This is a genomic window from Amycolatopsis sp. NPDC004625 (assembly GCF_040609695.1).
GTDB lineage: Bacteria > Actinomycetota > Actinomycetes > Mycobacteriales > Pseudonocardiaceae > Amycolatopsis.
Map to the genome: position 1 here is coordinate 1 of NZ_JBEXKX010000023.1, position 55,433 is coordinate 55,433.

Genomic DNA, 55,433 nt, shown 5'->3' on the forward strand with positions numbered 1-55,433 from the left:
GGGCCCGCCCCTTAATTCGGTTGCCCCCCCCCCCCCCCCCCCCCGGGTTGGTTGGGTGAAAATTTTTAAACCCCCCTTACCCCCCCCCACCCCCGGGCCGCGGCAGCCCACTCGTCGCGGGTGATGGCGTACTCGACTTCGCCGTGCTCGCTGCCCGGGGCCCGCTCGTGCTCGGGGAACTCCTCGAAGTACGTGCGGACGAACGTCATCCCCAGTTTCTCCATCACGCGCCGCGACCGCTGGTTCACCGTCATGGTGAACGCCGTCACGCGGGTGACCCCCAGTTCGGTGAACCCCTTCGCGAGCAGTGCCGCCGAGCCTTCGGTGCCGTAGCCCCGGCCCCAGGCCCGCTGGTGCAGCCGGTAGCCCAGTTCGGGCTCGTCGGCGCGATCCTGCGGCCGCGGCCGGAAATGGAACCACCCCAGGAAATCTCCGGTGCGCTTCTCGATCGCCGCCCAGAACCCGTAACCGGGGAAACGCTCGTAGTAACCGAGGAACGCGGGAAGATCCAGGTCGACGATCTCGGCGCGGTCGGCCGGCTGTCCCCCATTGAGGTACTTCATGACGGCCGGGTCGTCGTAGAGCTCGAAGAGCGCGTCGGCGTCGTTCTCGGTGAACCGGCGGAGGATCAGCCGCTCGGTTTCGAGGAATACGTGCATCGGGTGATGCTGGCAGTAACCCCAGAGTGGTGCAACGTGTTTACGCCGCGGCGGCGAAAACCTCACCCAGCGCAAGCGAACCGGCCTCGGTGAGCAGCGCGGGCACGCGCTCGCCGCACTTGCCGGGGTGCGCGGGTGCGATCAGGCCGAGCCGCGCGAGCCGGTGCACGGTGGACTGGTCGCAGCAGCTCAGGCCGTCGATGAACAGGTCGGGCTCGCAGCTGCAGCTGATCTCGGCGTGGCCCCCGGCCACGGCTCTCAACGTGGCCCGCTCACGATGGTTCAATGCGGTGATCATGGCGGTGCCTCCTTCCCTTCGTGCTCATTAGACGCCCCGCCACTGACAGTTTCCGCCTTTCAGCGTGCGAACCCGGGTATTTCAGGGGTTCACGTAGGGGTGGCGTGTCGCGCCGATCCGGGGTACACCCCGAGTACCCCTACCGGAGGGGTTCAAGCGTGGTCTTCCGCAGGTGGCGGAAAACGATCGACGTCCGGAACCCGACGATCTCCCGGCGCAACGCCAGCCGGTCGGTGAGGAATGCGTGCAGCCCGTCGATGTCCGGCGTGGTCACCTCGATCAGGAAATCGTCGTTTCCCGCCGTGACGTACACCGAGAGCACTTCCGGCAGTTCGGCGATCGAGCGCTGGAAGGAATCGATCACCGCCCGGCTCAACGGCCGCACCTGCGCCGTGACGAGGGCCCGGACGCCGCGGTTGAGGCTCGCCAGGTCGACGTCGGCGTGGTAGCCGCGGATGACGCCGCGCTCGCGCAGCAGCCGGATGCGTTCGAGGCACGTCGAGGGCGCGATGCCGGCCTTGCGGGCGATGTCCCGGTTGGTCTGCCGGGCGTCCTCCTGCAACAGCCGCACGATCACCGAATCAAGTTCGTCCAGCACCGGGCCCTCCCTTTTCACGCCGAATTTCGTTCGGCAACCGTCCTGCACTGTCGACCATCACCTTAACTTTTCGCCTCATGACCGCACATGAGCAGCTCTTAGCCCGCCGGGGCCGTCGATCCGGCATCACCACGATGGTCGCGATCCACTCCACCGCGCTCGGCCCTGCCGTCGGCGGCTGCCGGTTCAAGCCCTACGCCACGCTCGAAGACGCCGTCGGTGACGTCCTCCGGCTGGCGGCCGCCATGACGGCGAAGTGCGCCGTCGCCGGGCTGGCGTTCGGCGGTGGCAAGAGCGTCATCGCGCCCGAGCCGGGCCGGGTGCTCTCGCCCGAGGAGCGCCGGGCCGTCCTGCTCGACCACGCCGACCTGATCGCCGAGTTCGGCGGCCGCTACCGGGCGGGCCCGGACGTGGGCACCGGCCCGGCCGACATGCTGGTGCTCCGGGAGGCCTCGCCGTGGGCGTTCTGCACGCCCGAGTCCGCGGGCGGAACCGGTTCCTCCAGCGGCCCGACCGCCGTCGGGGTGCTCGCCGCGCTCCGCGCCGCGGCCGGCCCGGACCTGGCCGGCCGCCGGGTGGTGATCAGCGGCTACGGCTCGGTCGGCGCCCACCTCGCGGCGAGCCTGCAGGCGTCGGGCGCGGACGTCGTCGTCTCCGACCTCGACCCGGCCAAGCGGGCCGGCGCCGAACAGCAGGGCCTGACCTGGGCCGACCCGGCGAAGGCGCTCACCCTGACCGCCGACGTCGTCGTCCCGGCGGCGGTCGGCGGGGTGCTCGACCCCGAGACGGTGGCCCGGCTCGACACGCCCCTCGTCGTCGGCCCGGCCAACAACCAGCTCACCGACGACAGCGTCGCCGACGCCCTCGCCGCCCGCGGCATCCGGTGGATCCCCGACTACGTGGCGAGCGCGGGCGGGATCCTCTACACGCTCGCGCGCGAAGCCGAAGGGCTCGGCCACGAGGCCGCGCTCGCCCGCGTCGAGACGATCGAGGACACCGTGCGCACCCTCCTCGCCGCCGCGGAGGCCCACGCGACCACCCCGCTGGCGGAGGCGGCCGCGCTGGCCGGGCGACGGCTCACTTCTGGTGCGGCGCCACGTATTCCTTAGCCTCGGGCGCTTCGAACAGCGGCTTGACGTACTTGACGCCGCCCTCGGCGGTGGCGTCCGGGGTGGCCGCGTAGACCTGGCGCGTCGCCGGCGTCCCCGGCTTGGAGAAGTCGAGCGCCGCGACCAGGTTGTCCGTGCTCGCCGACGTCGTCTGCTTCAGCGCCGCCGCGATGCCGTCGCGGGTCAGGTCCTTGTTGTCGCACGCCTTCTTCAGCACCGCGCCCCACACTTCGCCCACCGCGTAGCCGTAGGGGACACCGCCGTTGGGGGTTTCCTTGTAGGTGGCCTTGAACTTCGCCGCGACATCCTTCGCCGGGGTGATCCGATACCCCCCCCACGTGGAGAGGTAAGCGGCTACGAAACGGACACGGCGGCCTCCCGCAGCGCCGCGAACACCTCGGGAGGAGTCGTGCACTCGCCGAGGCGGACCGGCTTGCGGGCGCCGTGGAAGTCGCTCGACCCGGTCGCGAGCAAGCCCAGGCCCGCGGCCACTTCCCGCAGCCGGGCACGGACCTCCGGTGGCTGCTCCGGGTGGTCCACCTCGACCCCGGCGAGTCCCGCGGCCGCGAGCGCGGCCAGCTGCGCGTCCGAAACCTCCGCCCGCCGCTTGACCGAACGCGGGTGGGCCAGCACCGCCACGCCGCCGGCCGCGCGGACCAGCGCGATGGCGTCCACAGTGGACAACACGTGCTTGGGGACGTCGGCCCGGCCGCCGTCGGCGATCCAGTCGGCCGTGAACGCGTCGGCGATGCCCACCGCGGCCAGCGCGGCGGCGATGTGCGGCCGGCCCAGCGGTGCCCCGGCAGCGATCGTCTCGACCTGCGCCAGGGTGATCGGCGCGCCGAGTTCCCGGCAGCGTTCGACCATCCGGATCCCGCGGCGGCCGCGGTCGGTGCGGATCAGCTCCAGCTCGTCCGCCAGCGGCGCGTACGCCGGGTCGGCGAAGAGGCCGAGCAGGTGCACTTCGTCGGCGTCGTCGAGGCGGCACGAGATCTCCACGCCGGGGACGAGCTCCACCTCGCAAGCGGCCGCGGTGGCCTCGGCCAGGCCCGCGAAGGTGTCGTGGTCGGTGAGGGCGAGCACGGTCAGCCCGGCTTCGGCGGCCAGCCGCGGCAGGTCCGCCGGCGGTGTCGTCCCGTCGGAGGCCGTGCTGTGCGCGTGCAGGTCGATCGTCACCCGGCCGAGGATCTCACAGCAGCCCGGCTTCGCTGGCCTTGCCGATCGCTTCGACGCGGTTGCGCGCGCCCAGCTTGTGCAGCGCCGACTGCAGGTACGTCTTGACCGTGTTGCGCGCCAGGCCCGTCGACTCGGCGATCTCGGGGTTCGTCTGGCCCTGCGCGGCCAGCCGCAGCACCTCGTACTCGCGGCGCGTCAGGCCGCTGCGGGCCAGCGCGTCCGACCGCTGCCCGGCGTCCGGGAGGATCCGCGGGTCGACGACGCGCTCGCCGCGCAGCACCCGCCGCAGCTCGGTCACCAGCTGCGCGCCGGCCGCGTCCTTGAGCAGGCAGCCGTGCGCGGTGAAGACCACGATCCGGCCCTCGGGGTGCACCCGGCGCAGCTCGGTGACGACCTCCGGGGCGAGCATGTCCGGCAGCCGCAGGTCGAGCAGGATCAGGTCCGGGGCCGGCGCCGCCACCCGCTCGATCGCCAGCCGCCCGGACTCCGCCGAGCCGACGACGGTCAGGCACGGGTCCGAGCGCAGCAGCAGCGTCACGCCGTCGCGGACCACCGGGTGGTCGTCGACGACGAAGACGGTCGCGGGTGTCACGGCCGCACCAGCGGCACCCACGCGCGGAGGGTGCAGCCGTCGTCGTCGCGGACCAGGCTGACCCGGCCGCCGAGCCGCAGGGCCCGCCCGGTCAGCGTGCGCAGGCCCATGCCGGTGCCCGGGACCGCGTCGGTGCCGGTGCCGTCGTCCGCGACGGCCACCTGGACGCCGTCGTCGCTGGGCAGCAGGCTGACGATCACCGAGGACGCCCGCGCGTGCTTCTCGACGTTGAGCAGGCCCTCGCGGACCGCGGCGACCAGCAGCGCGGTGCGTTCGGCGTCCAGCGGCGGCACCGCGGCGAGCTGCACGAACCGCGCCGGGACGCCGCAGCGCGCCTGGAACGAGCGGCAGTGTTCGGCCAGCTCCACCGGTAGCGCCCGCTCCGGGCTGCTCTCCGACAGCGCCAGCAGCGACTCCCGCAACGCTCCGGCGGCCGCCGAGACGTCGCCTTCCAGCCGGCGCAGCCGCGCCTCCAGCCCGGGGTTGCCGTGGAAGTCCTCGTGCAGGTCGCGCACCTGGACGCCGATGGAAAACAGCAGCGCGCCGACGGAGTCGTGCAGCGCGCTCTGCATGCGCAGGCGCTCGCCGGCCACCGCGGCCGTGCGGTCGGTCTCGGCCACCTTCGCCAGGTGCAGCGCGGCACCGGCCTGGCGGGCGACGTCCTCCATCCGCCGGACGGCGTCGTCACCGAAGCCGGCGGGCTCGCGCATGGCGGCGTAGGCGATGGCGACGGTCTCGCCGCGCGCGACGATCGGGACGGCGAGCAGTGCGGCCAGGCCCTCCCCGGCGGACCTGGGCGTCGAAGTGGTGGGTGATCGTCGGCGCGCTGACGTAGTCGGTGACGCGGACCGGCCGGCCCAGCGCCAGCACCCGCCCGCCGACGCCCTGGCCGGTCGGCACCTCGAGGTCCTGCAGCGCGGCGGTGCGGTTGCCGGACATCCAGCGGATCACGGCCAGCCCGGGCCCGGTGAGCTCGCCGACGAACCCGGCCTTCGCCCCGACCGCCTCGCGGATCAGGCGCGCGGTGCCGTGCAGCGCGGCGACCCGGTCGAGCGTTCCGAGCAGCTGCTCGCGTTCGCGCAGCAGCTCGCCGAGCACCGCGCTGTACCCGGCGACGTGCTCCTTTGCCGTCACGCGATCACGATGGCACACCGGGTGTGGTTCCGGACATACCCGGCTGGAGAGGTACGACGGCGTCGGGTCGACTTGAATGGACGCCGTGGACATCCTCACCGACGCCGCCACGCTCGCGCTGTACACGACCGACGCGTCCAACTACCGGCACGTGCCCCGCGGGGTGGTGCTGCCGCGGACCGTCGACGACGTCGTCGCGGCCGTCGCCGCCGCCCGCGATCGCGATCTGCCGGTGATCGCCCGCGGCGGCGGGACGAGCGTCGCCGGGAACGCGTGCGGGCCGGGCCTGGTGATCGACACCTCCCGCCACCTCGGCGGGGTGCTCTCGCTGGACCCGTCGACCCGGCTCGCGCGGGTCCTGCCCGGCACGGTGCTCGACGACCTGCAGGCGGTCGCGGCCCCGCACGGCCTGCGGTTCGGCCCGGACCCGTCGACGCACAGCCGCTGCACGCTCGGCGGGATGATCGGCAACAACGCGTGCGGCTCGCACTCGGTGGCCTGGGGGCGCACGGTCGACGTCGTCCGCTCGCTGGAAGTGCTGCTCTACGACGGCACGCGGCTGCGCGTCGGCCCGGACGAACCCGCCGAGGGCCGGATCTTCGACGAGCTGCGCGCGCTGGTGCGCGACAACCTGGCGTTGCTGCGCAAGGAACTTTCGACGTGGCCGCGTCGCGTCTCCGGCTACGGGCTCGAACACCTGTTGCCGGAGAACGGTTTCGACGTCGCCAAGGCGCTGGTCGGCAGCGAGGGTACCTGCGTGACCATTCTCGAAGCGACCGTTTCGCTCGCCGAGCTGCCACGCGAGCGGGTCCTGGCGGTCCTGGGCTTTCCCTCGGACATCGCGGCCGCGGACGCGGTGCCGTCGATCCTGCCGTGGTCGCCGCTGACCGTCGAAGGCGTGGACGCCGAGCTCGTCGCGATGCTCCCCGGGCGGGCCGGGGACCTGCCACCGGGCGGGGCGTGGCTGTTCGTCGAGCTGGCCGGCGACGACCCGGCGTCGCGGGCGCGCTCCTTGGCTGCGTCGCTCGACCTGACGGGGTTCGCGGTCCTCGACGACCCGGCCGCGCAACGCCGGCTGTGGCGCATCCGCGAGGAGGGCGCCGGGCTCGCGACGCGGCTCGCCGACGGCTCGGAGGCGTGGCCCGGCTGGGAGGACGCCGCCGTCCCGCCCGAACGGCTCGGCGCGTACCTGCGCGAGTTCAAGGCCCTGATGCGCGCGCACGGCCGTCGCAGCGTCGTCTACGGCCACTACGGCGAAGGCTGCCTGCACCTGCGGCTGGACTTCGACCTGCTGTCCTCCGGCGGGGTCGCGGACTTCCGGCGGTTCCTGGAGGAGGCCGCGGACCTCGTCGCGGCGCACGGCGGCTCGCTGTCCGGTGAGCACGGCGACGGCCAGGCGCGCTCGGAGCTGCTGTCCCGCATGTACAGCCCGGAGATGCTGGCCGTCTTCGCCCGGTTCAAGGCGATCTTCGACCCGGCCGGGCGGATGAACCCCGGCATCCTGGTGGCCCCGCGCCCGATCGACGCCGACCTGCGGGTGCGCTCGACGTCGAAGTCCCTTGAGGACAGTGTGTTCCTCGGGTATCCGGAGGACCGCGGGAACTTCGGGCAGGCGATGCGGCGCTGCGTCGGCGTGGGGAAGTGCCGCAACACCAGCGGCGGCGGCGTGATGTGCCCGAGCTACCGGGCCACCCGCGAAGAACAGCACTCGACGCGCGGGCGGGCGCACCTGCTCGCGGAGATGATCAACGGCGAGGTCGTCAAGGACGGCTGGCGCTCGGAAGGGGTCCGCGAAGCGCTGGATTTGTGCCTGTCCTGCAAGGGATGTCTCAGTGACTGCCCGGTCGACGTCGACATGGCGACGTACAAGGCCGAATTCCTGCACCAGCACTACCGGCGGCGGCTGCGCCCGGCGTCGCACTACTCGATGGGCTGGCTGCCGCTGTGGCTGCGGCTCAGCGCTCGTGCGCCGCGGCTGGCCAACGCCGTCGGGCGGTCTCGCCTGGCGGAACTGGTGAAACGGCTCGGCGGGATCGCGCCGGAACGTTCGCTGCCCTCCTTCGCGCCCGCCCCTTTCACGTCGTCACGCGCGGATCTCCGGCGGAAGACATCGGGGGAACGACGGGTGGTGCTGTGGCCGGATTCGTTCAACAACTACCTGACGCCGTCGGTGCTCGACGCGGCCCACGAGGTGCTCACCGCGGCGGGGTACGACGTCGTGCTGCCGGACCGTGGAGTCTGTTGTGGACTGACGTGGGTGTCGACCGGCCAGCTCGGCGTCGCCCGTCGCGTCCTGGACCGGACGCTTTCCGTGCTGGCGCCGTACCTGGAAGACGGCTACGAGGTCGCGGGCCTGGAACCGAGCTGCACGGCCCTGTTCCGCGGCGACCTGCCCGCGCTGATGCCCGGCGACGCCCGCGCCGAACTCCTCGCGTCCCGGACGTTCACCTTCGCGGAACTACTGGAGCGGGCGCCGATCCCGTTCGCGGCGCTCGACGTCGACGCGATCACGCAGGTGCACTGCCACCAGCACGCGGTCCTGGGGTTCGGCGCCGACGAATCCGCGCTGGCGGCCGCGGGCGTGCGCAATGTGACGCTCGATTCGGGCTGCTGCGGCCTGGCGGGCAATTTCGGCTTCGAGCGCGGCCACTACGACGTCTCGAAGGCGGTGGCGGAGGACCGGATGCTGCCCGCGATCCGCGCGGCGGCCCCGGAGACGATCGTGGTGTCGGACGGTTTCAGCTGCCGGACGCAGATCGCCCAGGAGTCCGGGCGCACGCCGGTGCACCTGGCGGAACTGCTGCGGCGGGCGCTGCCGTGACTATTCGCTGCGTTCGAGCAGCGTCTTGATGCCGGTGAGGACGAGCCGGCAGATGTCCTCGGGATCGGCGCCGGCCAGCGGTTCCTTCCCGGTGACCTCGCGGACCAGCGCGATGCCCATCAGCCAGGCGAGCGCGAGGTCGGCGCGCAGTTCGGCGTCCGGGGCGTCGGTCAGCGTGGCGAGCACCTCGGCGTACTCGCGGCCGACCTCCTGCCGGATGGCGGCAGCGACGCCGTCGCTGCCCGACGAGCGCAGGTACGTCTCCAGCGCCCGGTTCTGCCGGCCGGGCTCCAGCATGCTGCGCAGGGACGTGCTGAAGAGCCGCTCGGGCGGGGTGGCGGCGAGCTGCTCCCGCCCCGACCGGGCGATGACCGCCTCGAACAGCGCCTCCTTGCTGCCGAAGTAGCGGAACAGCAGCGACTGGTTGGCCCCGGCCAGCTTGGCGATGTCCCGCACGGTCGTCCGGTCGAACCCGCGCTCGGCGAACAGCTTCTCGGCCGCGTCGAGCAGCGCCAGCCGCGTCGCGGCCGCGTCCCGCCTGCGAGCGGCCGGTTCCGGCTGTTCGGTCACCGAAGCAGGTTAACCGGCAAACCGGACGCGGGCGCGACGGACCCTCAGGCCCCGGAGAGGCGGATCGCGGCGGCCGGGCAGGTCAGCTCCGCCTGCCGGACCGCGTCCTCCGCACCCGGCGGCGGTTCCTCGGCGAGGAGCACGACCGTGCCGTCGTCCTCGTTCTGGTCGAACGTCTCCGGCGCGAGCAGCACGCACTGGCCGGACGAAACGCAGCTCCCGGTGTCGACGGTGATCTTCACGCTCACCACTCCACCGGAACGCGCTCGACGCCACCGGCGACGCGGTTCCTGCGCACCGGGATCTCGTCGAGGCCGACGGCGAGCCGCAGACCCGGGAAACGGCGGAACAGCTTGGGGAACACCGTTCGCAGCTCGGTGCGGGCGAGGTTGGCGCCGATGCAGACGTGGGCGCCGGTGCCGAAGGCGAGGTGCACGTTCGGCGTCCGGTCCGGGTCGAACCCGTCCGGGTCGGCGAACACCGACGCGTCGCGGTTGGCCGCGTCGCTGGAGATCAGCACGGCGTCGCCGCGCATGATCCGCGTCCCGGCGATCTCGACGTCCTCGTGCGCGTACCGCAGCAGGCCGGTGCCGCTGGTGGCGGTGAGCCGCAGGATCTCCTCGACGGTCTGGTTCACCTGGCCGTCGGGGTCGGCGGCGAACCGGTCGCGGCGGGCGGTGTCGGCGAGCAGGAACAGGGTGCCCATCGCGATGCGCGTCGACGTCGTCTCGTGGCCGGCGAACAGCAGCCCGGCGCCCATCCGGGCGAGGTCCTCGTCGGTGAACGTCGGGTCCTCGGCCTGCACGGCGACCATGTCGGTGATGACGTCGGGCTGCGGGTTCGCGCGCTTGGCGTCGGCCAGCTCCGTCATGTAGGCCATGAACTCGGCCATCGCCGCCTGGGCGTCTTCGCCGCCGTCCATCACCGCGATCCGCTCGGACAGCCCGCGGAAGCGCTCGCGGTCGGCGTACGGCACGCCGAGCAGCTCGCAGATCACCAGTACCGGCAACGGGAACGCGAGGAAGTCGGTCAGGTCGACGGGCCCGTCGGCGCGCGCGGCTTCCAGGTCGTCGAGGCAGCGGTCGGTGAGTTCCGCGATGCGGTCGCCGAGGGCGCGCATCCGGGGCGCGGAGAACGCGGGCGCGAGCATCCGGCGCATGCGTTTGTGCACCTGTTCTTCGGTTTCGAAGTCGCCGCTCGGGCCGTCCTGCACCGCGGCGTAGGAGATCCGCGACGCCTGTTCCGGCGCCGGGTGCGAGCGGCCGAAGCGGCGGTCGCGGAAGACCTCCTTGGCCTCCTCGTAGGAGGTCACCAGCCAGGCCGGGTCGCCGGCCGGGGTGAGCACCCTGGTCACCGGCGCCTGCTGCCGGAGGACCTCGTAGTCCGGGGCGATCGCGAGCGCGTTCGCCCGGGCGAAGGGGAGGCGAGGCGGCTGTTCGGTGGTGGTCATGCGTCTTCCCTCTCAGTCGGTGGTGAGGTCGGCGAGCCAGCGCAGTTCGGCGTCGAACTTCCCGAGCACGTGCCGCAGCGCGGCCCGGCTCCACGGATCGGCCTGCCCGGCGGCGAGCCCGGTGAGCCGGTGGTGCTCGGCGGTGAGCGCTTTCCGGCGGGTTTCGAGCACCCGCGTTCGTTCGTCCGGGCGCAACCAGGCGAAGTTGCCCACGCGGGCGAGGAACTCCGGCTCGTTGAGCGCCAGGTCGGCCGGGAAGTCGGCGAGCAGGTCGTGCAGCAGTTCCCGCCCGACATCGGTGATGGTGTAGACGTGCCGCGGCGGTTTGGCCGCCTGCTCCTCCGCGCTGCGGCTGACGGCCCCCGCGTCGACGAACCGCCGCAGGGTCGGGTAGAGCGAGTTGTTGGACAGGGTGTGGCCGGTCGACGCCTCCACGGACTTGCGGAGTTCGTAGCCGTGCATCGGCTCGGCGGCCAGCTTGGACAGCAGGAGGATCTCGATCCACACCTAGGTCACCGTAACCTAGGGTTCGGTGATCGGGCAATGGCGGATCGTGACAGGTGGGGAGAAACTGTGTAGCGTTGTAAGCAGCTGCTTACAAACTGGAGCACGGGGGTTCCGCATGACCGCCACGCACACCGAACCGCTCTCGTACCCCTTCAACGAGGAGGCCGGCCTCGAGCTGAACGAGGCGTACACGGCCGCCCGGGAGGCCGAGGGTCTGGTCCGGGTGAAGATGACCTACGGGGAGCCGGCGTGGCTGGCCACCCGGTACGCCGACGCCCGGCTGGTGCTGGGCGATCGCCGGTTTTCGCGGGCGATGGAGAAGGAGAAGGACGCGCCGCGGCGCTCGCCCGTGGTCCGCGACGGCGGCATCCTGCAGATGGACCCGCCCGACCACACGCGGCTGCGGACGCTGGTCGCGAAGGCGTTCACCGTGCGCCGCGTCGAGTTGCTGCGGCCGCGTGTCGCTTCGCTGGCGGCCGGCCTGATCGCGGACATGAAGGCGGCCGGCGCGCCCGCCGACCTCGTCGACGCCTACGCGTTGCCGATCCCGGTCGCGGTGATCTGCGAGCTGCTCGGCGTCCCGGTCGACGACCGGCCGCGGTTCCGCGTGTGGAGCGACGCGGCCCTGTCGACCAGCGGGTTGACGCCCGAGGAGTTCGAGCGCAACCGCGAAGAGCTGCGCGACTACATGCGCGGGCTGATCGCCGAGCACCGCTCGTCGCCGCAGGACGATCTGATGACGGCGTTGATCGAGGCCCGCGACGTCCGCGACCGGCTGACCGAGCTGGAGCTGGTCGACCTGTGCGTCGGCATCCTCGTCGCCGGCCACGAGACCACGGCGAGCCAGATCCCGAACTTCGTCTACGCGCTGCTGGACCAGCCCGGCCAGTGGGAGCGGCTGTGCGCCGACCCGGACCTGATCCCGGCCGCGGTGGAGGAGCTGCTGCGGTTCGTGCCGCTGGGCGCGGGCGCGGGCTTCCCGCGTTACGCCACCGAAGACGTCGAGGTCGGCGGCGTGGTCGTGCGCGCGGGCGAGCCGGTGCTGGTCGCGGTCGGCGCAGCCAACCGCGACCGGCTGCAGTTCGACGACGCCGACCGGCTGCGGTTCGACCGCGGGGACACCCACCACCTGGGCTTCGGCCACGGCGTCCACCACTGCCTGGGTGCGCCGCTGGCCCGGCTGGAGCTACAGGAGGCGCTGCGGGCGTTGGTCACCGAGCTGCCGGGGCTGCACCTGGCGGGCGATATCGTGTGGAAGACGCAGATGCTCGTCCGCGGACCGCGGTCGATGCCGATCGGATGGTGATGATGAGCTGGCAGGTGGAGATCGACGAGCACGTCTGCATCGGCTCGGGGATGTGCGCGGCGCTGATGCCGGAGGTGTTCGTCCTCGACGGCGCGAAGGCGCACACGGTGACGTCCGCGGTCGACGCGGACGAAACGGTCCTCGACGCGGCGGACTCGTGCCCGGCGATGGCGATCACGGTGACCGACGGCGGTCGCGAGATCGGTCCGCGCCCCTGAAGACACCGCGCTCGGTGACCACGGCGGTGATGAGGTCGTGCGGGGTGACGTCGAAGGCGGGGTTGAAGACACCCGCGTCCGGTGGCGTGATCGGCACCCCGGCGTAGTGGGTGAGCTCGCCGGCGTCGCGTTCCTCGATGGCGATGCCGGTTCCATCGGGGATTTCGTTGTCCACAGTGGACGAAGGAGCGACCACGACGAACGGCACCCGGTGGTGCCGCGCGGCGATGGCCAGGCCGTAGGTGCCGATCTTGTTGGCGACATCCCCGTTCGCGGCGATCCGGTCGGCCCCGACGAGCACGCAGTCGACGAGCCCCCGGGCCATCGCCGCGGCGGCGGCGCCGTCGGGCTGGACGCGGTAGGGGACGTTCGCCTGCGCGAGTTCCCACGCCGTCAGCCGGGCGCCTTGGAGCAGCGGACGCGTCTCGTCGACGAGGACCTCTTCGACGAGCCCGCGTTCGTGCAGGTGCCAGACGACACCGAGGGCGCTGCCCCACCCGACGGTGGCGAGCCGCCCGGCGTTGCAGTGACTGAGCAGCCGAAGCGGGCGTCGCGGGCAGGCGTCGAGCACCACTTCGGCGGCGTGCTTCGACGCTGTCTCGTTGAGCCGCTCGTCTTCGGCGAGCAGGTCCAGGGCTTCGGCCAGGACGGCTTCGGGGCCTTCGTTTCGTTTGGCGAGGGCGCGTTCGACGCCCCAGGCGAGGTTGACGGCGGTGGGCCGGGCTTTCGCGACCAGCTCGGCTGCTTCTCGGACGTCGCCACCTTCGCGCATCGCGAGCGCGACGCCCAGCGCCCCGGCGGCCCCGAGCGCGGGCGCCCCACGGACGGCCAGCCGCCGGACGGCGTCGACGAGCTCACCGACGGTCCGCAGCTCGAGCAGCCGGTACTCGCCGGGAAGAGCGGTCTGGTCGATGATGACGACGGCCCCGTCCACCCAGTCGATGGTCCTGCGCACACGCCCTCCCGAACTCGCCCCCTTCACCACCATTCAACGTCAGAACCGACCCGGCCACCCGTGATGCCCCGCCAAACACGCGAGATGCCCGCCTGACCACGCGAGTGACGGGTCCAGTCACGGGGTGCGGGCGTACCGGAACGGCGAACTCGCGTACCCGGAGGGCCGACTCGCGTACCCAGACGGACGACTCGCGTACCCAGAGGGTCGGCTCGCGTACCCAGAGGGTCGGCTCGCGTACCCAGAGGGTCGGCTCGTGTGATTAGGGAGCGATCTCGCGTGATTGGCGGGGCATCACGGGCCGGGAGGGGGCGGAGGGTGGGTTAGAGGCCGGACATGAGGTTGGTTTCGGTTATTCCGGGGCCTTGGCCGGTGCGGATGAACCACTCCGTGCCGAAGGCGAACGTGAACGCGTCGTCCGGCATGGCCAGCATGAACATGTCCTCGCTGATCTGGCTCGGGTGGGCTCGCATCGCCGCGCGCTTCACCGCCGCGTACTTCGACACGTCCACCGCCGCCGTGATCTCGGCCTCCGGCTTGCCGAACTCCACGTTCTCCGGCGGCTTCGGTGCCGCCTCCGGGGGGATCACGCCGTCCGCCACCGCCGCCTCGAAGCCGCGCTGCATGAACTCGCGGTTGAACGTCGCCTGGAAGACACGGGCCGTTCCCGCCAGCTCGGCCGCGCGGATCCCGACGCGGTGGACCTGGATGTGGTCCGGGTGGCCGTAGTCGCCGTTGTCGTCGTACACCGTCAGGACGTCCGCCGACTCCTCGCGCAGGATCGCCGCCAGCTGCTCGGCCGCCTTCTCGACGTCCGCGCGCCAGAAGCACGCCGGGTCGTCGTTCGTCGGCTCGCCCATCATCCCCGAGTCGCGGTAGCCGAGGAACTCGACGCGCTCGACGCCCAGGATCTCCGCGGCCGCGTGCGACTCCTGCACGCGCCGGTCCTCCAGTTTCTCGCCCTCGGCCAGGAAGCCTTCGGGTACCTCGCCGACCTCGCCCTTGGTGGCGACGACGAGCACCACCCGGTGCCCCTCTTCGACGGCCTTGCGCATGACGCCCGCGGTGCGGAGGCACTCGTCGTCCGGGTGGGCGTGGAAGGTGACCAGTGTTCCCATGTCCGCGACGGTACCGGCTACCCCCGACAAAAACCGCCCGCGAGCGTGCGGACCCCCGGAGCTAGACCTGTTCCTTCGGACACCACCAGGTCGACCGGCCGCCGACCGTCCCGTGGATCAGCTCCGCGCCGCAGCGCGGGCAGTGGTCGCCCGCGCGGCGGTGGCCGATGATCTCGCCGGTGTGCACGCCGCCGTGGCGGATCGCCGCGCGCAACGCCTTCCGCAGCGCTTTGTGCAGGTTCGCGAGGTCGTCGGCGGTCAGCTCGTTCACCGGCCGGGCCGGGGCCAGCGCCGCCTGCCACAGGGTTTCGTCGGCCAGCAGGTTGCCGATCCCGGCCACCACGGACTGGTCCAGCAGCCGCGCCTTCAGCGGCGCCCGCCCGCGCCCGACGCGGTCGGCGAAGTCCCGGCGCGAGATCTCCCCGGCGTCGGGGCCGAGCGCGTCGAGGTCCGGGTCGAGCCGCACGCGGCTGAGGCGCCGCGTGTCGAACAGGCGCAGCTGTTCGCCGTCGGCGAAAGTGATCCCGAACCGGAACCACTCGGGTTTCTCGACGCGGTCGCGCGGCCGCCCCGGCGGCCCGCTCTTCCCGCCGAACCGCAGCTGCCCGGCCATCCCGAGGTGCAGGCCGAGGTTCGGCCCCGGCCGCCCGTCCCGGCCTTCCGTTTCGCACCACAGCGTCTTGCCCCGCCGGTGCGCTTCGGTGAGCCGGCCGCCCCGCAACGCCGCGGCGATGTCCCCGGGCGCGTGCGGGCGGCAGACCCAGTCGTCGTGGTCGTCGACCGACCGGATCTCCCGGCCGAGGGCACCGGCGAGGACCTGGCGGGCGAGTTCGACTTCGGGCAGTTCGGGCACCCGGCCAGTCTGCCCGGCCGCCGGGCGGCCCGCGCGCCGGCGGCCCGGTATCGTGGCATTCCGGCGACGGCAGTTGTCCTTGATTTGTCGCATTTCTCCCGCCACCCGCTTCGCACCACAGCGTCTTGCCCCGCCGGTGCGCTTCGGTGAGCCGGCCGCCCCGCAACGCCGCGGCGATGTCCCCGGGCGCGTGCGGGCGGCAGACCCAGTCGTCGTGGTCGTCGACCGACCGGATCTCCCGGCCGAGGGCACCGGCGAGGACCTGGCGGGCGAGTTCGACTTCGGGCAGTTCGGGCACCCGGCCAGTCTGCCCGGCCGCCGGGCGGCCCGCGCGCCGGCGGCCCGGTATCGTGGCATTCCGGCGACGGCAGTTGTCCTTGATTTGTCGCATTTCTCCCGCCACCCGCTCCGATTCCCCGGATACCCTGCAGGAGGGGCCTGGTGAGGCGAGGGGACGGGCGGTGAGCGAGCGATCCGGCACGGAGCCGCGACCGCGGCGGGTGTTCATTTCCTACGCCCCGGAATCCGGTCCGGCCGCCGACGACCGGGCGGTCCGGGAGCTGTGGGTGTTCCTGCGTTCCTGCGGTGTCGACGCCCGGCTCGACATTTCCGCGGAACACCGGCGGCAGGACTGGTCCCTGTGGCTGGCCGAGCAGATCCGGGAAGCCGATCACATCCTGGTCGTCGCCTCGCCGCGGTACCGGGAAGGCGCCGAGGGTCGGGCCGCGCCGGACGAGGGCCGGAACGTGCAGTGGGAGGCCCGGCTGATCCGGGACGCGTTCTACCGCGACCCGCACGCGCTGGACCGGTTCGTGCCCGTCGTCCTGCCCGGGCAGAGCCTCGACGGCGTCCCGGACTTCCTCGCCGCGGCCAGCACGACGGTCTACCGCGTCGAGCGGTTTTCCCTGTCCGGGGCCGAATCCCTGCTCCGGCTGCTGACCGACCAGCCCGCCTACCCGGAACCGCCGGTGGGGAGCGCCCCGGTGCTGCCGCCGGTCGACCTGGGGTACGGAACGGCGAGCCGGCCGCCGCCGTTCCCCCTGGCGGTGCACCGGACCGTGCTCGTGGTCGACGTCGAAGGGTTCGGCGGCCACCACCGCGCGAACCACCACCAGGTCGCCGTCCGGGACACGATGTACGAGACGCTGCGCCGGGCGTTCCGGCAGGCCGGCATCTCCTGGGACACCTGCCACCACGAGGACCGCGGGGACGGCGTGTTCGTGCTGGCCCCGCCCGACACGCCGAAGTCGGTCTTCGCCGACGTGCTGCCCGGGGCTCTCGTCGAAGGCCTGAACGCGCACAACCGGCGGGCCGCTCCCGAGGAACACGTCCGGCTGCGGATGGCGCTGCACGCCGGGGAGGTCCGGTACGACAGCCACGGCGTGACGGCCGCGTCGGTGCTCCTGACGTTCCGGCTGGCCGATTCGGAACCGTTGAAAGCGGCACTGGCGAATTCGCCGGGCGTGCTCGCGGTGATGGTTTCGCCGTGGTTCTTCGACGAGGTGGTCCGGCACAGCCGGGACGGTTTGCCGGGCACCTATCGCCCGTTCCTCGTCCAATCCGGGGAAACGCCGACGATCGGCTGGGTGCGCCTGCCCGATCACCCCTACCCGGACAACCCGGTGTACCTGCAGCAGCACCTGATGGACGCGGCCGGTCGGTTCGCGCTGCCCGATTCCGCCCCGGGCACCCGGCCGGAAACCCCGCACCGCGGCCTGCGCTCGCTCCCGCGCGATGTGCCCGCCTACACCGGCCGGGCCGCGGAACTCGCCTGGCTGGCCGACGCGGTCGCCGCGGCCGCCGAAAGCGGTGACGCGGTCGCGATCCACGCCGTCGACGGGATGGCCGGGGTCGGGAAGACCGCGTTCGCCGTCCACGCCGGGCACCTGCTGGCCGACCGGTTCCCGGACGCGCAGCTGTTCGTCCGCCTGCACGGGCACACCTCCGGGCAGCAGCCCGCCGACCCGGCCGACGTCCTGGCGGCCCTGCTGACCACGATGGGGGTGCCGGCCCAGCAGGTGCCCGCCGATCCGGACGCGCGGGCGGCCCTGTGGCGCGACCGGCTGGCGGGGCGCCGGGTCCTGCTGATCCTCGACGACGCCGTCAGCTACGCCCAGGTCGAACCCCTGTTGCCGGCGAGTCCCGGTTCGCTCGTGATGATCACCAGCCGGCGCCGGCTCACCGCCTTGACCGGCGTGGTGTCCCTGCCGCTCGACATCCTGCCGCCGGACGAGGCGGCGTCGCTGTTCACCCGCCTGTCCGGCCGGCCCGGCAAGCCCGCCGAGGCCGAGCACGTGGACCGCGTGGTCCGGCTGTGCGGGATGCTGCCGCTGGCCGTCTCCCTGCTGGCCGGGCGGTTGCGCAGCCGTCCGCAGTGGAGCGTGGCCAAACTGGCCGGCGACCTGGGCTCGACGCACGACCGGCTCGGCGAACTGCGTGCGGAGGACATCGAGGTGGCCGCCGCCTTCGACCTGTCCTACCGCGAGCTCACCGCCGACCGGCAGCGGTTCTTCCGGCGGCTCGGCCTGCACCCCGGGCCGGAGCTGGACGCCCACGGCGCCGCCGCGCTGGCGGACGTCCCGGTGGCCGAGGCCGGCGCGCACCTCGAGGTCCTCTACAACGACCACCTCGTCGAGGAGCCGGCGTTCGACCGCTACCGGATGCACGACCTGATCCGCGAATTCGGCCGCAGGCTCAGCCAGGCCGACGCCGCGGCCGACCGCGAGCAGGCCATCGGCCGGCTCTTCGGCTACTACCGCGCCACCGCCGCGGTCGCCGCGCACCACATCGCCCAGGACGTCACCACGGACGGGCTGCGCGACTCCGGGGCCGACCTCCGCGTCCGCGCGCCGGCCGAACACCGGGTGCGGCTCAGCAGCCGGATGGAGGCCTGGGCCTGGATGCGCACCGAGGCGGTCAACCTGATCGCCTGCGCCGGGTACGCCATCGGCCACGCCTGGCACGACCAGGTGATCGGGCTGGCGGAGAGCCTGGCCAAGTTCCTGTACCTCGCCGGGCCGTGGGACCAGGCGGTGCGGCTGCACCGGGCCGCGGCCGAGTCCGCGGCCGGCCTCGGGGACGAGCTCGCCCGGGCCCACGCGCTCAACCGGCTGGGGAACATGGAGCACCGGATGGGCGCCTACCAGGCGGCCGTCGAGTCGCACTCGGCGGCGTTGGCGGGCTACACCGCGCTCGGCGACCGGGCCGGGCAGGGGTCGGCGTGGGGGCAGCTCAGCGTCGTGCGGCGCCTGGTCGACGACTACCCGGGCGCCGCCGCGGCCGCCACGAAAGCCCTGGAGATCGCCCGCGAACTGGGCGATCGCAGCAGCGAGGCGTTCGCCTTGAACGAGCTGGGTATCGTCCGCCTGGTCGACGGCAACTACCACGCGGCGGTGGCCGCGCACCGAGAAGCCCTGCACATCTACCAGGAACTCGGCAACGAGCTCGGCCAGGCCGACGCCTGGAACGAACTCGGCATCGCCCGGCGCACCATGGGCGACTTCGACGGCGCGATCGAGGCGAACACGCGGGCCGTGCAGGGCTACCGCCAGGCCGGCGACGGGTTCCACGAGTCCTTCGCGCTCAACAGCCTCGCGGTCGGGTGGCGGCTGGTCGGCAAGTACCGGAAGGCGATCGACGCCCACGAACAGGCCCTGGCCATTTCCCGCACCCTGGGCGACCGGCTCGGTGAAGCGGTCGGCCTCAACGAGCTGGGCGCCGCCCAGCACCGGATCGGTGACCTGGCCGCCGCCGAACAGAGCCAGGTCCAGGCCCTGGAAATCTACCGCGACCTGGGCAACCGCTTGGGCGAAGCCGAGGCCCTGAACCACATCGGCGGGCTGCTGGTGGCAACGGACCGAGTCGACGAAGCGGTGGCGCACTACGAAGGCGCGTTGGCGCTCGCCCGGGCCGTCAACAGCCCGCTGGAAGAAGCCCGGGCGCTGTACGGGCTGGGCCGCTGCGCGGCTCGGTCGGCCCAGCCGGACGTCGCGGCCCGCGACCTGCGGACCGCGTCGGAGATCTTCGAGCGCATCGGGGCGTCCGAAGCCGGTGACACCCGGGAGTACCTGGAACGGCTGCGGACCCCCGGGAACGGGGGATGACCGGCGCCGGGCGCGCCCGCGCCCGGCGGCCCCGGTCGATCAGGACAGGCTCGCGGCCGCGGTGGTTTCCCAGGCGAACCCGTCCGGGTCGGTGAACGGCTCGGCCGCGCCGCCGACCGCGATCCGGTGCGAACCGGTGCCCTCGGGCGCGACGCCGGCGTCCTTGGCCAGGGCCTTGCGCCGGTACAGCGCCAGCTTGACCGGGCTCGCCCCGGCTTCGAACTCGACGTACATCTTGCCGAAGCTCTTCCCGACGGTCAGGCCGCGCTCGACGTAGAACTTCTTGCTCGCGGTGATGTCGGCGACGCCCAGCAGCAGCACGACGGCGTCGATCTTCCGGGTCGCCGGGCCGGTGTTCTTCTTGGCCGAGGTGGCGAGCTTCCAGATCGCCCCGTCCGGCGCCCGGACGGTGCCGCCGTAGCCCCACATGGACTTCGTGGCGGGCTTGATCGTCGTGGCGCCCGCCTCGAGGGCGGTGGCGATGAGGGAGTCGACGTCGGCGGGCTGCGGCACGGTGAGGGAGAGGGTGAACCCGCGGAAGCCGGTGCTGGGGGCGTCCGAGGCGCGGAAGCGCAGCTGCGTGGTGAGGCCGAAGGCGTCGGCGTAGAAGCGCTCGGCGGCGGCGGGGTCGGTGACTTCGAGGGTGATGATTTCGCTGTTCGTCATGCCGGTAACGCTAGGTGCGGCGCGCTGACCGGCGCTTCTCGATTCCTGACCGGTCTCGGCGGCGGGAAAAGCAGTGGGCGGGACAGCTCGGTGGCTGATAGCTTGCCCCTGACCGTGACCCGGCCCGAGGAGGTGAGACCCGTGAACGTTGTACGCAGTGGGTGCTCCCCCTCGTCGTCACGGACGGGCGGCTGACGAAGTGTCGCCGGGAGCGCTGAGACAGGCTTCCGAAAGGCGACACATGAATCACCTGTACGAAAGACCCGGCGTGGCCGGCCGCGGCGAGACCTCCCGGCGCCCGGACGGCCGCCTCTTCCTCAGCATCGACACGTGGGACGACGCGGGTTTCGCGCTGCTCGCGGCGGACATGCTGCCGGCCCTGCCGCGGCCGCTGTACACAGTGGTCGACGAAACCGACGTGGACCTCCGGTCCCGCTGGGCCTCGGCCGGGTTCACCACGAGACGCCGTGAGTGGGAGTACGTGGTCCCCACGGACGTGGCTCCCGTTCCCGCGGACGTGACGCTCGGGCCGCCGTCCGATGCCCGGTCGCTGCGCGCGTTCGAAGACGTCATCCGCGCCGAAGTCTCGGCGACGGTGGGCTGGCACGAGATGCCGGCGGAGATCCTGCCCCGCCCGGACACCCCGGACGTCACGAAGTACGCGGTGGCGGAGTCGGGCGGCGAACTCCTGGGCCTGCTCCGGCTGGCCGCGGTGACGCGGCAGCCGCGCATCGGGCTGATCGCGGTCCGCGCGGACCGGCAGCGCCGCGGGATCGGCCGCGCGTTGCTGGTGCACGTGCTGAATGCGTTGCACCACAAGGGAATCCCGGCGGCTTCGGCCGAGGTGACCGAGACGAACCGGGCGGCGGTGGCGCTGTTCGAAGGCGTCGGCGCCCGCCGGGTGGGCAGCAACCTCGAGCTGGTGTTGCGCTGATGGCCGGGATCGAAATCGAGGGCACGGTGGTCGAGTGCCTGCGCGGGGCGACGTTCCGGGTCGAACTCGAGAACGGGCACAAGGTGCTCGCGCACATCAGCGGCAAGATCCGGAAGAACTTCATCAAGATCCTGCCGTTCGACCGGGTTCTGGTGGAGCTCAGCCCGTACGACCTGAACCGCGGGCGGATCCTGTTCCGCTACCGGACGTAGTGCGGTGGTCGCCGTCGCCGGGGCCCCCGGCGACGGCTTTCCGCGGCCGTCAGTACTCGCCCTTGACCACGAAGTACGAGCCGCGGATGGTGCCGGCCAGCTTGGACTTCTGGCGCGCGAACTTGAACGACGAGAGCTCCTCGGGCACCGCCATCCCGTCGGAGAGCTTGAACCCGACCGCCCGCTTGCCACCGTCGTCGACCGTGTACATCACGTTGATCGACAGGCCGCTTTCGTAGAACACGTAAGCCATCCGGATGTTCTCGACCTGGAACGCGGTCGCCTCCAGCGGGGGCGAGGCGATGACGATGCCGCGCTCCTCCTCGAGGATCCGGTGCACCCAGTCCACCGTGGACCGGGCGTCGGCCGCCGGCTCCACCGTGAACACGTGGTCGTACTTGTTCTTGAAGTAGCGGGCCTCGTTCGCCCGCAGGCCGGCCAGCGCGCCGGCGACCGGCGACGTCTCCAGGCCGGTCGTCGAGACGGTCCCGAAGTCGACGGCATAGGGCATGGCGCAGTCCTCCGCGTGGGTCAGGTCGATCGGGACCCAGCGTAGGCGCAGGTGGCGGCGGTGGACCACTCGGAGGCGGGGCGGGCGGGTGTAACAGCGCCTCCCGGTCGCTCGACTACGTACCGGAATTTGCTGTCCCCGGAAGGCGGTTCGAGTGGCGAAGAGTCTGGTCAGCATGGCCGGCGGGCACCTGGTGTTCGGTGAGGCCGTGTCGCGGATAGCCGAGTCGCTGAGCCCGCTCGGCGCGGCCGGCCGGCTCATCGCCGAGTCGTACGCCCTGGTCAGCGAGATGCGCCGGATCAACCTGGAGAAGACGCAGGCCGCCGACGCCAAGGAGGTCACGCTGGCGTTGCTCGAGGCGCGCCGCCAGGAGTCCTCGGCGTCGCTGCGGCAGCTGCGGGACGGCCTCGGCCAGGCCGACCTCAGCGCGCAGGACATCCGCCGCTGCATGGTCAACATGCAGGCGGAGACGGTCAAGCCGGGGCTGGCCCTGGCCGAACGCCGGGCCTACATCGAGCTGACCCAGCACTTCACCACGATGCTCGTCCAGCACCACACCGACCTCACAGGCGGGGTCGCGGTCATCGTCGACAAGGTGCTCAACGGGGCCGGTGCCACCGCGCTCGCGCCGGCCGCGCGCCCCGCGGGCCCGTCCAAGCCGGCGAAGCGGAAGACGTCGGGTGGGCGTGGCCGGTAACCGCACCGGCTGCGGCGGGTGCGCCGCCGTCGTCCTGGCCGTGTTCGGCGGCCTGCCGCTGACGATGGTGCTGGCGGCCCCGGCGATCGCGGCCCGCATCGCCACCAGCGGCGCCCCCGCGCTGGCGCCGTACCTGGCGGAATGGCGCTGGGCCATGATCGGCTCGCCGCTGCTCGCGCTGGTGCTGGTCCGGCTCGTCCTGGCCCGCACCGGCCGGCTTCGCGGCGGCGCGGTGCCGCCGGTGAAACGGTGGCTCGGGCTGCTGGGCCGGGCCGCGATCCTGCTCGCCGCGGTCAACGTCGTCGCCTTCACCCAGCTGACCCGGGCCGCGCGGACCGACCACGTCATCGCGGACGGGATGCCGATCTTCGGCCTCGGCGCGCTGGCCGGGCTCGTGGTGCTCGGCGCGATCGCGTGGTGGGACCGCCGTCCGGAACGCGTCACCGTCGAGCAGGTCCGTGACGCGGCGAAGGAGGCCGATCGCGCCCTGCGCCGCGTCCGTGCCGAGAACGAGCGGGTGCGCCGGCAGGCCGAGCAGGTGCAGGCGCGGCTGGCGAAACTGCGCGCCCGCGCGCCCGGCCCGCCCGCGAGCCGGGCCGACGTCGCGTTCCCGGCCCTGCGGACGTTCCACCGCGAGTCCTACCAGTGCGCCGACACCGCGCACCTCGCGTACCAGTCCGCCCAGACCTCGCTCCGCACGATGGCGTCCGTGGTGCGCCGCGCGCGGTTCACCTCCCCGAACCTCCTGCCGGGCGGCCGCCGGGCGCGGGCCGAGCTGCGCGCGGCCGCGGCGCAGCTGGCCCGGTCCCACGGGGAACTGCGGGTCCAGGTCGGCCAGGGGCTGACCGTGGTGCGGACGCTGAACGCGAACACCGCCGAGCTCAAGCACGAAATCCGCGACAGCTGCGGCGAGCCGGGCCGCCGGTGGTTCGCGGACCTGGAAGAACGGGTTGCCGAGCGTCGGCGGGCGGAGCGGGTCAGCCGCGGGTAGCGCCCGCCAGCACCCGGTGCAGGCGGGCGAACCGCAGCGGATCGACCGCGGCCGGGTCGTCCGACAGCTCGATCACCGCCCCGCCGGGCGTCCGCCGGACGCGCGCGTCCAGCTCCGCCGGGAGCGGCGGCAGCGCCTCGTAGCGCCCGGCGTCGAGGTAGGTCGACCAGCTCAGCCACTCCGGCCAGGCCCCCGGGGGCGGCGGGGTGGCGAACGCGAGCGGGTCGCGCAGCTCGGCCCAGATCTGCTCCAGCGACCACTCGTCCTCGACCCGGCCGAACACCGCGCCGAGCTCGTCCGCCAGGGCCACCCACAGGTCGGTGAGCAGCCGGTGCAGCGCGCGGAAGGGATCGGCCCGGGCGTCCGGGGTGCGCCGGCAGTAGCACGCGTCCAAATGCAGCGTCACGGTGTCCCAGGCGCCGAGCTTGGTGACCATCAGGACGCTCACGTCGGATCCCCGCCACAGGGTGGTGCTTCGCGCTCCAGTGGCCAGGCCCCGCACCAGCCCAGGCCGGTCCAGCACCACGTGTTCGCCCTCGTGCCCCGGCGACGTGTCGAAGCCGTTGCAGCCGCCGTCCGGCCGCTCCGGGGCCAGCCCGAGCGTGCCGGCCACGGCCAGCAGCCGTTCGACGGCCTCCGGGCGCACCGTGCCGCCGGGGAGTGTCACCGTCCATGACCAGTCCGAGCCCATGGGGTACAGCCTGGCACCACGACGCGGGAAGATCCTCCGAAATAATCTGGGCGGCGGTGTCGGATCCGGCCGGTGGCGTTCGTAGCACCGGTGAAGCCGTCCTCGAACCCTAGGGAGCGCCCGATGCAGTACCTGGTTTCCGTGATCGACGACAAGGAAGATCCCGGCCGCACGGACCGGCAGCCGGCCATCAGCGAGTTCAACGAACGCCTGATCGCCGAGGGCTACTGGGTGTTCGCCGGCGGCCTCGCGGACACCGACGCGGCCACGGTCGTCGACAACCGCGGCGAGCGGGCGGTGTTCAGCGACGGGCCGTTCGTGGAGTCGAAGGAGTACCTGGCCGGCGTCTGGGTGTGGGAGGCCCCCGATCTGGACGTGGTGCTCAAGCTCGCCGCGGAGGCGTCGCGGGTCTGTGACCGCAAGATCGAGGTCCGGCCGTTCCGGTGAGCGACGCCGCCGTCAGCCGGGCCCACCGCGACGAGTGGGCCCGGGTGGTGGCCGCGCTGACCAGGCGGTTCGGTGATCTCGACGTCGCCGAGGAGGCGGCGGCCGAGGCGTTCGCGGTCGCCGTCGAGCGCTGGCCGTCCGACGGCGTGCCGCCGAATCCCGGCGCCTGGCTGACCACCACCGCCACCCGCAAGGCCATCGACCGGATCCGGCGCGAGAGCAAGCGCGACGACAAGCACCAGGAGGCTCGGGTGGCGTACGACGACGACCCGCCGCAGCCGTCCGGCGCGATCGACGACGACCGGCTCCGGCTGATCTTCACCTGCTGCCACCCGGCGCTGGCGGTGGAGGCCCGCGTGGCGCTGACGCTGCGGATGCTCGGCGGCCTGACCATGCCCGAGATCGCCCGCGGGTTCCTCGTCGCCGAGAGCGCCATGGGCCAGCGGATCACGCGTGCGAAGGCGAAGATCAAGGCGGCCCGCATCCCGTACCGCGTGCCGTCCGCCGAGGACCTCCCGGCCCGCGTCGACGGCGTGCTCACCGTGTTGTTCCTGGTGTTCAACGAGGGCTACCTGGCGACCGGCCCCGGCACCGACCCGGTGCGCCGCGACCTGACCGCCGAGGCGATCCGGCTCACCCGCCTGATCCACGACCTCCTGCCGTCGGACGGCGAGGTGACCGGGCTGCTGGCGCTGATGCTGCTCACCGAGGCCCGCCGCCCCGCCCGCGTCTCGCCGGACGGCGAGCTGATCGCCCTCGACGAGCAGGACCGCGGCGCGTGGGACACGGCGCTGATCGCCGAGGGCCACCGGCTGGTGCGCGAGCGGCTGGCCACCGGGGTGGCGCCGGGGCGCTACCAGCTCCTCGCGGCGATCAACGCCGTGCACACCTCCGCCCGCGACATGCGCGACACGGACTGGTCGCAGATCCTCGCGCTCTACGACCGGCTCGTCCGCGTCGATCCGTCACCGATCGTCGCCCTCAACCGGGCCGTCGCGGTCGCCGAGCTCGACGGCCCGGAGGTGGCGCTGGCGGCGGTCGACCGGCTCGGGGCCGAGCTGGCCGGCTACCACGCGTTCCACGCCACCCGGGCGGATCTGCTGCGCCGCCTCCGGCGCAGCCGGGAAGCACGCGCGGCGTACGACCGGGCCATCGAGCTGGCGGGCAACACCGCCGAAACCGCCGCCCTGACCCGCCGCCGCGACCGGCTCAGGCCTTGACGACCCGCACCCAGGTCCGGAAGAACCGCCGGTCGCCGGCGGCCTGCGGCGGCACCCGCTTGTCGAGCGCGTCGTCACTGGCCTGCCGTTTGAGCGGGGCGCCGGCCAGGGGGACCGGTTTGGCGTGCGGCACGGAGACCTTCTGGTAGCCCGGCCAGTACTCGGCGAGCAGCCGGTCGATGACGTCGTTGCTCATCCCGGCGTCCAGCAGGCCGAGCCGGTTGACCTCGGTGTCCGGGGTTTCGGCGATCTCCATCAGGTTGAACCACATGTTCGCGTCGTCGGCGGGGATCAGCTTCAGGTAGCCGGCGAACGGCTTGGCCGTGTTCGTCATCGAGCGGAAGTAGCTGCCGAACCCCGTGCTCGCCTCGCGGAACGCCTGCCGGGCGGAACTGGCCTCCTGCACCACGTTCTGGCCGTAGGTCTTGGCGAGGAACGCGGCCAGCTGCCTGCCGGACACCGTCCGGCCGCCGAACTGCGGGCTCATGTGGTGGATGGCCTCGTCCACGAACGCCACGAACTGGTGGGGCTTGATCGCCGCGATGGCGATCCGGTCCGGTTTTCCGAGCTGTTCGCGAACCCACCGCAGGTCGTCCAGGAACTTCGTCGGCAACGACGATGCGATCTGCTTTTCGTGCTCCTGGACCACCTCCGGGTTGACGACGTACTCGGGGCCGGGAATGTCCACGTCGGTGTCGTAGTTGAGATTCACGAAGAGCGTTTCGCCGTAGGTGTCCTTGTGGAGCGTGTCCCGCCCGATGAACTGCCGCTGGCGGTAGTAGTGGATTTCGACGAGTACCTTCCACTCCTTCCCGACGAACCCGCTCCTGCGCAGGTATTCCAGCTGGCGGGCGGCCACCATGGTGAGCAGGCTGTAGCGCACGAGGTGCCGTTCGACGTCGACGGCCTGGACCAGCGGGAACCCGTTCCGGTTGGTGGCGAGGGCATGCGTGGGCCCCCCGCTCTTGTTCTCGGTGACCGACGGCAGGTTGATCAGCTTGAGGTGTTCGAACAACGCCCCCTCTTCGGCGACGTCCGGAATGGCGGGCAGTTCGAACGCGCCGACGAACAGAACGTGCTTGTCGAACTTCTTGTCTCTTTTGATCCCCTCCTCCAGCGCGGCGAGAATGGTTTTCTGCAGATCGAGATCCGGACAGTTCCCGACGAGCGGCGAAGCGAGCTCCCGGAGCAGTCTGGCCGATTCGCCGGTTTCCATGGTCGTCATGGAGTGATCACATCCCCTGTGTGAGCCGGTATCCGGTCGAGCTTATCGGTGTGCCCGGGCGGGGACGCTGGCCTCAACGGGTGGAATTTCCGGCTGAACGGAGCAGGGTGAAATATTTACCGAATGCCCGGAAAACCCGGCTTGTTGTTCTCCGGAGTTGTGCTCGCTACATCGGGAAGACCGCCCGGAAAGCGGCCGAGATCGGTTCGAGTTCGGTGACGAGCCGGTCGAGTTCGGTCGGGCTCAGCGCGGTGTAGGGCGCCTCCGCGAGCCGGTCGGTCATTGTCTCGACGCGCTCCTTCGCGGCTCGGCCCTCCGGGGTCAGCCAGCCGTCGGCGCCGATGAGGCCGCGTTCGCGCATGCCGTCGATGACCGCCTCCAGCTGTGTCGCCGGGAGGTGCCACACCCGGCCGAAGTCCTTCGCCGGCAGGTCGATCGACAGTGCGTGGAGCACGTGGGCCTCCGTTCCGCCGATGCCTTCGGCCACCAGGGCGACGATGTGGCCGTCGCCGCGGTGCTCGCGCAGGAGGGTGGCCGCGTGCCACAGGCGGGCCACCGGTTCCCGGGGGACCGGGACCGTCCGCAACGCGGCGTAGAGGGCACGTCCTTCCACGGAGGCGCTGGTCGCCGCCTTCAGCAGGAGGTCGGCGGTGCGGGTGATGCGGGGGTCGTCGGCGAGGTCGCCGAGGATCCGGCGCATCCCCGCGACGCAGCCCCGCTCGCGGGCGGCCAGCGCGGCCTCCGGCGTGGTCAGCTCCCAGACCTCCGGGATGTGCCGGGCCACCTCGCCGGGGGCGAAGTTGTAGAAGATCGCGTGGACGACGCCGGCCGGCACCTCGCGGCCGAGCGGCGCGGCCCGGCCGGCGAAGTAGGCGTCCCACGAATTGCGCAGGCCCAGCGCCATCAGGGCCTCGTCGGACTCGTCGGCGAAGTAGGGCACCAGGCCCAGCGGCTCGACCAGGTCGTACATCCGGCGGGCGACGGGCTGCGGCATCTCGGCTCCTGTGGTCCTCGGCGGCGCCCTCGTGGCGGCCGCTCACCCACTCCACGAACGGCTCACCCCGGATCCGACAACCCGCTTCCGCCTTTTTCGGAGGAGGATGGTTCCGGGAGGGTGGCGATGGACGACAGCGAAGCGGTGACGGAACTGATCACGGCCCGGCTCCTGGCGTTCGGCGGCCGGGGTTTCGCCGGGACCGTCGACGCGAGCACGCACGCCTACCGGCACCTGGCCGGGCTGGGCGCGCCCGCCGTTCCCCTGCTCGAGCGCGTGATCGAGGACGGGACACCGGCAGGCCGGGCGTACGCGGCGACGTTGCTGACCGAGCTGGACGAGCCGGCCGGACGCGCGGTGTGGGAACGGCTGGCCGGCGAGCCGGGCCTGATCAGCTATTACCAGGGTTGCGTGTGCGAGCAGCTGTCGCTGGGCGAATACGCCCGTCGCAGCCTTCGGCCGGGCTGAGCCCCGGTCAGCGGCTCGCGGCCAGCACCGCCGCCAAGCCGTCCTGCAGATCCTTGACGAAGAACGCGGGCACCTCCAGCGACGGGAAGTGGCCCCCGGTCTCCGGTTCCGTCCACCGGACGATCCGCCGGAACCGCTCCTGCGCCAAGGGGCGCGGGCACTTCTCGATGTCGCGCGGATAAACGCTGATCGCCGCCGGGACGTCGACCCGCAGCTCGGGGTCCAGCGAATCGTGGCTCTCGTGGTAGATGCGGGCCGCCGAGGCGCCGGTCCGGGTCAGCCAGTACAGGGTGACGTCGTCCAGGATCCGGTCGCGGGACACCGCCTCGAACGGGCTGTCCGCGGTGTCCGTCCACTCGGCGAACTTGTCGAGGATCCAGGCGAGGAGGCCGACCGGGGAGTCGACGAGCGAGTAGCCGATGGTCTGCGGCCGGGTCGCCTGCTGCTTCGCGTACGCCGCGCGATCGCGCCAGAAGTCGCGGGTTTCCTCCGCCCAGCGGCGTTCGGACGCGGTCAGCCCGTCCGTGGGCGAGCCGGGCGGTGCCTGCGCGGTCGTGGTGTGGATGCCGAGGACGTGCGCCGGGAACCGGCCGGCGAGGATCGTGGTGATCACGCCGCCCCAGTCGCCGCCGTGGGCCGCGAACCGGCGGTAGCCGAGCCGGCCCATGAGCTCGACCCAGGCGGCCGCGATCTTTTCGGTGCCCCAGCCGGTGGTGGCCGGCTTGTCGCTGTAGCCGAACCCGGGCAGCGACGGCGCCACGACGTGGAACGCCGGTGCGGTGCCGTTTTCCGGCTCCGCCAGTTCGTCCACGACGTCGACGAACTCGGCGATGCTGCCCGGCCAGCCGTGCGTCAGGAGCAGCGGAGTGGCGTCCGCGCGGGTGGACCGCCGGTGCAGGAAGTGGATCCCCAGGCCGTCGATGGTCGTGCGGAACTGGCCGATCCGGTCGAGCCGCGCTTCGAACGCCCGCCAGTCGTACTCATCGCGCCAGTAGGCCACGACCTCGGCGAGGTCGGCGAGCGGAACGCCCTGCGCCCAGCGGTGCGAGGTCGTCTCCCGTTCCGGAAGCCGCGCGGCGGCCAACCGGGCACGCAGGTCGTCGAGTTCGGCGTCGGGTGCGTGGGCTTCGAACGCCTGCACGTCGGTGGTGGGCATGGGACCTCCTTCGGTGAACCGGCTAAGACGGTTCTAACACGTCCGAGCGGCTGCGAGCAACCTGCTAAGGTGGTTCCATGCGCGCTGGGTTCCCCGACTTCCGGCTGGGCAGCGTGCTGGCGACCAGCTTCACGGGGACGTTGACGGAACGCCGGGGCGATTCGGTGGAGCGCATCCCGACCCCGCAGCGCCTGGTCGACTGGCTGGTGGTGAACGGCCTCGACGTGGAGTCGTGCACGCCCGCCCAGCTCGAACTGGCCCGGGAGCTGAGGGAAGCGATCCACGCCGCGGCAACCGCGGCCGCGACCCAGGAGGCCCTCCCGCCGTCGGCGGTGGAGGTGATCAACGACCGCAGCGTTCAAGGCCACGCGGCGGCCGTCCTGACGCCGTCGGGGGAGCGGCGCTGGCGGCTCGGTTCGCCGTCCTGTGTGGAAGACGCTTTGGGCGTGATCGCCGCCGACGCGATCGGCATTCTCGCGGGGGAACGGGACGGAAAGCTGGCATTGTGCGCGTCGCCGACTTGCCGGGCCGCGTTTTTCGACACCAGTCAGAGCCGGACCCGCCGGTGGTGTGACATGAACACGTGCGGGAACCGGCAGAAGAAGGCGCGGTTCAACGCCAACCAGCGCAAGAGTTCCGCCCGGCCAGCGTGATCACGGCCGGGCGGTGTCGTCACCGGTCCGGCGGCTGCATGATGCGAATCCAGGCGTGGGTGGTGGTCTCCTTGTTGGTGACCTTCGTCCGGCGATAGGCCGTGGAACTGCTCTTCTCGCTGTGCCGGACGACCTCTTCGAAGAACCAGGCGGAGCAGATGATCGCCAGTGGTGCGGTGTCCGTGGCGGCGAGCGCGCGCTTGACCGCCGCCGAGTCGAGCAGGCGGAAGGTGTGGATGATCGATGCCCCGGTGAACCCGTGCTCGTCGTAACTGACCTCCCCGGCGTGGATGGCGAGTCGAAGCCGCATCTTTTCTTCGCGGGGATGACTCGCGTTGTGCGCGCGTAGCTCTTCGGCGAGCTTCTCGGGAAATTCGTCGGCCAGCAGCGGTTTCGAAACTTCGGAAGGGGTCAGGACGAGAACGCCGTCGCCGAGGTTTTCGTGCCGGCACGAATCCCACGGTACTCCGGCGGTGTCGAATGCGTGCTCGACTGCGTTGTAGAGGCCGTTCCGGATGCGCACCCGGTTGGTGTTGTTGCGCTGGTGCCGGCCGAATCCCTCGACGTCGATCCCGACGATCGTGCAGTGCGCGGTGGGAGCCGCGTTGCGCTCGGCGATATCGGTCACGTCGATTGCTCCTTCCCATGGTGGCAGGACGGGAATGACGCTGAGGCCGCCTGCCGGCTCGGTTGCTCCAGCATGCGCCGATCGGTGACCTCGTGTGAGGTACGGGCGCTGCAGCAATGCCGCAGCGTTGCCGAACGAGGCGGGTTACGCTGAGGTGTCCGGCGTTCGACGAGGTGACGGACGGGAGAACGACCGTGGTCACGGTGTTGCGGTGGTCTGGCCGGGAAGCCCGGGTGTTGCGGGACGCCCTGCGCATGAGCGTGCGGGACTTCGCCGCCTACCTCGGCGTAAGCGACCGGACCGTCTCGAACTGGGAGGCCGGCGGGGTGGATTACCAGCCTCGTGGTGAGTCCCAGGCTGTTCTCGACACGGCACTCGACCGCGCTTCGGACGACGTGAAGGCCCGGTTCGCGGCCGTGCTCGGAACAACCACCGCCGTTCCTTCCGTTCCGGGCGGGATCGAGGTCGATTCTCACAAGTTTCTGCCGGTCTTCATCGGTGTCGAGGGGGCCCGCCGGTTGCGCGCCCACCTGACGTCGAGCGCGGACGACCAGTGGCTGGAGTCCTGTTCTGCCCGCGTGGACCACCCCGAAGCGCAAGATTCCGTCCTGCACGTCTTCGCGTGCGGAGTGGCTATTTTCCACCTGGTCCAGCCGCGCGAGCCCCCGTCGCTCACCGAACTCGCCGTCTGGCGGTACCGTTCGTATTCACTTGATCTGCTTTGGGCGCGCGACAAACTCTCGGATCTTCTGGGCCGGGAAAGCGTTCAGGTCGGTAAGCCCGAATACGTCCTTTCGCTGTACTGGCTCACCTCTGGTCCCTGGACCGGAGACGCCTATTCCACCGCTGTGCGGCTGCTGTCCACGCCCTCGATCCTGGTCGATCGTGGTGCCCCCGGTGGGCCGGCGCCTCTGGACGGCTCGGTCGAGGAGTCCCTTTACGCGACAGGTTTCGACCACCCGGACATCGTGTCCTTCGGCGTTCGGGGAGTCTCGACCGGCTATGCGAGCTGGTCCGGAGTCGCCTACGCGTCCCATTGCCGCGAGCGCAGCCTCACCATCGATGAACTGGTCAGGTGTGAACTGGCTGTTCAGGCCCTGTGGTGCTTCACCCGCCAGATCCAGCAGATGGTCGAGGACGGACAGGACCCCTCCACACCGGACGAGTACGGCTGGCGTTTTCTGCGAGCGGCCTATTCCCGGCTTTCCACGGCTCGCGCCCAGGAGACCGCGCAGCACGTCCTGATGCGGGAGGCCATCATGAAGACGAGCGGGCTTGCCGAACGGCTGCGAGCCGCGCAAGATGCTCTACGCGAGGGCGCCGGCTGAGGACACGGGGCAGGAGAGACACCGGATGAGCATCGACAGCGCCGCCCTGATCGTGGTGGACGCGCAAAACGGTTTCGTGAACCTGCACAGCCGGCACGTGGTGCCCGCGATCGAAGACCTGGTCACCCGGTGGTCCGCGCTGGGCCTCCCCGTGGTCTTCACCCGCTACTTCAACTATCCGGACAGCCCCTACGAGCGTTTCCTGGATTGGCGTGAGCTCCAAGGGCCGCCGGAAACCGATATTGTTCCCGAGCTGGCCGAAGCCGCGTTCCGTGCGCATGCGGTCGTCGACAAAATCGGCTACACGGTTCTCAACGCGGAGGCGCGCGAACTGATCGGCAGGGCCGGCTGGACCGATCTCGTGTTCTGCGGCATCGCCACCGAGAGCTGCGTTCTGAAATCCGCCGCGGACGCCTTCGAGCACGGCTACGCGCCGTGGATCGTCACCGACGCCTGCGCCAGCGATGCCGGCCCGGACGTCCACGATGCCGGGCTTCTCGTCGCCCGCCGCCTGATCGGCCTTGGTCAACTCGTCACCAGCGAACAGGTGATGGCCCGGATTTCCGCTCGATTCGGCGCCCCCGTGATGGAGTGACCTCGTGGCAGACGCACCGCCTCACGCCGGCTGTGACACCGATTTGATCGTCGTCGGCGGAGGCCCGGCCGGTTGCGCTGCGGCCCGAATGGGCGCCGACCTCGGTTTGCGTTCGATTCTCATCGAACCGGACAAACTGTGCCGCAACCTCTACCGCATCCCGGTGCTGAACAACGTCCTGGGCGGCCACGTCAGCGGCTCGGAGCTGGCCGACGTCATCACCGCCGAGCTGACGAGCACGGACCTGTGCCGCCTCGAACTCGGCTCACGGGTCACCGAGCTCCGCGTGGACGACCTTCGCGCGAGTGTCACGCTCGACTCCGGCGGCCGCCTCAGCGCTCCGTACGCCGTGGTCGCCACCGGAGTCGATCCCCTCCGTCCCCGTGCCGTCTCCTGGATCACCGCTCCGGATGACCTGGCGTTGCCGCCGATCTGGCGGGCCGGAAGGGAAGCGGCCGAGGGGCGGACGCTTCTCGTCGCGGGCGGCGACCGCCCGGCCGGTACGTTCCTGCGCGCGCACCCGACCACAAACACCCGCCTGCTCCTGGTCTTTGCGGAGCCGGACGCGCACAAGGTCGAAGAAATCCGCGATGATCCCCGTGTCACGCTCCTGCCGGCCGAACACCTGACCCTCCACGGGGACGAGTCGACGATCACCGCCGATGTAGTGACCCGGAACGGCGAGCGGCTGACGGTCACCGCAGACGCGGCCTACGTCAATCTCGGGAACGCGCCGGCGCCCCCACCGGGCGATCTCGTCCGCGGCGCGGACGGCTACTGCTCTCCCGCAGACCAACGACCCCGCGTCGCGGTGGCCGGCGACCTGCGCTCCCCGCGCTTCCAGCGGATCATGACCGCACTGGGCTCGGGCAGCGAGGCTGCCCTGCGTGCCTACTACCTGGCCGCGGGTGTTCCGTCAGACCGATTGACCGGGTGAGGGATCGACGGGTCACAGCGCGTCGTATTCGTCGCCGTTCTCGTTGAGAAGCACATAATTCGGCGACAACTCCGTCAAGCACCGGCCCAACGACGCCAGCACCTCCTCGACGTCCACCTCGCCGAGCCCCAGCTCCGCGGCAACCTCGAAACCGAGCTGCCCGATCTCCGGCTCCTCCTCCTGCAACTCGGCATACGACGCTTCGAAGGCCCCGCGCATGGCGTCGGGATCAGGTGCGCACGCCACCACGTCGTGCCACGTCGGCACCCTGATCACCAGCCGGATCGCCGCATCGACGTCGGTGGCGATGATCCCGGCCGTGCCCTCCGAACTCGCGTACAACACCGGGCCGCCGTCGCAGGTGAAGAACGTTCCGCCCGAAGCTTCTCCCGCTATCAGCTGCACCTTGCCGCCCGAGGCCAGGTGGACCTCCTCGACCGGGTCCAGGCGGGCGATGTCGAAGTCGAACACGGTCGCCAGGAGGGTCGTGGCCCGGGCGTGGCCGCGGATGCGATCGAGCATGGCGGAAACGATAGCCCGCCCGGGATACTCGGACGGTGGATGAGGTCGTGAACACCGTCGGCGGCTTCGTGTCGGGGTCCGTCGTCCAGGCCGGGACGATTGCCGGAGGCGTGCACCTCCACCCACCCCGGATCGATGCGAACCCGGCCGTCGGGCGCGTGCCGGCCGTGTCCGGGCTCTTCGTCGGGCGTTCCGCGGAACTGGACGCGCTGGACCGCCTGCTCCGCGAGGAAGGGCCGGTCGCCGTCGTGCACGGGCTGGGCGGAGTCGGGAAAAGCACGCTCGTGGCCCGGTACGCGCGCCGCCGCACCGATCGGTTCACCTGGTGGATCACCGCGGACACGCCCGCCGCGATCCGGGCCGGGCTGGCCGAACTCGCCGTGGCCGTGGCGCCGGAGGCCGCCGCCCTGCCCGTCGGCGAGCGCGTCGAAGTGGCGATCCGGTGGCTCGGCAGCACCCCTGACTGGCTGCTCGTCCTCGACAACCTGACCACGCCCGCCGACGCCGAGGCCGTGCTCGCGCGGGTCTCCTCCGGCACCGTCGTCATCACCGCGAGGCAGCGCACCGGCTGGCGGGGCACGGCCACCCTGGCGCTCGACGTGCTCCCGTCCGGTGACGCGGAGGAACTGCTGACGCGCGTCGTCGTCGCGGACTGGCCCGAGGCCGACGTCCCGCTCGCCACCCGGCTGTGCGAGGAGCTGGGCTGGCTGCCCCTGGCCCTGGAGCAGGCCGGCGCCTACCTCGCGCAGACGCGCATCACGCCGGCCGCCTACCTCGACCTGCTCGCCCGCTACCCCGCCCGGATGTTCGCCGCGACCGGCGAAGGCGGGGACGCGCAGCGCACGATGGCCCGGGTCTGGCACGTCACCTTCGACCGCCTCGCCGCCACCCCGGCGGCCGGGGCGGTGCTGCGCCAGCTGGCCTGGTACGCCCCGGCCGGCGTCCCGCGCCTGCTGTTCGACGACCCGGACACCCTCGACGCGCTGGGCAGGCTCCACGCCTTCAGCATGATCAAGCTGACTGCCGCCGACATAGCGGTGCACCGGCTCGTCCAGGCCGTCACGCGCACCCCGGACCCGGCCGACCCCCACCGCCGGCCCGAGCTGATCGCGGCCGCCCGCACGGCCGCCACCACCCGCCTCTTCGCCGGCCTGGCCGACCACGACTTCCGCGATCCCCGGTCCTGGAAGCGATACACGGCCGTCCTGCCGCACGCGCAGGCTCTTTTCGGGTTCACCGACCCGGAAACCGATTTCGGCGACACCTGCCGTCTCCTGACGAAGGCCGGCTCGTTCCTGCGCGACCAGGGTGACCTCGCCGGCGCGACCGACCTCTTCGAGCGCTGCGTGCACAGCGCCCGGCGGGTGTTCGGAGACCAGGACCGGTCGACGCTGGCCGCCCGCAGCAACGTGGCGGGCGCCTACAACGCCGCGGGCCAACTCGGCCGGGCCATCCCGATGTTCGAGGAGATCGTCGCCGAAGGCGAACGCCGGTGGGGACCCGACCACCCCGACATCCTGGCCGTGCGCAACAACCTCGCGGCCGCTTACCACGCGGCCGGCGACCTGGACCGCGCCATTCCCCTGAACGAGGCCGTTCTCGCCCAGTACGAGCGGGTGCTCGGACCCGGCCACGCGGTGACGTTCCTGTGCCGCAGCAGCCTCGCCGGCTGCTACGAGTCCGCAGGCGACCTCACCCGCGCCATCGCGCTCCACGAATCCACGCTCACCGAGCGCAGCCGGACCCTCGGGCCCGATCACCGCGATACTCTGAAGTCCCGGGTGAGACTCGCGTCGGCCTACGCGACGATCGGCGATGCCGCCCGCGCGGCCGAGCTGCAACAGGCGACGGCCGAAGCCCTGGAACGGGTCGTGGGCCGGGACCACCCCGAAACCCTGGCGGCTCGCGGCGGTCTCGCCGACCTCCACCGCTCGCAGGGCGAACTCGCGAAGGCCATCGCCGGGTACACCGCGATCCTCGAAACCCGCGCCCGGGTGTCGGGGCCGCTCCACCCCGACACGCTCGCCTGCCGGCGGCAGCTCGCCGAGGCCACCATGTCGGCGGGCCGGGTGGCGGACGCCATCGCCGAACACCGGAAGATCGTCGCGGACTGCGAACAGGCCCTGGGCCGCAAGCACCCGACGACGTTGGTCTGCCGGGCGTTCCTGGCCTCCGCCCATTCCCGCACCGGCGACTTCGCCCTGGCCGCCAGGCTGTACCGGGACCTGTTGCCCGACTGCGAAACCGTGCTCGGCCCGGACAACCCGAGCACGTTGGCGTGCCGGGTGAACCTCGCCCGGGCGTTGGAGGGGGCGGGCGATTCTCCGGGGGCGATCACCCTCTACGAAAGCGCCGCGGAAACCTACGAACGGGTGATGGGGCACAGTCATCCGGACACCCTCGGTGCCCGGAACCGCCTCGCCGGTGCGTGGGTCATCGCCGGTGATGCGGCGAAGGCGATCGCCATCCTGACGGAAGTCCACGCCGAAGGGGTCCGGGTGCTGGGTGAAGACCATCCGGACACGATCGGGTACCTCAGCAACCTCGCCGGCGCCCACGAGCGGGCCGGCGACGTCGCCACGGCACTCCCGCAACACCAGGCTGCGCTCGCCGCCGCCGAACGAGTTTTCGAGCCGGACAGCCCGGATGTCTTCACCCTGCGCAACAACGTCGCGAACGCCCACGAGTCGGCCGGGGACGTGGCCACCGCGATCCCGCTGCACGAGCGCCTCCTGGCCGACCGGACCGGAGTGCTGGGGCCCGACCACCCGGACACCCTCAGCACCCGGAACAACCTGGCCCATGCCTACCTCACCATCGGACGCCACGACGAGGCCAGGGCGATGCTCGAGGCGGTGGCCGCCGATCGGGAACGGATCCACGGCGCCGATCACCCGGAAACCCTCGTCTGCCGGGACAACCTGGCCAAAGCCTGCTTCAAGACCGGCGACACGGAGAAAGCGCTACAGCTCTGGACGGACGTCGTCGCGCGTCGCACGCGCATCCTGGGCGACGGGCACCCCGACCTGCTCGCATCTCTCGTCGGGCTCGGCATGGCCCACGTTGCCGATGGTGAACGCCAACGCGGGCTTTCCCTCCTGCAGCGCGCCCACGCGGGCTTCACGAAGGCCGGGAACCCCGGCCACCCGCAGATCGCGGCGCTCCGGGCCCGCATCGAGCAGATCCGCAATTCGTGAACGGTGACCGACGCGGCCTGGCTGCCGGAACGGGAGGGAGTTCCCCACACGGCGTGGGTGCCCGGGTCACGCCGGCAACGTCCGCCGCAGGAACTGCGTGGTCAGCTCCCACGCGCGGGCCGCCGCCGCGGGGTGGTGGAACATCGGTGCCACGTGGTTGTGGAACGCGTGCCCGGCCTCCTCCTGCACGTGGATCTCGGCGCCCGGGTGCGCCGCCACCGCGGCCGCCACCACGGCCACGTCCGCTCGCGGGATGTACGGGTCCTGCCCGCCGAAGTGGAACTGGATCGGGCACGAAACCCGCGCGAGGTCGGCGATCTGCCCCGCCACGGCCGAGCCGTAGAACGACACCGCCACGTCGGGATCGCCCTCGGCGGCCGCCGCGAAGGCCAGGGAGCCGCCCAGGCAGAAGCCCAGCACCCCCACCCCGCCCGGAACCTCGGGCAGCGCACGCAGGTGAGCCATCGTGTCGAGCACGTCCGACAACCCCAGCGCCGGGTCGAACGAAGCCGCCACCTCCATCGACGCGGCCACGCCGGCTTCGTCGTGCGTCGACGACCAGCCCGGTGCCGTGCGCCGGAACAGTTCCGGCACGGCCACCACGTACCCCGCGGCCGCCAGGTCGGCCGCGACCGAACGCAGGTAGTCGTCCAGGCCGAAGATCTCCTGGATCAGCACCAGCCCCGGGCCGCGGCCGGACGGCGGGTGCCACATCGGGAGGCCGGTCATCGCAACGCCCTTTCCAGGATGTCCGCGACCAGGGCGGCCTGCCGGCCGTCCGGGTCGAGGTCGGGGTCGAACACGGTCAGCTCGAAGCCCGCGGCGCCCGGCCGGGACAGCAGGTCCCGCAGCACCGACACCAGCGTGTCGGGGTCGAGGCCGCCCGGATCGGGACTGTCCACTGCGGACACGTACACCGGGTCCAGCACGTCGATGTCGACGTGGACCCAGAAGCCGTCCAGATTCTCGAACGGCGGCGAAAGCGTGACACCGGAGGCCATGATGGCTTCGGACGTGACGTGGGCGATCCCCGCGGCGCGCAGCTGCGCCGACTCGGCCGACCGCACCCCGAGCACCAGGACGTCCTCGTCGCGGACGTACGGGCGCAGGCCGTCGATGTCGGCCAGGTCGGCGGCGCCCCGCCCGGTCATGATCGCCAGGTCTTCCCCCGCCGCCGCGCCGACGTGCTCCGCGACGCCGAGGTGGCGGAAGTCGTCGTGACCGTCCAGGTACGCGATGCCGTACCGGCCCGCGCGCCGCAGCGCGAGCATCGCGCCCAGAGAGATCGAGCAGTCGCCGCCGAGGACCACGGGAAAGCCGCCCGACGACCGGACCGACGTCACCCGCTCCGCCAGCGCGCGCGTGTAGGCGGCCAGCGCCGCCGAGTTGCGGACGCCGTCACCCGGCTGCCACGTGCCGACGTACCGGCCCGGCGTCACGACCCCGCCGTCGGCCGCGCCCAGGCGGTTCAGGATGCCGAGGTCGCGCAGCACACCGGGCGTCTTGTAGCAGCCCGGTACCGCGCCTTCGGCCGGCGGCCGCAGGCCCAGGTTGGACGGTGCGTCGATCAGGACCGGATGCCTCACCCGATCACCGTACTGGCTCCGCGGCCGGGAGCGGCCTAGGTTGGAGGGCCGACCAAGGAGGCGTGATGGCTGAACAGACCAAATACGTCCTGGACGAAGCCGATCTCCCGACCCAGTGGTACAACGTCATCCCCGACCTGCCCGAGCCGCCACCGCCGCCGCTGCACCCCGGCACCCGCGAGCCGGTCGGGCCGGAAGACCTCGCGCCGCTGTTCCCGCAGGCGCTCATCGCCCAGGAAGTGACGACTGATCGCTATGTCGACATCCCGGCGGAGGTTCAGGAGGTCTACCGGCTCTGGCGCCCGTCGCCGCTGTTCCGCGCGCGCCGCCTGGAGAAGGCCCTGGGCACGCCGGCGCGGATCTACTACAAGTACGAGGGCGTCAGCCCGGTCGGCTCGCACAAGCCGAACACCGCGGTGCCGCAGGCGTTCTACAACGCGGCCGAAGGCGTCCGGCGGCTGACCACCGAGACCGGCGCCGGCCAGTGGGGCAGCGCGCTCGCCTTCGCCTGCGCCCAGTACGGGCTGGAGTGCGAGGTCTGGCAGGTGCGCGCGTCCTACGACCAGAAGCCCTACCGCAAGCTGATGATGGAGACGTTCGGCGCGACCGTCCACCCGAGCCCGTCCGAGCTGACCGAGTCCGGCCGCGCGATCCTCAAGCAGCACCCCGACTCGACCGGCAGCCTCGGCATCGCGATCAGCGAGGCCGTCGAGCAGGCGGCGCAGGACCCGGACACGCGGTACGCGCTCGGCAGCGTGCTCAACCACGTGCTGCTGCACCAGACGGTGATCGGCGAGGAGGCGTTGAAGCAGTTCGAGCTGGCCGGCGACACCCCGGACGTCCTGGTCGGCTGCACCGGCGGCGGCTCCAACTTCGGCGGACTGGCTTTCCCGTTCCTGCGCGAAAAGCTGGCCGGCCGGATGGACCCGGTGATCCGCGCGGTCGAGCCGGCCGCGTGCCCGTCGTTGACGCGCGGGAAGTACGCCTACGACTTCGGCGACACCGCCGGGCTCACACCGTTGCTGAAGATGCACACGCTCGGCCACGAGTTCATCCCGGACCCGATCCACGCGGGCGGCCTGCGCTACCACGGGATGTCCCCGCTCATTTCCCACATCCACGAGCTGGGCCTGATCGAAGCGCTCGCGATCGGCCAGCGGGAGTGCTTCGCGGCCGGCGTCCAGTTCGCACGGTCGGAGGGCATCATCCCGGCACCGGAGCCGACGCACGCCTTGGCGGCCTGCATCCGGGAAGCGTTGCGGTGCAAGGAAAGCGGAGAGGAGAAGGTGATCCTGACGGCGTTGTGCGGGCACGCGCACCTCGACCTGCCCGCCTACGGCGCTTACCTGGCCGGGAACGTGGCGGACGACGAGCTGTCCGAGGCGACCCTCGCGGAGTCGTTGGCGACGCTGTCGTAGGCCGTCAGAGGGCGTCCGGGATCTCCGGGCGTGTCAGCTCGGTGCGGGCGGTCGCCAGGACCACGCGGTCGCGGCCGCCCGCTTTGGCCTCGAACACCGCGTCGTCCGCGGCCTGCAGGAGGATTGTGTACTCCGTTGCCGTTTCCGGGTACACCGCTGCGCCGATCGAGGCCGTCAGGCCCGTTATCACCTCGGGTTTGCCCGGGCGGATCACCGGGACCGGGACCTCGATGCGGGCGATCGCCGTGCGGATGCGGTCGGCGACGGAGGCGATCTCCGCGCTCGTCGTGCCCGGGAGCAGGACCACGAACTCGTCGCCGCCGAAGCGGCCGACGTAGTCGCCGCCGCGGACCGAGCTCTGGATCGCCGCCGCCACCGCGCGCAGGACCTCGTCGCCCGCCAGGTGGCCGTTGCCGTCGTCGATGGCCTTGAAGTGGTCGATGTCGATCATCAGCACGCCCGCCGTCGAGGACAGCTCCGCCGCGCGGGCCAGCTCGTTGCGGGCCAGCTGGACCCAGAACTCCGGGGCGAGCAGCGCCGTCTTGGAGTCCGTGCGCGCCGCCGCCTGGAACTGGGGGAGCAGCAGGCCGATGTGGAGCGCCACCGGGGTCACCATCAGCACCGGCAGCAGCCACGGCCGGACCGTCATCACCAGCGCGATGCCGCAGCCGACGCCGACCGCGGCCAGCACGATCAGCACGTCGGACGGGTTGCCGAACGCCTGCCGCGGCGGCTTGCCCGGGTTGCTCATCAGGATCACGACGATCACGAGCACGTAGTTCAGGCCGAAGTAGACGAGACCGGACGCCAGCAGCGCGGTCATCCCGCCGAACCCGTCCAGGTAGGGCACGTACGGCGCCACGTGCCCGGTGCCCGCCCAAAGAACGGCGCCCGCGGCGGCGCAGGCGAGGATCACCGTGGCACCGGAAAACACTTTCCGGTGAATGACACCGCGCCGTTTGTACACACGTACCCACGAATGGGCGTAACTGACGGCGATGACCACAGTGGCCAGTGGCGGGGGCAGCAGCAGGAGCCCGGCGAAGATCCAGATCGACTGGAGGTGCATGTGCGGCCGGCCGTCGGCGGCCAGCTCGCGGATGCGCTCGATGCGTTGTGCCGCTTCGAGGTGCACGACTTCGCCGGCCAGGATCAGGCCGCACCAGAGCAGCGACTGGGCCGTGATCGGCACCAGCGCGGCCGTCGTCAGGACCATGACCAACGCCAGTGCGTCGACGACGAGGACGTAGCCGAGCACCGGAGTGGCCAGCTTCCACATCGCCCACGTACGGATACCTGATCGTGGACGTTCTGAGCTGGGCTTTCGCCCTTGGGACCCGGACAATCCCACGAAACGCCCCTCTTCTCAGGACGGAACTCTTCGCGGAAAACGTCACTGTAATCGAACGAACGCGGTGTGTCACTAGGCTGGTCGGGCTACCGTCCGGTCACGCACCGTGCACCATCCCTCACCAACTGGAGAAACCATGTCGCACTTCCTGCCCAACGCCAACATCGTCCCGTCCCGCCGGCGCGCGCAGCGGCCGACCGACTGGACCCGGCAGCTCCCCACCGACTGGACCCGCGCGATCCCGACCGACTGGACCACGCGGCAGCTGCCCACGGACTGGACCACCCGCGAACTGCCGACCGACTGGACCGTCCGCGAGCTGCCCACCGATTGGACCCGCCCCGGCGTCTCGCCAGCTCTGCCCGAGTGCCCGACCGACTGGACGCGGTCCTGACCGGTCCCCGGTGACCGGCACCCCTGCCGGTCACCGGGAACCCGGTTGCGCCTGCCGCCACAGGTGAGCCGCCCCCAGCGCCGCCAGGACGCCCAATGCGCCCGCGCCGGCCACCACACCGTGCGGGGCCACGCGTTCGGCCGCCAGACCGGCCAGCACCACGCCGAGGCCCTGTGACACGCGCAGGGCCGTCAACGCGAACCCGAACGCCTGCGCACGCTGGGCGTCCGGCGTCAGCTGCACGAACGTCGTGTTCGCGATCAAGTTGTACGAACTGGCCACCCCGGACAGCGTGAACAGCGCCAACGTGGCCATCAGGTCCGGTCGCAGCGCGCAGCCCAGCAGGGCCGCGCACGCCAGCACCGCGAGCGGCCCCAGCAGGCGGCTGCGCTGCGACGGCGGGATCCGGGACAGCGCGGCCATGCCGATGACGTTCCCCAGCGCGTACGCCCCGAGCAGCAGCCCGACCACCACCGCACCGCCGCCGAGCTCGGCGGCGTACGGCGCGGCGACCGCCTCGCCCGCGATGTAGAGCCCCGACACGCACCCCAGCGCCACCAGCGCGAGCCGCCGCCGGTCGCCGGCCACCACCGTCCAGCCCGCCCGCACGTGCCGCCACCAGCGGACCCCGGAGGTCTCCCGCGGCGGCCGCGGCAGCACGCCGCTGACCAGGAACAGGGCCGACACCGCGAAGCTCGCCGCGTCCGCCATCAGGGCGCCGCCGGTGCCGAGGCCCGCCACGAGCAGCCCGCCGAGCGCGAACCCGGCGACCTGGCCCGCCTGCACCAGCATCATCAGCAGGCCCATCCCGGGCACGAAACTGTCACCGGGCAGCACCTGCGGCAGCAGTGCGGCCCGCCCCGAGTTCCACACCGGGTTGAGCAGCTGGACGCCGACCAGCAGCGCCGCCACCGCCGGCAGCGGGAGGCCGGGCGCCGCCATCACGGCCACCGCGAGCGCCCGCAGGACGTCGGCCAGGACCATCACCGCCCGCGGCGGGTGCCGGTCGGCCAGCCCGGACAGCAGGGGGCCGCCGACGAGGTCCGGCAGGAACGTCAGCGCGTAGGTCAGCGCGGCCCAGCCCGGCGAGTTCGTGCGGTCGTACACCAGGATCGACAGCGCCACCCGCGCCAGCTGGTCACCGGTGACGGAGACGACCTGGGCCGCGAACAGGGCCCGGAATTCGGTCACGCCGAGGACGTCCCGGAACCCCACCGCGCGTCCGCTCATGGGCACTCAGGGTACCGCCGCGGACGCCCAGCGTGAACGGCCGTTAGGAGGTCACTGCGCTTCTCCGCAGACGATTTTCGGCTGCGGGTTGTAGTGGACGGTCCGGGTGGACCGGCTGACCTCGCGGCCGGTGGCGGCGTCCTTGAGCACGCGGGTGTTGCTGGTGGTGAACCCCTGGGCGCCGTTCGAGGCGTGGCAGTTCTCCGCCGGGCCCGGCTTGGTCGGCGGGTCGCTCTGGTTGGTCTGGGCGCCTTCGACCGACTCGACGGTGTAGCGCTTGGTGCCCCACAGCTTCACGGTGATCGACGACGGCGTCCAGATCGTCTGGATCGCGATGCCGGTCGGCGAGTCGTTGGTGAACTTGAGATCGATGACGCTGGAGCCGTTGGGGTTCTGGAACACCGTCGCCTCGCGCGCGGCGGGGTAGCGGCTGATGTAGTAGCTGTGTTCCTTGTGCCCCGCGTCCTTCAGGCCCGCGAAGTACGACGCGTTGTACAGCGTGGTCGCGAACTGCGAGATGCCGCCGCCGACCTCGCGCCCGGGAGCGCCGTCCTTGATCACGCCCGCCTCGACGTACCCCTGGGCCGTGCCGCGCGGGCCGGTGAAACCGTTGAGGCTGAAGGTTTCCCCGGGCTTGACGATCGCGCCGTTCACCTTCTGGGCCACGACCCGGATGTTGACGCCGGAGTCGGCGGCGAACTTCTGGGTGGTGAACTCGCCGACGACCTCCTTGACGCCCAGCTGGTTCGCCTGGTCGGTGGTGACCTTCGCCGGGCTGTCCTTGTAGATCGCCGGGACCTCGCGGCCGTCGGTCTTCTTCAGCACGTCCGGCAGCGGCTTGAGGCTGGGGTCCCAGTCGATGGTCCGGCCGTCGGTGGAGGGGTCGACCGCGGGCTTGCCGCCTTCGAAGACGATGGTCGCGTCCTTGCCCTCCTTCTCGGTGGACTTCAGCTGCGGCCCGGCGGCTTCGGCGATCTTCGCGTTGTCGATCTTCGGCGTCAGCCCGCCGCCGTCGGCCGGTTCGAAGGTGAGCGCCGCGGCGATCGCTTCCGGCTTCACGGTGGCGTTCTTGCCCTCGCCCTTGACCACCAGCGGGCCGGAGACGGCGGGGCGGGCGAACCCGTCGAGCGCCGCCTGGACGCCTTCGGGCGTGGTGCGCACCGGCGTGTCGGTCACCGGCAGGGCCAGGGTTTCCCCGCTCGCCCACTTCTCGACGACGGCGGCGGTCGCGCCCGGCACGTCCAGCTTCTGCCCGGCCTTCGGCGGCACGGCGACCGGCTGCACGCCGTCGAACTTCACGGTGCCTTCGGCCGGTTCGCGGTCGACCTGGCCGCGCAGCTGCTCCAGCGCGGCGGTCAGCTTCGCGTCGTCGGCGCGGCTGACGACGCCGACCTCCCGGCTGGAGAACAGCGAAGCCAGCCGCGTGAACGGGTTCAGCGGCTGCTCGCCGGCCTGGTCGAGGGTCTGCGGCCAGTTGAGCTTCAGCCCGGCGAGCGTCGGCGAGAGCGTGCCCCGGACGTCGCCGGCGGTGACGGCGACCGGGCGGGTCAGCCGCGGCTCGATCTGCCCGCGCAGTTCCTGCTCGGCGGCTTCGCGGCCCATCCCGCCGACGTCGACGCCGGCCACGGTCACCCCGCGCGGCACGCTGCCCTGGCTGATCAGCAGGTCGATCCCGTAGCCCGCGACGAGCAGCCCGAACACCCCGCCGGCGATCAGGCCGGCCTTGCGGTAGGAGCGCTTCGACGTGCGGCCGGGGCCCGGTTCCGGTTCGGGCCCGACGACCGGGAGGACGTCGGTCTGCTCACCGTGTGAGTCGGGCCAGCGCGGTTCGTACGGCAACTCTCCACCCCTTCAACGCGGCGCCGGGTCGCGCCGGTGACGGGATCAGCGTACGGGGCACCCGGACAAGCCGTACGACTCGCCCTGACGGGGGATGAATCGGACCTCAGCCCGCGTCGGGCTCGGGATTGTGGCCCGCCCGGGCGAGGAAATCGAAGTCACAGCCTTCGTCGGCCTGCGTGATGTGTTCGCTGTAGAGCGCGCCGTAACCGCGTTCGAACCGGGGCGCCGGGGCCGTCCATTCCGCACGCCGTCGCTCGAGCTCGGCATCGGACACCTCGAGCCGCAGGGTGCGCGAAGGGACGTCCAAGGTGATCAGGTCGCCGTCGCGGACCAGCGCCAGCGGGCCGCCGACGTGCGACTCGGGCGCCACGTGCAGCACGCAGGCGCCGTAGCTCGTGCCGCTCATCCGCGCGTCGGAGATCCGGACCATGTCCCGGACGCCCTGTTCGAGCAGGTGGGCCGGGATCGGCAGCATCCCGTATTCGGGCATGCCGGGGCCGCCGAGCGGGCCGGAACCGCGCAGCACCAGTACCGAGTCCGCGGTGATCGCCGGGTCGTCGATCCGCTTCTTCAGGTCGGGGTAGTTCTCGAACACGACGGCCGGGCCGGTGTGCGTCAGCAGGTGCTTCTCGGCCGCGATGTGCTTGATGACCGCGCCGGACGGCGCCAGGTTGCCGTGCAGCACCGCGACCCCGCCCTCGGCCGCGACCGGGTTGGCCCGCGTGCGGATGACGTCGTCGTTGTGCACCTGCGCCTGCGCGAGGTTCTCGCCGAGGGTGCGGCCGGTGACGGTGGGGCGCTCGGGGTGCAGCAGGTCGGTCAGCCGCGACAGCAGCCCGGGCAGGCCGCCGGCGTAGTAGAAGTCCTCCATCAGCCAGTCGCCGCCGGGGCGGATGTTGGCCAGCACCGGCACGCGCCGGGCGATCGCGTCGAAGTCGGCGAGCGAAACCGGGATCCCGCTGCGGCCGGCCATCGCGATCAGGTGGATCACGGCGTTGGTCGAGCCGCCGAGCGCGAGCACGGTGGTGATGGCGTCTTCGTACGCCCGCTTGTCCAGCACCTGCGTGATGGTGAGGTCTTCCCAGACCATGCCGACGATCCTGGCACCGCTGGCCGCGGCCATCCGGTGGTGCGCCGAGTCGACGGCGGGGATCGACGCGGCCCCCGGCAGCGTCACGCCGAGCACCTCGGCGGCCGAGGTCATGGTGGACGCCGTCCCCATCGTCATGCAGTGGCCCGGCGAGCGGGCCAGCCCGCGTTCCAGTTCGGACATTTCGGCGTCGCCGATCAGCCCGGCGCGCTTGTCGTCCCAGTACTTCCACATGTCGGTGCCGCTGCCGAGGACCTCGTTGCGCCAGTGCCCGCGCAGCATCGGCCCGGCCGGGACGAAGATGGCGGGCAGGCCCGCGCTGGCCGCGCCCATCAGCAGCGCCGGCGTGGTCTTGTCGCAGCCGCCCATCAGGACGGCGCCGTCGATGGGGTAGGAGCGGAGGATTTCCTCGGTCTCCATGGCCAGCAGGTTGCGGTAGAGCATCGGCGTCGGCTTCTGGTAGGTCTCCGACAGCGTGGCGACCGGGAACTCCAGCGGGAAGCCGCCGGCCTGCCAGACCCCGCGCTTGACCTGCTCGGCGCGTTCGCGCAGGTGCATGTGGCAGGGGTTGATGTCCGACCAGGTGTTGAGGATGCCGATGACGGGTTTGCCGAGGTGCTCCTCCGGGTTGTAGCCCAGCTGGCGGCTGCGGGCGCGGTGGCTGAAATTGCGCAGTTCGTCGCCGCCGAACCACCGGTGGCTGCGGAGTTCCTCGGGTTGCTTCATGCCGTCCAGTATGGCATCTGATATACGATCGAGGGGCCTGGTTGAATTGGGGTTCACAGATCGAGGGAGCGCGCCATGACCGGGACGTTCAGCCTGCCCGCCTCCCGGACCGAAGTGGTCCTGGAGGAGATCCGCCGCGGCATCCTGACCCGGGAACTGGTGCCCGGCCAGCCGCTCGTCGAGGCGGAGCTGGCCGCGAAGCTCGGCGTGTCGAAGACGCCGGTGCGCGAGGCGCTCAAGGTGCTGTCGAACTCCGGCCTGGTGACGTTCAGCCCGTACAAGGGCGCGTCGGTGATCACAGTCGACGCCGAGCTCGCGAAGTCCGTCTACGACGTGCGGATGGTGCTCGAACCCGAGGCCGTCCGCCGGACCGTCGAGCGGCGCGACCCGGAGCTGCTGGAGGACGCGGCCGAGGCGCTGAAGGAGGCGTCGACGGCCATCGCGGACAAGGACCAGGCCGCGCTCAGCCTGCTGAACCGCCGGTTCCACCGCGCCCTCTACTCGGGCTGCGGCAACCCGCTGCTGGTCAGCATCCTCGACGACCTCAAGGACCGCGCGGCGCTGATCAGCGTCGTCGGCTGGGAGGCCAACCCCAGCTGGAAGAAGGAGTGGACCGAGCACAAGGCGGTCCTCGCGGCGGCGAAGAAGGGGGACGCCGAGGGCGCGGCCGCGCTGCTGCGCGACCACATCGGCGGGTTCCTCGACCGGGTGCTGAAGGCCATCGGATGAGGCTGCTGCTCATCTCGGACACCCACCTGCCGGCCCGCGCCCGCGAGCTGCCGCCGCGGGTGTGGGCCGAGGTGGCGGCCGCCGACGTCGTCGTGCACGCGGGCGACTGGGTCGAGGTGGCCCTGCTGGACGAGCTCGAGGCGCGCAGCAAGCGGCTGATCGGCGTGTACGGCAACAACGACGGCCCGGCGCTGCGGGCCCGGCTGCCGGAAGTCGCCCGGGCCGAGCTCGGCGGCGTGCGCCTGGCCGTGATCCACGAGACGGGCGCGAAGCAGGGCCGTGAGCAGCGGTGCGACGCGCAGTTCCCGGACACCGACGTGCTCGTCTTCGGGCACAGCCACATCCCGTGGGACACGGTGGCGCCGTCCGGCCTGCGGCTGCTGAACCCGGGTTCGCCGACGGACCGGCGCCGCCAGCCGTACTGCACGTACCAGACGGCCTCGGTGCACGGCGGCGCCCTGGTGGACGTCGAGCTGCACCGACTGCCCCGGAGGGGGTAGACAGGTCCCATGGATCCGGCATGGGCGTTGCGGGAGATCGCGTTCCAGCTCGAACGCGCGGGCGAACCGACCTACCGCGTCCGGGCGTTCCGGAACGCGGCGGCGACCGTCGACAAGACGGGCGCCGAGCAGCTGGCGCAGCTGGCGGAGAACGGCACGCTGACGTCGTTGCCCGGGATCGGGAAGGCCACGGCGGGGGTCATCGAGGACGCGCTGGCGGGTCGTGACCCGGCGTACCGGGGGAAGCTCGTCGAGAAGGAACTGCCGAGCGGCGAGCCGTTGCGCTCGGCGCTGCGCGGTGACTGCCACACCCATTCGGACTGGTCGGACGGCGGCAGTTCGATCGGCGAGATGGCGGTGGCGGGCCGCGACCTCGGCCACGAGTACATGGTGCTGACGGACCACTCGCCGCGGCTGACGGTCGCGAACGGGCTGTCCGCGGACCGGCTGCGCACGCAGATGCAGATCGTGGCGAAGGCCAACGAGCTGATGGCGCCCTTCCGCCTGCTGCACGGCATCGAGGTCGACATCCTCGACGACGGATCCCTGGACCAGGAGGACGAGCTGCTGGGGCAGCTGGACTTCGTGGTGGCGAGCGTCCATTCGAAGCTGCGGATGTCGTCCCTGGACATGACCCGCCGGATGGTGGCGGCGGTCCGCAACCCGCACACGCGGGTGCTGGGCCACTGCACGGGCCGGCTGGTGGTGGGGCGAGGACGTCCGGAGTCGGAGTTCGACGCGGAGAAGGTGTTCACGGCGTGCCGCGAGAACGGCGTGGCGGTGGAGATCAACTCCCGCCCGGAACGCCTGGACCCCCCGATGCGGCTGCTGCGCATGGCGGCGGAGATCGGCTGCGACTTCACGATCGACAGCGACGCGCACGCACCGGGTCAGCTGGATTGGCTGGGGTACGGCTGCGAGCGCGCGATCAAGGCGGGCATCGGACCGGAGCGCATCCTGAACACCCGCACGGCGGATGCGCTCCTGGCCCGGTGACCGGCGTCAGTTGATCGTGTACGAGTCGCCGTACACCTTCCACTTCAGCGGGGTGTGCAGGTCGAAGTTGCCCTCGCTCAGGAACTTCGCCTGCTCGGTGTCGACGCGCGAGGTGTCCGCGTGCGCCTCTTCCTGCTTCATGATCACCTTGCGGGCGGCGAAGAACGCCTTCAGGTACGTCGCTTCGTCGCCGCCCTGGGCCGGGGTTTTCGCCTTCTTCATCGCGGCGCTGCGGATGCCGCCGAAGCTGTCCGAACTGTCGCCCGGGCCGTGCATCACGATCGCGTCGTAGTAGGCGAACTGGCCCAGGTTGCTCAGGCCGTCCGCCTTGCCCTGGTTCACCGCCGGGTTGAAGTACACGCGGTCGCGCTCGTTGTTCTGGGCCGTCTGGAACGCCGTCGTCGCTGCGGCCTGCTTCCACGCGCTTTCGAACGCCGAGCCGAGGCCCGCGTGCGAATCCGTGCCGTTCACCTTGCGCAGCGCGGGAAGGTACTTGGCCAGCGGGTTGCCCGGGACCGAATTCGTGTACGCCTCGACGAGTTCGAGCATGTCGCCGGTGCCCGAACAGAACCCGATGATGCCCGCGGTGTAGCCGCGGCCGTCACCGATGTCCTCGATGTACTTGTACTGCGCCTTCCAGTCCAGCGAGGAGTTTTCCGCGCTGGAGACCAGCTTCATCGCGATTTCCTTCTTGGCCGGGGCCGAGAGGTCACCGGTGGCCAGCACGGAGGCGCCGGCGACCGACGCGGGCGCGGGTGCGGCCGAGGAGAGGGCCGGCGTGGTGATCACGAGGGCGGCGACGGAGGCCGCGCCGAGCGCGCCGACGAAGACCGGCCGCAACTTCTTGCTCATGGGGAGGAAACCCTTCCGCGGGATGCGCCGTCGGATCACGGCGGTTACGGGTGTGTGGGTGGAGCTGCGGCGTAACGACACGGTAGCGAAGGGTCAGCAGGCTCCACAAGAGGCGGAATCCGTTCATGTTCGTGAACGGTCCAGACCACTGCGGCAGGGTCCTCAGAGGACGGTCAACGGCCCCCGGCGAAGAGGCGGATGACGTCGGGCAGCACGGACACCGGGATCGTCGGGTCGATCGCCCGCTGGACACCCAGCCCGATGCCCAGGCTGAGCAGCGCCGTCGCGGCGTCGTCGGCCGACATCGGGAGAGTGATCCCGAACCGCTCGGCGTACCCGGTGAGCAGGCCGGCGATCGTGTCGCGGATGGCCTTGTCCCGCGCGGCCAGCTCTGCCCGGACGTGCGGGTCGCGCCGGGCGTTCGTGGCGAACTCGACCTCCAGGGCCGTCCACGCCTCGTCGCCGATGCTCCGCTCGGCCCAGGTCTGGAACGCCGCGAGCAGCCCGTCCACGCCCTCGGCGCCGGCCAGCGCCTCGGCGACCAGTTCGACCTGCTCGTCGTGGATCCGGTCCAGCACGGCCAGGCAGAGCTCGTCCTTGCTGCGGAAGTTCGAGTACACCGCGCCCTTCGAGTACCCCGCCTCGTCGGCGACCTTCTCCAGCGACGTCACCGAGTAGCCGTCGCGCAGGAAGAGCAGCTTGGCGGTCTCGACGAGCTGCTCGCGGGTGCGGGCCTGGCTTTCCGCGCGGGTGAGTCGGGGCATGCGGGCACTCTAGCGAGGTCCGGAATCGGGGTACCCATAGTATTCAGATACTGTTAGTCTCCGAAAAATGGAACAACGTGACTTCGCGGTCCTCGTCGTCGGAGCCGGGGCGTCGGGGCTGGGCGCCGCCATCCGCCTCGGCCAGGCCGGGGTCCGCGACCTCGCCGTGCTCGAGAAGGCGGACGCGCTGGGCGGCACCTGGCGCGACAACACCTACCCCGGCTGCGCGTGCGACGTCCCGTCCGCGCTGTACTCCTACTCCTTCGCCCCCAATCCGGAGTGGACGCGCGCGTTCGCCGGCCAGGGCGAGATCCGCGCCTACCTGCGGGACACCGCCGAGCGCTTCGGCGTCACCGAAAAGATCCGCTACGGCGTGGAGGTGACGCGGGCGCAGTGGAACGAGCGCGACGCGCGGTGGGAACTAAAGACGTCACAGGGCCCGTACCGCGCCCGGGTCCTGGTCGCCGGCACCGGCCCCTGGCACGAACCGCTGGTCCCGGACCTGCCGGGGCTCGCGGGTTTTCCCGGCGAGGTCTTCCACTCCGCCCGCTGGAACCACGGCTACGACCTGGCGGGCAAGCGCGTCGCGGTGGTCGGCACCGGCGCGTCGGCGGTCCAGTTCGTCCCCGCGATCGTGCCGCGGGTGGGGCGGCTGCACCTGTTCCAGCGCACGGCGCAGTGGGTGCTGCCCAAGCCGGACCACCACGTCCCGGGTGTCGAGCGGCTGCTCCTGCGGCGGTTCCCGGCGCTGCAGCGGGCGTTGCGCAGCGCGGAATACGGCGCGATGGAGACGCTCGGCTTCGGGTTCCGGCACCCGTGGCTGCTGCGGCAGGTGCAGCGGATCGGGCTCGCCCACCTGCGCCGGACCGTGCGGGATCCGGTGCTGCGCAAGGCGTTGACGCCCGGCTACACCCTGGGCTGCAAGCGCCTGCTGATGTCGAACACGTACTACCGGTCCCTGACGCAGTCCCATGTGGACGTTCACCCGACGGCGGTCCGGTCCGTCACCGGCGGCACGATCCACGGTGCCGACGGCTCGGCCGCCGAGGTCGACGCGATCATCTTCGGCACCGGGTTCCACATCCTCGACATGCCGGTGTCGGCCCGGGTGTTCGACGGCGACGGCCGCAGCCTCGACGACCACTGGAAGGGCAGTCCCCAGGCGTACGCCGGCACGACGGTGGCCGGTTTCCCGAACCTGTACCTGCTGCTGGGCCCGAGCCTCGGCACCGGGCACTCGTCGGCGTTCATGATCCTGGAGGCCCAGCTGCGCCACACGGTGGCGGCGGTGACCCGGACGCTGCGCGCGGCGGGGACGGCGCTGTCGGTCCGCCCGGAGGCCCAGGCGGCGTTCAACGCGGAGGTCCAGGCGGCCCTGCCGGGCACGGTGTACCAGTCCGGCGGCTGTTCGAGCTACTACACGGACGTCAACGGCCGCAACAGTTTCAGCTGGCCGTTCTCGACCGGCCGGCTGCGGTCGCGGGTGGGGGCGTTCCGCGAAGCCGACTACGAGGTCGTTCAGTCCCACTCCCAGCACATCCCGTAGACCCCCGGCCGGGCGTCCAGCACCGCGATGTGGCTCGTCCCGCTCGGCCCCACCGGCAGTTCCGGCCGGGCCGCCGCCTCGCCGGCGTAGCGGTAGCACCGCACCGGGACCGCCGCCGGGTCGAAGCACGCCTGCAGCACGATCTGCCGCGCCGGCGCGCGCACGCCGAACTGCAGGTAGTTCGTCTCCGGCGGCTCGCCGTCGTAGGCGAACTCGAAGTCGAACACGTACGTCTCGCCCGCCCGCAGCGGGTAGTCGAACCGCAGTTCGCAGGCCACCAGCTCGGACGCCGGGTCGCGGCGGACGCGGCCCGGGCGGCAGCAGTGCGTCGCGCGCAGCACCGGCTGGTGGCCGCCGCCGGTCTGCGGGCGGAAGAACGACACCCAGCGGTCGACGCCGTCGGCCTGGCTGGTCACCACCAGCTCCGTGCGCACCGACCGCTCGGTGCGGTCGGCGCCCAGCGTCGCCCGCTGGTGCACCGACACCAGGGCCAGCCGGGCGTTGCCGTCGAGGTCGATGCCGTCGCAGGCCGCCAGGTCCGTCGGCTCCGAGCCGAGGGCGCTGGCGAGGCTCACCCCGGACGGCCACGGCTCGGCCCGGCGCACCCGCGTCCGCGTCACCAGGCTCGTCAGGGCGTCCGGCGGCAGGTCGAGGCAGCTTTCGGCGACGCCCACCGCGTGCAGCGAACGCCGGCCCTCCGGGTGACGGCGGCCGCGGCGCCAGTAGGAAAGCGTGGCCAGGCTGACCTGGGCGCCGCGGATCGCCATCCGCCGCTGCAGCGCCTCCAGGCTCAGGCCGCGCTGCCGGATCGCCAGGTCGAAGGCCGCGGCGAACGGTCCTTCCCGGACCGACGCGGCGACCTCCGCGGGAATCGCCTCCACCCGGGTAAGCATGAATACCGGACGCGGCCCGCGCAACGAGGGCCTGCCACCAAAGTAGGTGGCAGGCCCCGCGGGGTCAGCTCAGCGCGACCCCGGTGTCGTCCACGGCGAACGACGTCTGCAGCGACTGGTCCTCCGTCCCGGCGAACTTCAGCGTGACCGTCTGGCCCGCGTACGAAGACAGGTCGAGCGTCTTCTGGACGTAGGCGGAGTTGCGGTCGAGGTTCGAGTACGTCGCCAGGGTCGCCGAACCGGCGGACACGACGAGCTTGTCGTAGGCGACGTTCTCGGTCTCCGCCGTCCACACCCGCAGCCAGAACGTCAGGCTCGCCTTGCAGCCGGCCGGGATGGTGACCGACTGCGTGAGCGTGTCCGTGTGCGCCGAACCCCAGCCGCCCAGCCAGGAGTCGTAGCTGCCCGAGTGCGTCGGCGCCTGGCTGCCCCACTGGCCGATCGTCGTGTTCGGATCGGTCCAGGACGCCTGGCCCGACTCGAAGCCCGGGTTCTGCACCAGCTGGCCGCTGCACCCGCCCGGGGGCGTCGTGGTGGTCGGCGGGGTCGTCGTCGTGGTCGGTGGCGTGCCGGTGCACGTCGGGTCGCCGGACTGCGCCGGGACGCTCACCGCGTTCCACGCCGCCTTCACCGCGTCGAATTCGGCGCAGCTGTCCGGGTACAGGTTCTTCGCGGCCTGCAGCGTCCACGTGCGGTAGCGCAGGTAGCTGCTGCCGGACGTCTTCAGCTGCAGGGCGCCGTGCATGATGTTGATCGCCTTGCGGATGCCGAGGCCGGCCACCGTGCTGTTGTTGCACGTCGAGCTCGCCGGCTGCCCGTTCGTCGGGTTGCTGCCCTCGGCGAGCAGGTAGAACCAGTGGTCGCCGGGCCCGGCCGCCTTGTGCACCTCGGCGTTCGGCGTCGAGCTGGAGTAGCAGTTCGGGTCGCCGACCTTCGACGGGTCGTACATGTACCGGATCGCGCCGGTGCCGACCAGGTTGACCTCTTCGCCGATCGCGTAGTCCGGCGGGTCGTACTGGGACGGCTCGTTCGCGTAGAACTCCGTCGCCGTGCCGAAGGTGTCCGCGACGAACTCCTGCGTGCCGCCGCCGGAGAAGCCGCCGGACCCGGAGTAGTCGTCGACGCCGTGGCCCATTTCGTGGCCGAGGATATCGAGCGAGCCGACCCACTCGCCGCTCGGGTTGTGGCCGAGGTTCACGTACGCGGGGCGCGAGTTGTAGTAGTAGGCGTTTTCGTCGTCGAGGCCGACGCGGATCTTCCACGCGCCGCCGTTGCCGGTGAAGCCGTTGCGGCCCACCCATTCCGAGAGCATCTTCTTCTCGGTCTGGGCGACGAACAGCGCGTCGGCGCAGCCGGTTTCGATGTTCGTGCCGGTGCCGTTGCCCCAGCTGTCGTCCGGGCCGGTGAGGACGGAGTCGCTGCTGTAGTTGCGGCAGTCCAGGTTCGGCGTGTCCGGGTCGGCCATCGAGTACGTGCTGCCGGACTTCGTCGTGTTCAGCGGCAGCGGCGACGGGCCGTTCCACTTGCCGGTGCCGGTGCCCGCGGCGACGTGCTGCACGGTCCGCAGCACGCGTCCGTCCACGGCGTCGACGTACACGCTCAGGCTGCTCGGCTCGCCGTGCTCGTCGGTGCCTTCGACGTTGCTCTCGTAGGCGAGGCGCCCGGTGCCGTCGGCGACGACGACGAGCTGTCCGCCGGGAAGGCTCTTCGGCCCGCGTACCTGCTTGCGCGCCACGGCATCGGCCTGCGCGGCGGACAGTTTCGCGCCGTGGACGTCGAGGTCGCCGAGGGCCTGCTGCTGCGCGACCGAGGTGGTCTTCACGGTGCCCGTGGCGTCGGTGGCGATGACCAGGTCGCCGCCGATCACGGGCAGGCCGTCGTAGGTGCGGTCGTAGACGACGTAGGACAGGCCGGCCGCCGACCGGACGTCCCGCTGCACGAACCTGTCGTGCTTGCCGGCGTGCAGGGCGGCGGGCC

The 55,433-nt window shown here is 71.8% G+C and carries 55 protein-coding genes and 2 pseudogenes (1 of these 57 running past the window's edge); 23 read left to right on the forward strand and 34 right to left on the reverse strand.

Annotated features, from left to right (window positions below; translation table 11 throughout):
* Positions 1 to 65: 65 nt before the first annotated feature.
* From ABZW17_RS25115 to ABZW17_RS25125, 3 genes are all read right to left on the reverse strand, one after another.
* Positions 66 to 659 (reverse strand): GNAT family N-acetyltransferase, encoded by a 594-nt coding sequence (locus ABZW17_RS25115; RefSeq protein WP_354818792.1) that lies wholly within the window; start codon positions 657 to 659, stop codon positions 66 to 68.
* A gap of 40 nt (positions 660 to 699) precedes the next feature.
* The gene (locus ABZW17_RS25120; protein ID WP_354818795.1) at positions 700 to 957 is read right to left on the reverse strand and encodes a hypothetical protein; all 258 of its coding nucleotides are present in this window, start codon (positions 955 to 957) and stop codon (positions 700 to 702) included.
* Positions 958 to 1,096: 139 nt separating this feature from the next.
* Positions 1,097 to 1,552, reverse strand: a complete 456-nt coding sequence (locus ABZW17_RS25125; RefSeq protein ID WP_354819185.1) for an Lrp/AsnC family transcriptional regulator — start codon at positions 1,550 to 1,552, stop codon at positions 1,097 to 1,099.
* 80 nt (positions 1,553 to 1,632) lie between these two features.
* Between ABZW17_RS25125 and ABZW17_RS25130 the strand changes: the two genes are divergently transcribed.
* Complete coding sequence (locus ABZW17_RS25130) at positions 1,633 to 2,664, forward strand: Glu/Leu/Phe/Val dehydrogenase dimerization domain-containing protein (RefSeq protein ID WP_354818798.1); 1,032 nt, start codon at positions 1,633 to 1,635, stop codon at positions 2,662 to 2,664.
* On the opposite strand, the gene ABZW17_RS25135 is transcribed toward ABZW17_RS25130, so the two are convergent.
* The 5 genes and pseudogenes from ABZW17_RS25135 to ABZW17_RS25155 all read right to left on the reverse strand — a co-directional run.
* Positions 2,633 to 2,902, reverse strand: a complete 270-nt coding sequence (locus tag ABZW17_RS25135; protein ID WP_354818801.1) for a hypothetical protein — start codon at positions 2,900 to 2,902, stop codon at positions 2,633 to 2,635. The two genes, ABZW17_RS25130 and ABZW17_RS25135, sit on opposite strands and share 32 nt — an antisense overlap.
* 116 nt (positions 2,903 to 3,018) lie before the next feature.
* Entirely contained in the window at positions 3,019 to 3,840 is an 822-nt protein-coding gene (locus ABZW17_RS25140) for a PHP domain-containing protein (protein WP_354818804.1), read from the reverse strand.
* Between the two features lie 13 nt (positions 3,841 to 3,853).
* Positions 3,854 to 4,432, reverse strand: coding sequence for a response regulator transcription factor (locus ABZW17_RS25145; protein ID WP_354818807.1), 579 nt, complete (start codon positions 4,430 to 4,432; stop codon positions 3,854 to 3,856).
* Positions 4,429 to 5,142, reverse strand: coding sequence for a histidine kinase (locus tag ABZW17_RS25150; protein WP_354818810.1), 714 nt, complete (start codon positions 5,140 to 5,142; stop codon positions 4,429 to 4,431). The genes ABZW17_RS25145 and ABZW17_RS25150 overlap by 4 nt, the downstream gene beginning before the upstream one ends.
* Positions 5,122 to 5,265: pseudogene (locus ABZW17_RS25155) on the reverse strand (hypothetical protein); the annotation flags it as partial. The gene ABZW17_RS25150 and the pseudogene ABZW17_RS25155, both read right to left, overlap by 21 nt.
* Positions 5,266 to 5,651: 386 nt before the next feature.
* Here ABZW17_RS25155 and ABZW17_RS25160 point away from each other — a divergent pair.
* The gene (locus ABZW17_RS25160; RefSeq protein WP_354818813.1) at positions 5,652 to 8,387 is read left to right on the forward strand and encodes an FAD-binding and (Fe-S)-binding domain-containing protein; all 2,736 of its coding nucleotides are present in this window, start codon (positions 5,652 to 5,654) and stop codon (positions 8,385 to 8,387) included.
* Here ABZW17_RS25160 and ABZW17_RS25165 read toward each other — a convergent pair whose 3' ends face one another.
* The 4 genes from ABZW17_RS25165 to ABZW17_RS25180 are packed head-to-tail and all read right to left on the reverse strand — an operon-like array spanning position 8,388 to position 10,914.
* On the reverse strand, positions 8,388 to 8,957 hold the full coding sequence (locus ABZW17_RS25165; RefSeq protein ID WP_354818816.1) for a TetR family transcriptional regulator: 570 nt from the start codon (positions 8,955 to 8,957) through the stop codon (positions 8,388 to 8,390).
* A 44-nt stretch (positions 8,958 to 9,001) separates the two neighbouring features.
* A complete protein-coding gene (locus ABZW17_RS25170) occupies positions 9,002 to 9,199 on the reverse strand; it encodes a ferredoxin (RefSeq protein ID WP_354818819.1) in 198 nt (65 codons plus the stop codon).
* A 2-nt stretch (positions 9,200 to 9,201) separates the two neighbouring features.
* Positions 9,202 to 10,407, reverse strand: coding sequence for a cytochrome P450 (locus tag ABZW17_RS25175; protein WP_354818822.1), 1,206 nt, complete (start codon positions 10,405 to 10,407; stop codon positions 9,202 to 9,204).
* A gap of 12 nt (positions 10,408 to 10,419) precedes the next feature.
* Entirely contained in the window at positions 10,420 to 10,914 is a 495-nt protein-coding gene (locus ABZW17_RS25180; RefSeq protein ID WP_354818825.1) for a PadR family transcriptional regulator, read from the reverse strand.
* Positions 10,915 to 11,029: 115 nt separating this feature from the next.
* Here ABZW17_RS25180 and ABZW17_RS25185 point away from each other — a divergent pair, with 115 nt between their 5' ends.
* Entirely contained in the window at positions 11,030 to 12,220 is a 1,191-nt protein-coding gene (locus ABZW17_RS25185; RefSeq protein WP_354818828.1) for a cytochrome P450, read from the forward strand.
* Between the two features lie 2 nt (positions 12,221 to 12,222).
* Positions 12,223 to 12,438: a ferredoxin gene (locus tag ABZW17_RS25190; protein ID WP_354818831.1), complete on the forward strand. Its 216-nt coding sequence runs from the start codon at positions 12,223 to 12,225 to the stop codon at positions 12,436 to 12,438.
* Here the strand turns inward: ABZW17_RS25190 and mtnA are convergent.
* From mtnA to ABZW17_RS25210, 4 genes and pseudogenes are all read right to left on the reverse strand, one after another.
* On the reverse strand, positions 12,395 to 13,393 hold the full coding sequence (mtnA, locus tag ABZW17_RS25195; RefSeq protein WP_354818834.1) for an S-methyl-5-thioribose-1-phosphate isomerase: 999 nt from the start codon (positions 13,391 to 13,393) through the stop codon (positions 12,395 to 12,397). The two genes, ABZW17_RS25190 and mtnA, sit on opposite strands and share 44 nt — an antisense overlap.
* 323 nt (positions 13,394 to 13,716) lie before the next feature.
* The gene (locus ABZW17_RS25200) at positions 13,717 to 14,511 is read right to left on the reverse strand and encodes a PIG-L family deacetylase (RefSeq protein WP_354818836.1); all 795 of its coding nucleotides are present in this window, start codon (positions 14,509 to 14,511) and stop codon (positions 13,717 to 13,719) included.
* Positions 14,512 to 14,572: 61 nt separating this feature from the next.
* Entirely contained in the window at positions 14,573 to 15,364 is a 792-nt protein-coding gene (locus ABZW17_RS25205) for a DNA-formamidopyrimidine glycosylase family protein (protein WP_354818839.1), read from the reverse strand.
* 115 nt (positions 15,365 to 15,479) lie between these two features.
* Positions 15,480 to 15,872, reverse strand: a pseudogene (locus tag ABZW17_RS25210) (DNA-formamidopyrimidine glycosylase family protein); the annotation flags it as partial.
* Between ABZW17_RS25210 and ABZW17_RS25215 the strand changes: the two are divergent.
* A complete protein-coding gene (locus ABZW17_RS25215; RefSeq protein ID WP_354818842.1) occupies positions 15,826 to 19,467 on the forward strand; it encodes a tetratricopeptide repeat protein in 3,642 nt (1,213 codons plus the stop codon). The pseudogene ABZW17_RS25210 and the gene ABZW17_RS25215 sit on opposite strands and share 47 nt — an antisense overlap.
* Before the next feature lie 39 nt (positions 19,468 to 19,506).
* On the opposite strand, the gene ABZW17_RS25220 is transcribed toward ABZW17_RS25215, so the two are convergent.
* A complete protein-coding gene (locus ABZW17_RS25220; protein ID WP_354818845.1) occupies positions 19,507 to 20,133 on the reverse strand; it encodes a glyoxalase in 627 nt (208 codons plus the stop codon).
* 241 nt (positions 20,134 to 20,374) lie between these two features.
* Between ABZW17_RS25220 and ABZW17_RS25225 the strand changes: the two genes are divergently transcribed.
* Positions 20,375 to 21,067 (forward strand): GNAT family N-acetyltransferase, encoded by a 693-nt coding sequence (locus tag ABZW17_RS25225; RefSeq protein ID WP_354818848.1) that lies wholly within the window; start codon positions 20,375 to 20,377, stop codon positions 21,065 to 21,067.
* A complete protein-coding gene (gene infA / locus ABZW17_RS25230; RefSeq protein WP_354818851.1) occupies positions 21,067 to 21,279 on the forward strand; it encodes a translation initiation factor IF-1 in 213 nt (70 codons plus the stop codon). The genes ABZW17_RS25225 and infA overlap by 1 nt, the downstream gene beginning before the upstream one ends.
* 49 nt (positions 21,280 to 21,328) lie before the next feature.
* Here infA and ABZW17_RS25235 read toward each other — a convergent pair whose 3' ends face one another.
* Entirely contained in the window at positions 21,329 to 21,790 is a 462-nt protein-coding gene (locus ABZW17_RS25235; RefSeq protein ID WP_354818854.1) for a phage tail protein, read from the reverse strand.
* 154 nt (positions 21,791 to 21,944) lie between these two features.
* Here ABZW17_RS25235 and ABZW17_RS25240 point away from each other — a divergent pair, with 154 nt between their 5' ends.
* Together ABZW17_RS25240 and ABZW17_RS25245 are read left to right on the forward strand one after the other, a co-directional pair.
* Complete coding sequence (locus ABZW17_RS25240) at positions 21,945 to 22,487, forward strand: hypothetical protein (protein ID WP_354818857.1); 543 nt, start codon at positions 21,945 to 21,947, stop codon at positions 22,485 to 22,487.
* Positions 22,471 to 23,478 carry a hypothetical protein gene (locus ABZW17_RS25245; protein ID WP_354818860.1) on the forward strand — a complete coding sequence of 336 codons (1,008 nt, stop codon included), beginning with the start codon at positions 22,471 to 22,473 and terminating at the stop codon, positions 23,476 to 23,478. The genes ABZW17_RS25240 and ABZW17_RS25245 overlap by 17 nt, the downstream gene beginning before the upstream one ends.
* Here the strand turns inward: ABZW17_RS25245 and ABZW17_RS25250 are convergent.
* Positions 23,465 to 24,169, reverse strand: a complete 705-nt coding sequence (locus tag ABZW17_RS25250) for a hypothetical protein (RefSeq protein WP_354818863.1) — start codon at positions 24,167 to 24,169, stop codon at positions 23,465 to 23,467. The two genes, ABZW17_RS25245 and ABZW17_RS25250, sit on opposite strands and share 14 nt — an antisense overlap.
* A gap of 123 nt (positions 24,170 to 24,292) precedes the next feature.
* Here ABZW17_RS25250 and ABZW17_RS25255 point away from each other — a divergent pair, with 123 nt between their 5' ends.
* Both ABZW17_RS25255 and ABZW17_RS25260 read left to right on the forward strand, forming a co-directional pair.
* Positions 24,293 to 24,616, forward strand: a complete 324-nt coding sequence (locus ABZW17_RS25255) for a YciI family protein (RefSeq protein WP_354818866.1) — start codon at positions 24,293 to 24,295, stop codon at positions 24,614 to 24,616.
* Entirely contained in the window at positions 24,613 to 25,836 is a 1,224-nt protein-coding gene (locus ABZW17_RS25260; RefSeq protein ID WP_354818869.1) for a DUF6596 domain-containing protein, read from the forward strand. Before ABZW17_RS25255 ends, ABZW17_RS25260 begins: the two co-directional genes overlap by 4 nt.
* On the opposite strand, the gene ABZW17_RS25265 is transcribed toward ABZW17_RS25260, so the two are convergent.
* A complete protein-coding gene (locus ABZW17_RS25265) occupies positions 25,826 to 27,061 on the reverse strand; it encodes a hypothetical protein (RefSeq protein ID WP_354818872.1) in 1,236 nt (411 codons plus the stop codon). The two genes, ABZW17_RS25260 and ABZW17_RS25265, sit on opposite strands and share 11 nt — an antisense overlap.
* A 166-nt stretch (positions 27,062 to 27,227) precedes the next feature.
* The gene (locus tag ABZW17_RS25270; protein WP_354819188.1) at positions 27,228 to 28,031 is read right to left on the reverse strand and encodes a MarR family transcriptional regulator; all 804 of its coding nucleotides are present in this window, start codon (positions 28,029 to 28,031) and stop codon (positions 27,228 to 27,230) included.
* Positions 28,032 to 28,181: 150 nt separating this feature from the next.
* On the opposite strand from ABZW17_RS25270, the gene ABZW17_RS25275 reads away from it, so the two are divergent.
* Positions 28,182 to 28,523, forward strand: coding sequence for a hypothetical protein (locus tag ABZW17_RS25275; protein ID WP_354818875.1), 342 nt, complete (start codon positions 28,182 to 28,184; stop codon positions 28,521 to 28,523).
* A gap of 7 nt (positions 28,524 to 28,530) precedes the next feature.
* Here the strand turns inward: ABZW17_RS25275 and ABZW17_RS25280 are convergent, their stop codons facing one another.
* Positions 28,531 to 29,679: an epoxide hydrolase family protein gene (locus ABZW17_RS25280; protein WP_354818878.1), complete on the reverse strand. Its 1,149-nt coding sequence runs from the start codon at positions 29,677 to 29,679 to the stop codon at positions 28,531 to 28,533.
* A gap of 77 nt (positions 29,680 to 29,756) precedes the next feature.
* On the opposite strand from ABZW17_RS25280, the gene ABZW17_RS25285 reads away from it, so the two are divergent.
* On the forward strand, positions 29,757 to 30,332 hold the full coding sequence (locus ABZW17_RS25285) for a CGNR zinc finger domain-containing protein (protein WP_354818881.1): 576 nt from the start codon (positions 29,757 to 29,759) through the stop codon (positions 30,330 to 30,332).
* Between the two features lie 19 nt (positions 30,333 to 30,351).
* Here the strand turns inward: ABZW17_RS25285 and ABZW17_RS25290 are convergent, their stop codons facing one another.
* Complete coding sequence (locus ABZW17_RS25290; RefSeq protein ID WP_354818883.1) at positions 30,352 to 30,960, reverse strand: hypothetical protein; 609 nt, start codon at positions 30,958 to 30,960, stop codon at positions 30,352 to 30,354.
* A 194-nt stretch (positions 30,961 to 31,154) separates the two neighbouring features.
* On the opposite strand from ABZW17_RS25290, the gene ABZW17_RS25295 reads away from it, so the two are divergent.
* Genes ABZW17_RS25295 through ABZW17_RS25305 form a run of 3 tightly spaced genes read left to right on the forward strand, consistent with a single transcriptional unit; the run spans position 31,155 to position 33,820 of the window.
* A complete protein-coding gene (locus ABZW17_RS25295; protein WP_354818886.1) occupies positions 31,155 to 32,288 on the forward strand; it encodes a helix-turn-helix domain-containing protein in 1,134 nt (377 codons plus the stop codon).
* Positions 32,289 to 32,313: 25 nt separating this feature from the next.
* A complete protein-coding gene (locus tag ABZW17_RS25300; protein ID WP_354818889.1) occupies positions 32,314 to 32,883 on the forward strand; it encodes a cysteine hydrolase in 570 nt (189 codons plus the stop codon).
* A 4-nt stretch (positions 32,884 to 32,887) separates the two neighbouring features.
* Positions 32,888 to 33,820, forward strand: coding sequence for an FAD-dependent oxidoreductase (locus tag ABZW17_RS25305; protein ID WP_354818892.1), 933 nt, complete (start codon positions 32,888 to 32,890; stop codon positions 33,818 to 33,820).
* Between the two features lie 12 nt (positions 33,821 to 33,832).
* On the opposite strand, the gene ABZW17_RS25310 is transcribed toward ABZW17_RS25305, so the two are convergent.
* A complete protein-coding gene (locus tag ABZW17_RS25310; protein WP_354818895.1) occupies positions 33,833 to 34,342 on the reverse strand; it encodes a hypothetical protein in 510 nt (169 codons plus the stop codon).
* Positions 34,343 to 34,377: 35 nt separating this feature from the next.
* On the opposite strand from ABZW17_RS25310, the gene ABZW17_RS25315 reads away from it, so the two are divergent.
* The gene (locus ABZW17_RS25315) at positions 34,378 to 37,539 is read left to right on the forward strand and encodes a tetratricopeptide repeat protein (RefSeq protein ID WP_354818898.1); all 3,162 of its coding nucleotides are present in this window, start codon (positions 34,378 to 34,380) and stop codon (positions 37,537 to 37,539) included.
* A gap of 66 nt (positions 37,540 to 37,605) precedes the next feature.
* Here ABZW17_RS25315 and ABZW17_RS25320 read toward each other — a convergent pair whose 3' ends face one another.
* Together ABZW17_RS25320 and ABZW17_RS25325 are read right to left on the reverse strand one after the other, a co-directional pair.
* Positions 37,606 to 38,268, reverse strand: coding sequence for a dienelactone hydrolase family protein (locus ABZW17_RS25320; RefSeq protein ID WP_354818901.1), 663 nt, complete (start codon positions 38,266 to 38,268; stop codon positions 37,606 to 37,608).
* Positions 38,265 to 39,125 (reverse strand): arginase family protein, encoded by an 861-nt coding sequence (locus tag ABZW17_RS25325; RefSeq protein ID WP_354818903.1) that lies wholly within the window; start codon positions 39,123 to 39,125, stop codon positions 38,265 to 38,267. Before ABZW17_RS25325 ends, ABZW17_RS25320 begins: the two co-directional genes overlap by 4 nt.
* Positions 39,126 to 39,190: 65 nt before the next feature.
* Here ABZW17_RS25325 and ABZW17_RS25330 point away from each other — a divergent pair, with 65 nt between their 5' ends.
* A complete protein-coding gene (locus ABZW17_RS25330; RefSeq protein ID WP_354818906.1) occupies positions 39,191 to 40,543 on the forward strand; it encodes a TrpB-like pyridoxal phosphate-dependent enzyme in 1,353 nt (450 codons plus the stop codon).
* Positions 40,544 to 40,547: 4 nt separating this feature from the next.
* Here the strand turns inward: ABZW17_RS25330 and ABZW17_RS25335 are convergent, their stop codons facing one another.
* A complete protein-coding gene (locus ABZW17_RS25335; RefSeq protein WP_354818909.1) occupies positions 40,548 to 41,822 on the reverse strand; it encodes a diguanylate cyclase in 1,275 nt (424 codons plus the stop codon).
* A gap of 208 nt (positions 41,823 to 42,030) precedes the next feature.
* Here ABZW17_RS25335 and ABZW17_RS25340 point away from each other — a divergent pair, with 208 nt between their 5' ends.
* Positions 42,031 to 42,288, forward strand: coding sequence for a hypothetical protein (locus tag ABZW17_RS25340; protein ID WP_354818912.1), 258 nt, complete (start codon positions 42,031 to 42,033; stop codon positions 42,286 to 42,288).
* Positions 42,289 to 42,318: 30 nt separating this feature from the next.
* Here ABZW17_RS25340 and ABZW17_RS25345 read toward each other — a convergent pair whose 3' ends face one another.
* The 3 genes from ABZW17_RS25345 to araD form a co-directional block, all read right to left on the reverse strand.
* The gene (locus ABZW17_RS25345) at positions 42,319 to 43,518 is read right to left on the reverse strand and encodes an MFS transporter (protein WP_354818915.1); all 1,200 of its coding nucleotides are present in this window, start codon (positions 43,516 to 43,518) and stop codon (positions 42,319 to 42,321) included.
* Between the two features lie 51 nt (positions 43,519 to 43,569).
* Entirely contained in the window at positions 43,570 to 45,357 is a 1,788-nt protein-coding gene (locus ABZW17_RS25350) for a VanW family protein (protein WP_354818918.1), read from the reverse strand.
* A gap of 106 nt (positions 45,358 to 45,463) precedes the next feature.
* Positions 45,464 to 47,176: an L-arabinonate dehydratase gene (gene araD, locus ABZW17_RS25355; RefSeq protein WP_354818921.1), complete on the reverse strand. Its 1,713-nt coding sequence runs from the start codon at positions 47,174 to 47,176 to the stop codon at positions 45,464 to 45,466.
* Between the two features lie 75 nt (positions 47,177 to 47,251).
* On the opposite strand from araD, the gene ABZW17_RS25360 reads away from it, so the two are divergent.
* The 3 genes from ABZW17_RS25360 to ABZW17_RS25370 are packed head-to-tail and all read left to right on the forward strand — an operon-like array spanning position 47,252 to position 49,401.
* Positions 47,252 to 47,905 carry a GntR family transcriptional regulator gene (locus ABZW17_RS25360; RefSeq protein WP_354818924.1) on the forward strand — a complete coding sequence of 218 codons (654 nt, stop codon included), beginning with the start codon at positions 47,252 to 47,254 and terminating at the stop codon, positions 47,903 to 47,905.
* Positions 47,902 to 48,405: a YfcE family phosphodiesterase gene (locus ABZW17_RS25365; RefSeq protein WP_354818927.1), complete on the forward strand. Its 504-nt coding sequence runs from the start codon at positions 47,902 to 47,904 to the stop codon at positions 48,403 to 48,405. The genes ABZW17_RS25360 and ABZW17_RS25365 overlap by 4 nt, the downstream gene beginning before the upstream one ends.
* 9 nt (positions 48,406 to 48,414) lie before the next feature.
* On the forward strand, positions 48,415 to 49,401 hold the full coding sequence (locus tag ABZW17_RS25370) for a PHP domain-containing protein (RefSeq protein WP_354818930.1): 987 nt from the start codon (positions 48,415 to 48,417) through the stop codon (positions 49,399 to 49,401).
* 6 nt (positions 49,402 to 49,407) lie between these two features.
* On the opposite strand, the gene ABZW17_RS25375 is transcribed toward ABZW17_RS25370, so the two are convergent.
* The gene (locus ABZW17_RS25375; RefSeq protein ID WP_354818933.1) at positions 49,408 to 50,253 is read right to left on the reverse strand and encodes a chitosanase; all 846 of its coding nucleotides are present in this window, start codon (positions 50,251 to 50,253) and stop codon (positions 49,408 to 49,410) included.
* Between the two features lie 173 nt (positions 50,254 to 50,426).
* Entirely contained in the window at positions 50,427 to 51,017 is a 591-nt protein-coding gene (locus tag ABZW17_RS25380) for a TetR/AcrR family transcriptional regulator (protein WP_354818936.1), read from the reverse strand.
* Between the two features lie 67 nt (positions 51,018 to 51,084).
* On the opposite strand from ABZW17_RS25380, the gene ABZW17_RS25385 reads away from it, so the two are divergent.
* Entirely contained in the window at positions 51,085 to 52,563 is a 1,479-nt protein-coding gene (locus ABZW17_RS25385; RefSeq protein WP_354818939.1) for an NAD(P)/FAD-dependent oxidoreductase, read from the forward strand.
* On the opposite strand, the gene ABZW17_RS25390 is transcribed toward ABZW17_RS25385, so the two are convergent.
* The gene (locus ABZW17_RS25390) at positions 52,536 to 53,444 is read right to left on the reverse strand and encodes a hypothetical protein (RefSeq protein WP_354818942.1); all 909 of its coding nucleotides are present in this window, start codon (positions 53,442 to 53,444) and stop codon (positions 52,536 to 52,538) included. The genes ABZW17_RS25385 and ABZW17_RS25390 overlap by 28 nt on opposite strands.
* A gap of 76 nt (positions 53,445 to 53,520) precedes the next feature.
* On the reverse strand, positions 53,521 to 55,433 hold the 3' portion of the coding sequence (locus ABZW17_RS25395; protein WP_354818944.1) for a M4 family metallopeptidase. 169 nt of this gene lie beyond the right edge of the window; the window shows 1,913 of its 2,082 coding nt (coding positions 170-2,082); its start codon lies beyond the right edge, outside the window — the gene reads right to left on this strand; it ends in the stop codon at positions 53,521 to 53,523.

Coding starts and splice junctions, on each gene's coding strand:
- ABZW17_RS25345 (WP_354818915.1), bottom strand. CDS start 43,518: ATGAGCGGACGCGCGGTGGGGTTCCGGGACGTCCTCGGCGTGACCGAA.
- ABZW17_RS25120 (WP_354818795.1), bottom strand. CDS start 957: ATGATCACCGCATTGAACCATCGTGAGCGGGCCACGTTGAGAGCCGTG.
- ABZW17_RS25150 (WP_354818810.1), bottom strand. CDS start 5,142: ATGCGCGAGCCCGCCGGCTTCGGTGACGACGCCGTCCGGCGGATGGAG.
- araD (WP_354818921.1), bottom strand. CDS start 47,176: ATGAAGCAACCCGAGGAACTCCGCAGCCACCGGTGGTTCGGCGGCGAC.
- ABZW17_RS25175 (WP_354818822.1), bottom strand. CDS start 10,407: ATGACCACCACCGAACAGCCGCCTCGCCTCCCCTTCGCCCGGGCGAAC.
- ABZW17_RS25375 (WP_354818933.1), bottom strand. CDS start 50,253: ATGAGCAAGAAGTTGCGGCCGGTCTTCGTCGGCGCGCTCGGCGCGGCC.
- ABZW17_RS25115 (WP_354818792.1), bottom strand. CDS start 659: ATGCACGTATTCCTCGAAACCGAGCGGCTGATCCTCCGCCGGTTCACC.
- ABZW17_RS25360 (WP_354818924.1), top strand. CDS start 47,252: ATGACCGGGACGTTCAGCCTGCCCGCCTCCCGGACCGAAGTGGTCCTG.
- ABZW17_RS25250 (WP_354818863.1), bottom strand. CDS start 24,169: ATGGGCTCGGACTGGTCATGGACGGTGACACTCCCCGGCGGCACGGTG.
- ABZW17_RS25310 (WP_354818895.1), bottom strand. CDS start 34,342: ATGCTCGATCGCATCCGCGGCCACGCCCGGGCCACGACCCTCCTGGCG.
- ABZW17_RS25270 (WP_354819188.1), bottom strand. CDS start 28,031: ATGTACGACCTGGTCGAGCCGCTGGGCCTGGTGCCCTACTTCGCCGAC.
- ABZW17_RS25340 (WP_354818912.1), top strand. CDS start 42,031: ATGTCGCACTTCCTGCCCAACGCCAACATCGTCCCGTCCCGCCGGCGC.
- ABZW17_RS25335 (WP_354818909.1), bottom strand. CDS start 41,822: ATGTGGAAGCTGGCCACTCCGGTGCTCGGCTACGTCCTCGTCGTCGAC.
- ABZW17_RS25370 (WP_354818930.1), top strand. CDS start 48,415: ATGGATCCGGCATGGGCGTTGCGGGAGATCGCGTTCCAGCTCGAACGC.
- ABZW17_RS25365 (WP_354818927.1), top strand. CDS start 47,902: ATGAGGCTGCTGCTCATCTCGGACACCCACCTGCCGGCCCGCGCCCGC.
- ABZW17_RS25300 (WP_354818889.1), top strand. CDS start 32,314: ATGAGCATCGACAGCGCCGCCCTGATCGTGGTGGACGCGCAAAACGGT.
- ABZW17_RS25385 (WP_354818939.1), top strand. CDS start 51,085: ATGGAACAACGTGACTTCGCGGTCCTCGTCGTCGGAGCCGGGGCGTCG.
- ABZW17_RS25200 (WP_354818836.1), bottom strand. CDS start 14,511: ATGGGAACACTGGTCACCTTCCACGCCCACCCGGACGACGAGTGCCTC.
- ABZW17_RS25380 (WP_354818936.1), bottom strand. CDS start 51,017: ATGCCCCGACTCACCCGCGCGGAAAGCCAGGCCCGCACCCGCGAGCAG.
- ABZW17_RS25320 (WP_354818901.1), bottom strand. CDS start 38,268: ATGACCGGCCTCCCGATGTGGCACCCGCCGTCCGGCCGCGGCCCGGGG.
- ABZW17_RS25225 (WP_354818848.1), top strand. CDS start 20,375: ATGAATCACCTGTACGAAAGACCCGGCGTGGCCGGCCGCGGCGAGACC.
- ABZW17_RS25280 (WP_354818878.1), bottom strand. CDS start 29,679: ATGCCCACCACCGACGTGCAGGCGTTCGAAGCCCACGCACCCGACGCC.
- ABZW17_RS25275 (WP_354818875.1), top strand. CDS start 28,182: ATGGACGACAGCGAAGCGGTGACGGAACTGATCACGGCCCGGCTCCTG.
- ABZW17_RS25265 (WP_354818872.1), bottom strand. CDS start 27,061: ATGACGACCATGGAAACCGGCGAATCGGCCAGACTGCTCCGGGAGCTC.
- ABZW17_RS25220 (WP_354818845.1), bottom strand. CDS start 20,133: ATGACGAACAGCGAAATCATCACCCTCGAAGTCACCGACCCCGCCGCC.
- ABZW17_RS25255 (WP_354818866.1), top strand. CDS start 24,293: ATGCAGTACCTGGTTTCCGTGATCGACGACAAGGAAGATCCCGGCCGC.
- infA (WP_354818851.1), top strand. CDS start 21,067: ATGGCCGGGATCGAAATCGAGGGCACGGTGGTCGAGTGCCTGCGCGGG.
- ABZW17_RS25330 (WP_354818906.1), top strand. CDS start 39,191: ATGGCTGAACAGACCAAATACGTCCTGGACGAAGCCGATCTCCCGACC.
- ABZW17_RS25185 (WP_354818828.1), top strand. CDS start 11,030: ATGACCGCCACGCACACCGAACCGCTCTCGTACCCCTTCAACGAGGAG.
- ABZW17_RS25190 (WP_354818831.1), top strand. CDS start 12,223: ATGAGCTGGCAGGTGGAGATCGACGAGCACGTCTGCATCGGCTCGGGG.
- ABZW17_RS25285 (WP_354818881.1), top strand. CDS start 29,757: ATGCGCGCTGGGTTCCCCGACTTCCGGCTGGGCAGCGTGCTGGCGACC.
- ABZW17_RS25130 (WP_354818798.1), top strand. CDS start 1,633: ATGACCGCACATGAGCAGCTCTTAGCCCGCCGGGGCCGTCGATCCGGC.
- ABZW17_RS25235 (WP_354818854.1), bottom strand. CDS start 21,790: ATGCCCTATGCCGTCGACTTCGGGACCGTCTCGACGACCGGCCTGGAG.